The sequence below is a fragment of the Cellulomonas humilata genome (assembly GCF_013359775.1).
In the GTDB taxonomy this organism is placed as follows: domain Bacteria; phylum Actinomycetota; class Actinomycetes; order Actinomycetales; family Cellulomonadaceae; genus Cellulomonas; species Cellulomonas humilata.
In genome coordinates, this window is the sequence record NZ_JABMCI010000065.1 from 1 (window position 1) to 57,671 (window position 57,671).

Below are 57,671 nucleotides of genomic sequence, written 5' to 3' on the forward strand. Positions count from 1 at the left end.
CCGTGCTGCATGTACTCCTGGATGCCGAAGTTGTGGATGGCCAGGCCCACATGCATCTGCGCGGCCAGACCGACCGGGGAGATGTCCGTCGGGCCGTGGAACCCGGACTTCACCTGGTACTGCGCGGCGTAGTCCATGACCTTCTTCAGCGGGCTGATCCCGCCGAAGTGGGTGGAGGCGGCCCGGACGTAGTCGATGAGCTGCTCCTTGATGAGCGCCTGGAAGTCCCACACGGTGTTGAAGATCTCGCCGATCGCCAGCGGGGTCGTGGTGTGCTGACGGACCAGGCGCAGGGCCTCCTGGTTCTCGGCCGGCGTGCAGTCCTCGAGCCAGAACAGGTCGTACGGCTCCAGGGACTTGCCCAGCTTCGCGGCCTGGATCGGGGTCATCCGGTGGTGGCCGTCGTGCAGCAGCGGCAGGTCCGGCCCGAACTCGTGGCGCACGGCCTCGAACACGGTCGGCAGGTGCCGCAGGTAGGCGCGGGTGTCCCAGTCCTCCTCGGCCGGGTACGCACCGCGCTGGGCGGGCTCGTGGTCGTAGCGCTCGTCCCCCGTGGACTGGGCGGCGATGCCGTAGATGGCCTTCAGCCCGGGCACCCCGGTCTGCACGCGGATCGAGCGGTAGCCCAGCTCCTGGTGCTCGCGGATCGAGTCGAAGAGGGAGGGCAGGTCGATGCCCGACGCGTGCCCGTACGCCATCAGTCCGTTGCGGCTGGCACCGCCCAGCAGCTGGTACACCGGCATGCCGGCGGCCTTGCCCTTGATGTCCCACAGGGCCATGTCCACCGCGGCGATCGCCGCCATGGTCACCGGCCCGCGACGCCAGTACCCGCTGCGGTAAAGGAACTGCCAGGTGTCCTCGATCCGGCCCGCGTCGCGGCCGACCAGCAGGGGCGCGACGTGCTCCTTGAGGTAGCTGACGACGGCGAGCTCGCGGCCGTTCAAGGTGGCGTCACCGAGGCCGGTCAGACCGTCGTCGGTGGTGATCTTCAGGGTGACGAAGTTGCGGTTCGGGCTGGTGACGATGACGTCGGCGGCGACGATCTTCATGGTCGGGCTCCTGCGAGGGTGGGATGGGCGGGACGGTGGACGGCGAGCTGCTCGGCGACGTGCCGGGCGAAGACGTCCTTGCGGGCGAGTCGGGGGGCGACGAGATCGAGGGCCAGGTCGGCGCGGGTGGAGCTGCCCTGGCCGCGCAGGCGCTCGGCGAGGTCGACGGCGCCGGGGTCGGAGGTCGACGCGTCGACGCTCTCGAGGTGCTGGATCCAGGCGGCGACGACCCCCGCCGCCGCGCGTCCGACGGGAAGCCCGGCGGTGGCGCGCTGCTGGGCGACGGCCATGACCCGGACGGGAAGCTTGACGGACCCGTCCTTGGCGATCTGCGCGAGCCGGTGCTCGATGCGGGCGTTGGCGAACCGCGCCCGCAGCGCCGCCGTGGCGTCGTCGACGGGCAGGGTCAGCACGTCGGCCGCCTCGGACCAGAGCTGCTCGAGGTCGGCGCGGCAGTCGGGGTCGGCGAACGCCTCGGCCACCGTGGACAGGCCGCGAGCGAGCCCCTCGTACGCGAGCAGCGAGTGGCCGGCGTTGAGCAGCCACAGCTTGCGGCGCTCGTACGGCTCGAGGTCGTCGACGAGCTGGGCTCCGGCGACCTCCCACCGCGGGCGACCCGCCGGGAACTCGCCGTCGAGGACCCACTCGCTGAACGGCTCGGTGACCACCGGGGAACGGTCCTCGCGGCCCGTCAGCTTCCGCACGATCGCACGGTCTGCGTCAGTGGTGGCGGGGGTGATCCGGTCGACCATCGTCGAGACGAACGCGACGTCCTCCTCGATCCAGCGGGCGAGCGACTCGTCCACCGCGGAGGCCAGGTCCAGCGTGACCCGGCGGGTCACCCTGCCGTTGTCCGGGAGGTTGTCGCAGCTCACGATGGCGATCGGCCCGGTCCCCGCCTCGCGTCGGGCACGCAGCCCGTCGACCAGGCGGCCCGGCGCCGTGAGCGCGTCGCCCCCGGCGCGGAGGCGTTCGACGTCGAGCGCCACCGCGGGGTCGTGCCGGTCGAGCGCGCCGTCCGACGTGCGTCGGTAGCCGGCCTCGGTGACGGTCAGGGTGACCACCCCGACCTCGGGCCGGCGGAAGTACTCGCGCCAGGCGTCGGCGTCCGCACCGTCGTGGACCGCCACCAGCGCGTCGATCGTGGTCGGCGCATCGCCCTCCGGCGAGCGGACCAGCAGGGTGTACCGGCCGTCCTGCCGCGCGAGCGGCTCGGCCGCGGCGGCGGACCGGCCGGTGAAGGCGGCGACGCCCCACTGCTCGGCACCGCCCGCCTCGTTGGCCCCCTGGGTGTACCAGAGGAGGTGGGCCCGGGCGAAGGCGCCGAGGCCGAGGTGCACGATCCGCACCGGTGCGGGGGGCTCGGTGCGCTCCCAGCCTGTTCCGTCGTGCACGGCTCACCTCCTGGTCGTCGGACCCTCGTTGGTCCTCCCCCATTGAGCGACACACGACTCGGCGATGGCAATCGGTTGCCGTGACTTGTCCTGGCGGCCCGGTCAGGACCGCCGTCGCCGCGCCCGTCGCGCCGTCGAGTCCCGGATGATCAGCTCGGCCGGCAGCAGCGCGGGACGGGTCTGCGGCGGCGTGCGGGACGACATCCCGGCCAGCAGCGTCTGCACCGCGTACTTGCCGAGAGCCGTCAGCGGCGCAGCCACGGTGGTGAGGGCGGGCGAGCAGATCTCGGCACCGAAGATGTTGTCGAACCCGACCACGCTGACGTCCCGCGGGACCCGCACGTCCGCTGCCGCGAGCCCGCGCATCAGCCCGATCGCCACGAGGTCGTTGTACGCCACCACCGCCGTGACGTTCGAGGCGACGACGAGGGGCACCGCCTCCGCACCCCCCGCGAGCGTCGGCGCGAACGGGCCGAACCTCTGCACCCGCAGATCCAGCATCTCCGCCGCCTCGCGCATCGCCCGCCAGCGCATGCCGTCGGCCCAGGACGCCTCCGGCCCGGCGAGGTAGCCGATTGTCCGGTGCTCGAGCGACGCCAGGTGCTCCACGGCGCGCCTCGCGCCTCGGGCGTTGTCGGTGATGACGCTCGGGATGCCGGTGAGCACCCGGTTGAGCACGACAGTCGGGCGCTGCTGGGCCATCACCCGGATCGCCGAGTCCGACATGCGGGAGGTGCCGAGCACGACCCCCTCGACCAGCGGCAGTGCGCGCTCGAGCGCCTTGCGCTCGACGGTCGCCGACTCGTGCACGTCGGCCACGAGCAGCGTGTAGTCCGCCTCGGTCGCGGCCAGCTCCGCGCCGCGAATGATCTCGAAGTAGAACGGGTTGGTCACGTCGGAGACCACGAGCGCCAGCAGCGACGTCTTGCCGGTGGGCAGCGCCCGCGCCAGCGGGTTCGCGCGGTAGCCCATCTCCTCGGCCACCTGCCGGATCCGTGCCGCCGTCTCGGCGTTGACCCTGCCGGGCCGGGAGAACGCGCGGGAGACGGTGGACGGAGCGACGCCGCAGGCCGCAGCCACGTCGTAGATCGTCGGCACCTTGCGCTCATCCACGCCTCGAACGGTAGGCACCGAGACAAGTCATGGCAACCGCTTGTCGTCCCGGGATCACGGGTCCTCAATGAGAACACCGGCCGATGCGCAGATGCTTCGCCGGCGATGAGAGGAGAGCACCGATGCTTCGTCCCCAGGACACCGCGAGCCGCGAGCGCAAGTCCCTGAACGGGTTGTGGGACTTCCGCCTCGACGCCGCGGGCGCCGGCCGTCAGCAGGGCTGGCACCAGGGTCCGCTGGCCGAGGCCCGGTCCATGCCCGTCCCGGCGAGCTACAACGACGTGCTCGTCGGGACGACCGGACGCGACCACGTGGGTGACGCCTGGTACCAGACCACCGTGCGGGTCCCCCGCGGGTGGGCCGGCCAGCGCGTCGCGCTCCGGTTCGACTCCGCCACGCACGCAGCGGTCGTCTGGGTCGGCGACACGGAGGTGGCCCGTCACGAGGGCGGCTACACGCCGTTCGAGGCGGACATCACCGCGCTGGTCTCCCCCGGCGACGAGGTCCGCGTGACGATCGTCGTGAACAACGAGCTGACCTTCCAGACGATCCCCCCGGGGATCGTGCACGACACCCCGCAGGGGCGCCGCCAGCAGTACTTCCACGACTTCTTCAACTACGCGGGACTGCACCGCTCGGTCTGGCTGTACGCGACGCCGACCACGTACGTCGACGACGTCGTCGTCACGACCGACCGCCGCGGCAGCACGGGGGTCGTCGCCTACGCCGTGACCGTGGCCGGCGACGCCGGGGTGCGGATGACGCTGCGGGACGCGGACGGGGCGACCGTCGCGACCGCCGAGGGCTCGCTTGGTGAGCTCGAGGTCCCCGACGCCCACCTGTGGGCCCCCGGCGACGGCTACCTGTACGACGCCGAGGTCGAGCTGCTCGACGCGTCGGGCGGCTCGCTCGACAGCTACCACCAGAGCGTCGGGATCCGCACCGTCGAGGTGCGCGGGACTCAGTTCCTCATCAACGGCGAGCCGTTCTACTTCCAGGGCTTCGGCAAGCACGAGGACTCCGCCGTGCGCGGCAAGGGTCACGACGACGCGTTCCTGGTGCACGACTTCGAGCTGCTCGACTGGATCGGCGCCAACTCCTTCCGCACCGCGCACTACCCCTACGCCGAGGAGGTCTACGACTACGCGGACCGCACGGGCATCGTCGTCATCGACGAGGTGGCCGCGGTCGGGCAGAACATGGGCCTGGCGGGCGGGATCTTCGGCGGCCAGAACTACACGACCTTCTCCCCCGAGACCGTCAACGACGTGAGCCAGGAGGCCCACAAGCAGGCGATCCGGGAGCTGATCACGCGGGACAAGAACCACCCGAGCGTCGTGCTCTGGTCGATCGCCAACGAGCCCGAGTCCGACACGGACGCCGCCCGCGCCTACTTCGAGCCGCTCTTCGCCCTCACCCGTGAGCTGGACACCAGCCGCCCGGTCGGCTTCGTCAACGTGATGCTCGCACCGCACGGCACGTGCCAGGTGTCCGAGCTGGGCGACGTGCTCATGCTCAACCGCTACTACGGCTGGTACGTCAACACCGGCGACCTCGTCGCGGCGGAGGCAGCCTGGCTGTCCGAGCTCCAGCAGTGGGCCACCGAGGGCAAGCCGATCATCATCACCGAGTACGGCGCCGACACCGTGGCCGGCGTGCACTCCCTGACCCCGCAGCCGTGGTCCGAGGAGTACCAGGTCGAGTACCTGGACATGAACCACCGCGTGTTCGACGCGGTCGACGCGGTCGTCGGCGAGCAGGTGTGGAACTTCGCCGACTTCGCGACGTCCTCCACCTCCGTGTTCCGGGTGGACGGCAACAAGAAGGGCGTGTTCACCCGTGACCGCCGCCCGAAGGCCGCCGCGCACGTGCTGCGCCGCCGCTGGAGCTCCAAGCCATGACCAGCCCCATCCCCCACCCCAGCACGCCCGCCGCCCCGCGGCCCGACCGAGGAGTCGACATGACCAGCACCGTCGCTGTCTCCGACCCGATCACCGCCCCCAGCACCGCCCCCGGCACCGCCCCGACGTCCAAGCTCCGGTTCCGCACCTACCTCGGCTACGCCGCGGGCGACGCGGGCAACAACCTGGCGTTCTCCATGACGTCGATGTTCCTGCTGCTCTACTACACCGACGTGGTCGGCATCTCGGCCGCCGCCGCGGGGACGCTGTTCCTCGTGGTCCGGGTCTGGGACGCGTTCGCCGACATCTGGGCCGGCCGTCAGGTCGACAAGACCATGACCCGGTGGGGCAAGTTCCGGCCGTTCTTCCTGTTCGGCTCGCTGCCGCTGCTGCTGCTCTCCGTGGCGACGTTCACGGTCCCCGGCGGTCTGGGCGGCACGGGCAAGCTCATCTACGCCTACGCCACCTACGCGCTGCTCGGCCTGGCCTACAGCCTGGTGAACATCCCCTACGGCTCACTGGCCTCCGCCATGACGCAGGAGCCCGTCGAGCGCGCCCGGCTGGCCAGCTTCCGATCGATGGGCACCGCGGCCACGATCATCGCGCTCGCGTTCATCGTCGCCCCGCAGATCAAGAACTCCGACAACCTCCAGCAGTCGCTGACCCTGACCACCCTGCTGTTCGTGGTCATCGGGTTCGGCCTCTACATGCTGCTGTTCTCCACGTCCAAGGAGCGCGTGGCCCGCGACGTCGCCCACGTGACCCTCAAGCAGAGCCTGGGCACCCTCAAGGGCAACCGGCCGCTGCTCATGCTCTGCCTCAGCGCGCTGTCGTTCCTGGTCGGCATGTTCACGCTCCAGACCGTGCAGGCCTACTACGCCCGCGACGTGCTCGGCGACGCCAACTACTTCATCATCCTCACGGTCGTGAGCACCGGCGTGATGTTCGTGGTCGCCGGGTTCATCCCCAGGATCGTGCGCGCCGTCGGCAAGAAGCCGGCGTACATCTCCGCCAGCATCATCGCGATCATCGCGGCGCTCGGCATCGCCCTCACCCCGTCCGACCGTCCCGGCCTGGCCATCGCGTTCTTCGGCCTCTACGGGGTCGGCATGGCGGCCGTGAACACCCTGATGTGGGCGCTGGAGGCCGACACCGTCGAGTACGGCGAGTGGCGGACCGGCGTGCGGACCGAGGGCACCACCTACGCGGTCTTCTCGTTCACCCGCAAGGTCGGCCAGGCGGTCGGCGGCGCGGCAGCGGCGTACGGCCTGGGCTTCGTCGGCTACATCGCGCAGCAGGAGGTCCAGAGCCAGGCCACGCAGGACGGCATCCGCTTCATCGCCGGGTTCGTCCCCGCCGCGTTCATCCTGGTCGGCGTGATCATCATGGTCTTCTACCCGCTGACCGAGACCCGTTTCAAGACGATGGTGGCCGAGGTCGCCGCCCGTCGCGCCGCGCGGGAGGACTGACCGTGTCGATCACCACCGCCGAGGCCCTGCGCCTCCACCCCGACCGGCTGCTGCCGACCGCCCCCGAGGTCCGCTCGATCGCCCGACGCCTCTACGACGAGGTGCGCGACCTGCCGATCCTCTCCCCGCACGGGCACGTCGAGGCCCGGCTGCTCCTGGAGGACCAGCCGTTCACGGACCCGACGTCGCTGCTGGTCACCCCCGACCACTACGTCACGCGGCTCCTGCACGCGTCCGGCGTCCAGCTCGACCAGCTCGGCGTGGGGCAGGGCACCCTGTCCCCCACGGCGGCCCGCGAGGCCTGGCGGCTGCTCTGCCAGAACTGGGCGGTCTACCGCGGCACACCCGTGAAGTACTGGCTGGAGAGCGCGCTGGTCGACGTGTTCGGCCTGGACCTACGGCCGAGCGCCGAGACGGCCGACGAGCTCTACGACGGGATCGCCGACCAGCTCGCGCAACCTACGTTCCGGCCGCGCGCTCTGTTCGACCGGTTCCGGATCGAGGTGCTCGCCACGACGGACGACCCGGCGGACGACCTGGCGGCACACGCCGCGCTCCGTGCCGACCCGACCTTCACCGGACGGGTGGTGCCGACGTTCCGGCCCGACAAGTACCTCGAGGCCGGCCGTCCGGACTGGGCCCGGGACGTGCTCCACCTGGGCGCGGTCGCCGGGGTGGACACCGGGTCGTACGCGGGCTGGGTCGCCGCGATGGAGGACCGGCGTGAGCACTTCCGTCGGCACGGCGGCGTGTCCACCGACCACAGCCACGAGGACGTCGGCACCGAGCCGCTGGACGCCGCCGAGGCCGAGCGGATCTACCGCGCGGCGCTGGCCGGCCAGGCGCCCGAGCTCCAGACGACCGCCCTGCGCCGGCACATGCTGCTGGAGATGGCCCGGATGGCGACGGAGGACGGTCTGACCATGACCCTGCACCCGGGCGTCCGCCGCGGCCACCACCGGCCGACGGCCACCCGGTTCGGTCCGGACACCGGTCACGACCTGCCCCTGCCGGGCGCGTTCACGGACGCGCTGCGCCCGCTGCTCGACCGGTACGGCACCCACCCGAACCTCACGCTGGTGCTCTTCACGCTCGACGAGTCCGTGTTCTCCCGCGAGCTCGCACCGCTGGCCGGGTTCTACCCGTCGGTCTACGTCGGGGCACCCTGGTGGTTCCTCGACGCGCCCGACGCCATCCGCCGCTGGCGGTCCGCGGTCTCGGAGACCGCCGGCTTGTCCCGGACCAGCGGCTTCATCGACGACACGCGGGCCATCTGCTCGATCCCCGCGCGGCACGACATGGCACGCCGCCTCGACGCCGGCTACCTCGCAGGGCTGGTGGCGGACCACCGGCTCGACGAGGACGAGGCAGCCGACGCCGTCGTGGACCTGGTCCGCGGCCGACCCACGGAGGTCTTCGGGCTCTAGGCGCCCTCGGTGGCCGGGACGCCCACGCGCTGGGTGGCGAGCCAGTCGAGGGCGACGTCCGCGACGTCCCGCCACCCGGCGTCGATGGTCAGCGAGTGTCCTCGCCCGTCGAACTCGTGGTACTCGGTGACCGAGTCGGGGCTGTCCTGGTACATCTCCAGGACCTCGAGGGTCACCGACTTCGGCACGGTGTGGTCCTCGCTGCCGGAGGTGAGGAGCAGCGGACCGCGGACGGCGCGGTGGGTGTCGACCTTCGCGGGCGAGTTCCGGGAGAAGTTGGCGGTGGCGTCCTCGAACAGCGGACGGCCCGGGCCGGGGATCGTCCACGCCCCCCAGAGCGCGTCGGACTCCTCCTCGGTCAGGGTGTTGCCGAAGCTGTACCGGAACTGCTTGGCCGTGAGCGAGACGGTCCGCTTCTTGTTCGCGGGGTTGCCGAGCACGGGGAACCCGGAGCGCAGCTGCGCGAACGGCACGGTCTTGACCCCCTTGATGGGCGCCGGGTCGATGGCGACGGCGGCGACGACGAGGTCGTTGGCGAGCAGCTCCTGCGCGATCAGCCCCCCGAAGGAGTGCCCGATGACGATCGGCTTCGCGTCGAGCGTCTCGATGTAGTCGGCGTAGTGGTGGCAGATCCGCTCGATCCCGACGTCGTCGAGCGCGTCGGCGGCGGCCCGGGTCTCCGCGACGGTGTCCGCGTCACCGGGCCAGCCCGGCGCGCTGGGCGCGTAGCCGCGCGCCTCGAAGAGCTCCACCCACGGCGCCCACGCGGACGAGTGGATCCAGAGGCCGTGGATGAAGACGACAGGGGTTCTCGACATGGCTGCTCCTTGAGAGGGGTGTGGTCAGAGCTGCTTCGCGAAGCCGCCGTCGATGAGGACGTCGGCTCCAGTGATGTTGCCGGCGCGGTCGCTGGCCAGCAGCAGGACGAGGTCGGCGACCTCCTCCGGCTCGGTGAAGCGACCGGTCGAGAAGCCGCCCGCGCTCTCGATGATCCGCGTGCGGGCCTCGTCGAACGAGATGCCCTGGCTCGCCGCCACAGTCGCCGCGACCCCGGTCTCACCGAGCCAGAGCGGCGTGGACACGGGTCCCGGGCTGACGGTGTTGAAGCGCAGCCCGCGTGGCCCGAACTCCTTGGACAGCGACTTGGACAGGTTCCAGACCGCGGCCTTCGTGGCCGAGTAGTCGATGACCCCGGGATCGGGCAGGTAGGCGTTGACGGAGCAGATCGTCACGACGGTGCCTGCACCACGCGCCAGGAGCAGGGGGATCGCGGCACGCGTCGTGCGTACGGCGGCCATGAGGGTGAGGTTGAGGGTGCTGTGCCAGTCGTCGTCGCTGACGTCCAGGAAGCCGGTCGTCCGCGGGGTCACGGCACCGACGTTGTTCACGAGGATGTCGAGCCCACCGAAGTGCGCAGCCCGGCCCACGAGCTCCGCCGGGGTGTCGGCATCGGCGAGGTCGAGCGCGACCGCAAGGACCTGCCCCGTGTCGGACAGCGCCACGAGCTCGTCCGTGATCGTGCGGGCGCCCGCGACCACGTTCACTCCCTCGGCGACCAGCGCGCGCGTGACGGCGAGCCCGATGCCCTTGCTCGCACCCGTGACGACTGCGACCTTGCCTGCCAGATGGAGGTCCACACGGGGGACGCTAGACCTCCGGAATGTCCGGTTCCTGGCCCTGCTGGTCCCACCCAGACCCCGCCAACCGCTCCATCGCCGCGGCGCTGGGCGACCCTGGCTCCGCGAAGTAGAGGAACAGCGACTGCCCGGCGGTGCCGACGACGGCCAGCCGGAGATAGCTCAGGACGAGCTTCCCCACCAGCGGGTGCCGGAGGGCGTGCACACCGTCGCCGGCGCGATGGACGTCCTGTCGGTCCCACAGCTCCCGGAACTCCGCGCTGCCCGCGGCGCCGTCGGCGACGAGGGACTCCAGCCGCGCGTCCCGCGCCCCGGTCTGCGCCGCGCTCCGCAGCAGGGCGACCGAACGTGCCGCCAGACCGTCCCAGTCCGCGTGGAACACCCGCTCCGACGGGTCCGTGAACAGCGAGAGGACGCTGTTGACGCCGACGCGGAAGTTCGGGTTCAGCCGCCGCGCCAGGGCGTTCGACGCCAGCACGTCGACGTACCGGCTGTGCACGACGGCGGCGGTGAGCGGCCACGAGTCGATCAGCCACCGCGTCGCGTCCCGGACGACGTCAGCCCCGACGGCTGCGTCGGGGCGCTCCGCCGGTCGTGCGAGCGCGTGCAGGTAGTCGGTGGCGACGGTGTCGAGGCGCAGTGCCCGCGCCAGGGCGTCCAGCACCTGGGTCGACGGGTTGGCGTCGCGTCCCTGTTCGAGGCGCAGGTAGTAGTCCGTGCTGACGCCCGCCAGGATGGCGACCTCTTCGCGCCTCAGCCCGGGCACCCGGCGCAGCCCGGAGCCCACCACCAGGCCGACATCCTGCGGCTGCAACCGTTCGCGCCGTGCTCGCAGGTAGTCACCCAACCGGCCCGCCTCGGTCATACCCGCACGGTAGCGGCTACGCCGACACCGTCGCCGTCGCCTGGTTCGCGGCGCGGTCCGCAAGGTGGTGGGCGACGAAGGCCGCATCGGCGCCGACGCCGTTGATCATCGACGACGCCAGGGCGTACTGGAACACCAGGCCGAGGAAGTACAGCCCCGGCTCCGTGGTGACCCCCCGGTCGTGCGTCGGGGAGCCCACGCCGTCGAGCACAGGGAGGTCGATCCAGCTGTGGTCGGGGTCGAACCCGGTGCACCAGACGATCGTCGAGACGTCCATCGTCCGGCCGTCGTCGAGCGCGGGCAGCCCGTCGCGGACACCGGTGGTCCGGGGCACGCGCTGGACGCCCGCGGCGGCGAGGTCCCGGGACTTGACCCGGATCAGGGGGCCGCTGTGGGCGAGCACGTCGGCGCGGGCTCGTCGGCCGATCGGGGTGCCCGTCGTCAGCACGTGGCTGAAGGCCCAGAACGCGATCCGGTTCAGGGGCCGCGCCAGGGGCTGCTCGATCCGCCACGGGATCTGGCCGGGGTGCCGGCCGGACAGGAAGGTGCGATGCGTCGTCGCCAGCTCCAGGGCGATGTCCGCCCCCGAGTTGCCCGCCCCGACGACGAGCACGTCGCCGGGTCCGACCTGGTGCGGCCCGCGATAGCTGACCGCGTCGAGCTGGACGACGTCCCGGCGCACGGCGGAGGCGAACGCCGGCACGCGCGGCACGCGGTCGAACCCCGCCGCGACCACGACGTTCTGGGCACGCCAGGTCCCGCCGTCCGCCTCGACGAGCAGGTCGGCGCCCGACCGCGACACCCTCCGCACGCGGACGCCCGTGCGCACCGGGACGCGCAGGTCAGCCGCGTACGCCTCCAGGTAGTCGGCGAACGCGTCCTTCGTCGGCAGGGACCACGGGTCGCCCGGGAACGGACGGCCCGGCAGACCGTCGTAGCGCGCGGGTGTGAAGAGGCGGAGCGAGTCCCACCGGTGGCGCCACGAGTCGCCGATCCGCGCGCCGCCCTCGAGGACCACGTGCGGCAGTCCGCGCCCGGAGAGCTCGTGGCTCGCTGCCAGGCCGGCCTGTCCGCCCCCGATGACCACGGTCTGCACGTTCTCGACACTCACGCCGCTCCCCCGTCACCGCTGCTAGTCTTCATCCGAAGCACTTTCGGACGAATACTCGGAGGGTAGGGCCGATGCCTCGGGACGTCAACGCCACCCGGCCGTACCACTCGCCCAAGCGCGCCGAGCGGGCCGCTGCCACCCGGTCGGCCGTCCTGCGGGCCGCGCGCGACCTGTTCCTGAGCGAGGGATACGCCGGCACGACCGTCGCCGCGGTCGCCGCCCGGGCCGAGGTCGCCGTCGACACGGTCTACGCCGCCGTCGGTCGCAAGCCTGCGCTCCTGCGCGAGGTGGCGGAGGCGGCCATCTCCGGAACGGACCACGCGGTGCCCGCCGCGCAGCGCGAGTACGTCCGGCGGATCCGGGAGGCGTCCACCGCCGGCGAGAAGATCGCGATCTACGCCCGCGCCGTGGCCGCGATCCAGGACCGGCTCGGGCCCGTCTACCTCGCCCTGCGCGAGGCGGCCACGTCGGATGCGGACTGTCGGGCCCTCTGGCAGACCATCTCCTCGCGACGGGCGGCCAACATGCGGGACTTCGTCGCGGACCTCCGGGCGACGGGCGAGCTGCGCACCGATGTGTCCGACGACGAGATGGCGGACCTCGTCTGGAGCACGAACGGCCCCGAGCACTGGGCCCTCCTCGTGCACGAGCGCGGCTGGACCACCGAGCGCTTCGAGGCGTCCTTGGCCGACACGTGGACCCGGACGCTGACCGACGCCCGGTGACGCCCGGTCAGCGGACCGGGGACGGCTCGCGCGGCAGGAGGGCGAACACGGTGCTGAAGGCGTCCCACCCGGTCCCCACGTCGACCGGGCCGCGCCACTGGACGGCTCCCGTGCGGTACCCGTCATGGCAGAACCACCGCAGCGTCCCGTCGGGCATCACCGCATAGATCACGCCGGCGCCCCGGCTGAACACCTGCGTGACGTCCGCCCACCCGGAGCCGACGTCAACCGGTCCGGACCACGCCCCCGGGGAGTCGAGCCCCCGACCGTCGACGAACCCGTCGTGCCGGTACCAGCGCAGAGTGCCGTCCGGCATCACCGCGTAGATCACGCCGCCGCCCGTCGAGAACAGGTGCAGCGCCGTTCCCCACCCGACGCCGACCTCACGCGGACCGGACCAGGAGCCGGGCGTCTCGAGGCCCTCCCCCGAGGCCACCCCGTGGTGCCGGTACCAGAGCAGCCGCCCCTCGGTGTCCACGATGTAGATCACGCCGTCACCCCCGGAGAACACGCGGGCGACGTCGCCCCACCCGTGCCCCACCTGGCGCGGTCCCGCCCAACCGTCCGGCGTGCCCAGGCCGTCCCCGATGGTGAAGCCCTTGTGCTCGTACCACCAGAGCCGCCCCTCGGTGTCGATCAGGTACAGGGCGTCGCCCCCGGCGGGGAAGACGTGCGCCGCCGTCCCCCAGCCGACGCCGACGTTCGCCGGGCCACGCCAGGTCGCGATCCCGCCCCCGGTCTCGGCGCCGTCGTGGCGGTACCAGACGAGGTCGCCGTCGGGCTCGATGCCGTAGACGAACGCCGGGACGACCGTCGGGCCGGACGGGAAGCGGGGCTTCTCCTTGAGGCACTCCTGGTACAGCGCGCTGACGCGCCCCAGCATGTTGGCGTTCGGCACACCGAACCCGGAGTTGGCGAGGATGACGAGCTCCATGTCCTCGGGCAGGAACAGGGCGACCGAGTGCTGGATCCGCACTCCGTCGACCCACCACCCGGTCTTCTCGTAGATCACCCCGGCCCGCGTCGAGATGACGGAGTCGACGCCGAACGTGCGGCCCAGCATCACCTCCGCAGCGGCCGGCGACAGGATCGTGCCGGCGCGGCGCAGCGTGCCCATCACTCGGAGCAGCTCGTCGACCGACAGGTGCCACCCCACGCCGCCCACCCAGGAGCGGAGGTCGCCCGAGGCGAACCCGGGAATCTTCCGCGGGAACGGGTAGCCGAGCGCGTGGCCGACGCGGTAGCCGAGCTCGGTGCCGGACACCCCCGCCGGGCCCATCACGTTCTGCTCGACGTAGGCGACGTAGGCGTTCAGGGTCGCGGAGTCCCAGACGACGTCGTCGAGGCCGAGGCCGACCCGCATCGCGGGCGAGACGTCGCCGTTGACCGTCGCGATCAGGATTCGGCAGAGCCCGAAGTTGACGTTCTGGTACAGGTAGGCGGGTGCGACCGCGACCCCGTCGGCGACGCGGGACTTCATCAGGAGGAAGTCCGAGTCCGTCGTGGCAGCCGTCCCCAGCCCCGACGTGTGCGTCATGAGCTGGGCGAACGTGATCCGACCGACGTTCGGACCCCTGACCCAGTAGTCGGGCAGGTACGCCGCGACGGGCGTGCTCGCCGCGACGCCGTGCTCGGCGAGCACCCGGGTCATGGCGATCGCGGTGACGAGCTTGCTGCAGCTCGCCACGTGCATCCGCTCCTGGGTGGTCCATGGCACGGCGGGGACCCCGGCGGTCGAGTCGCCGGCCATCCGGGCGTCCTGGACCGAGCCGGAGAACACGGTGCGGCCCCCCTGCCGGAGCTCGTAGGCGCACCCGGCCACCGACGCCGACAGCTCCGAGCGGAGGGCGCTCTCGAAGGCTCGGACGTCGAGGTGGTACGGCGTCGGGAGCGGGATCCGCGGGGGCGCCGTGACGCTCACTCCCGTCAGCCCGAGGTCGGCGACCACCCCGGCGATCTGCGGGTTCAGCTCGTGCACCGCCACCCGGTCGACGTCGAGCGCGACGTCGCCGATGCCGTCGATCCCCGCACCGACGAGCTCGCGAAGCTGCGCGACCTGGTGCTGATCCAGCGTGTACGCCATCGTCGGACTCCTCGGGCGCGCCGGGAGACGAACCTCTGGACGTCCGCACACCGAGCAGGGCGCGCCTCAGGGCGGGGTGCGAAGGACCGGACGGCCCGTCCCAGCCTGCGCCGTCGGGGTGCTCGCGGTCCAGCAGTTTCTCCCGGGTGAACACCGAGGCCGCGGGCGACTACCGCCGGCCGGCGGTCATGGCCTGCAGGGCCCTGGTCGGTCCCGGCTGCTCGTCGAGGGCGCGCGCTGCGGCGTGCAGCGTCTGAGCACCGGGACCTGACAGGACGAGCAGCCGCTCGATCGCGTCCCGGAGCTCGGCCACGGACGCCGTGTTCGGGTCCAGCGCCTCGCCGACGCCGACGCGCTCCACGGCGGCCGCCCCGGCGAACTGGTCGGTCGAGAACGGCAGGACCAGCAGCGGGGTGGCCGTCGCGATCGCCTCGGTGACCGAGTTGTTGCCGCCGTGCGTCACGGTGGCGACCGCTGCCCGCAGCAGACGCACCTGCGGCAGGTACTCGCGCACGAGCCAGCTCGCGGGCAGCTCGCCCAGCTCCGCGACCGGGGTGGACCCGGTGGCGATCGCGGCGCGCACTCCCGCACCACGCAACGCCGCGGCCACACGCGCGAGCACGTCGCCGCGGACCGACAGGAAGCTGCCGAAGCTCACGTACACGAACGGCTCGCCGGTGCGTAGCCAGGCGTCCACCTCGGGATCGGCCGGCTCGGCGCGCAAGGAGCCGCCGAGGTACTCGTGGGGCGGGAGGAGAGCGGCCCGATCCGGGTCCGCAAGCTCCTCCGGGTAGTGGAGGAGCACGAGCGGCCCGTGCTGCGCGAACGCGTCGTGCACGGCGGGCAGTCCGGGGTCCAGCTGCGCGGCCGCGGTGTTCCACTCCGCGGTGAACCCCGCGGCGACCCGGCGGCACAGCTGCTCGAGCTGCTCCATCTCGTCGGGATCCGGGTGCAGTGCCCGCGGCCAGTCGGGTGGGCACCCGTACACCTCCTGACCGACGGGCAGCGCGGTCGGGTGGCCGAGGACGACGTCGGCGTGCGGGACGTCCGCGGCCCAGAGCGCCAGGCGCGCGCTATAGGCGAGGTGGTCCACCAGGACGGCGTCGGGACGCACCCGGTCGATGACGTCGAGCGTCGCCCGGGCCTTCTCGACGGGCCGCCACATGAGGTCGACCAGCCGTTCGCGCGCCTGGTAGGTCAGGGTGGGCACCATCCCCTGCCGGGTGGCGTCGAAGAAGCCCCGCAGCGAGTCCGCCTCGTCGCCGGGCTGCTTGTCGGCGCGGATCACCCCGGGGTTGGACCCGCGACCGAGCTCCAGGGCGACGCGCTCGTAGCCGGACGCCTCGACGATCCCCGCGGTGGCAGGCCCGGACGCGACGACCACCCGTTCCCCCGCGTCCTGCCACGCCGCGGCCAGGGCGGCCAGCGGGAGCAGGTGGGACGCGTAGTCGGGGCTGATGACGAGCAGGGTCATCCGGCGCCGACCAGGGACGGGCGCGCGGCGAGCTCGTCGGCCACGACCCGCGCGTAGACGTCGTCGAGCATCCGCGCCATGCGCTGGATGGTGAAGCTCTCCTCGACCGTCGCGTGCGACCGCTCGGCGCGCCGGTCGTCCGACTCGGCGAGCGACGCGGTGAGCGCCGAGTCGATCGCCTCGGCGAGCCGGTCGGCGTGCCAGGTGGCGGCGAGGAAGCCCGTGTCGCCCTCGACGACGTAGGTGGCCGGTCCGCCGCCGTCCGGTGCGACGACGAGCAGGCCGGACGCCATGGCCTCGAGCAGGGCGATGCCGAACTCCTCCTTGAGGCTCGCGCACACGTAGACGCCGCGGGGTGCGCTCAGCCCGGGCAGTCCCGTGCGTGCGGCCGCGACCCAGCGGGCGACGACGTCGTTCGGTCGGTGACCCGGCAGCAGCAGCCCGGCAGCCGCTCGCCGGTCGGGCGGGACGACCGCGTCGACGAGGTCCAGCTGCTCGCGCTCGTCGGCCGACGGACGGTCCAGGTCGCCGCCGACGACCAGCAGGTTCGCCCGCTCGCCCAGCCCGCTCCGGGCCCACGACTGCACCAGGGTGGCCATCCCCTTGACCCGGTGCAGCCGGCCGACGCTCACGATCAGCGGAAGACCGCGACGGCCGACCGGCAGCGTCTCGACGATGGCGCGCAGCTGCGCCAGGGCGTCGGACGCCGTGCCTCCTGCGACGTGGGCCTGCGCCTCGGCGACGGCACGGTCGACCACCTGGAGGTCGACGCCCTCGGGCACGACAGTGTGCCGCTCGGGGTGCGCGGTGAGGTCGATGCCGACGAGCTCCCGCATGTCGCGCTCGAGGGTGGGGCGCGGGAACAGCACGGTGTGCGACGCGTTGGCGGCCAGGCGCTGCACCAGCCGCACCCGGAACCAGAAGTGCTCGGCCTCGTCGACCAGCCCGAAGTTCGCCCGCGTGAGGCGCCCGGCCAGGTCGAGCGACCGGATGACGGCGTGCGGGTCCGGCGCCACCGTGAAGACCACCGGGATGTCGAGCTCGCGCGCGACGTCCGCCGCCGCGAGGCTGCCGACGTCGGCCATGCGCAGGTGGAGGACGTCGACGCCCCCCGCGGCGCGCAGGAGGCGGCGGATCCCGCGGCGGGCGGAGACGCGCAACGACCAGGCGGTCGCCGAGGGCGAGGCGTCCGGCTGGAGCGGCACCCGACCGTAGAGGTGGCCCGAGCCGCGGAGCCCACCGAGATCCGCCTCCGCCTGGGCCACCGACCCGCGCGACATGGTCAGGACGCGCGTCACCGGGGTCGGCTCGTCGGTCCCGGGCGCGACGAGGGCGTCGCCCAGCCGCACCAGCAGGGTGGCGATCCCCCCGTTGTCGCCGACGCCGGCGGCGCTGAGGCCCGCGTCGATGTCGGCGTGCAGGAAGAGCTGGGCAACGGTGAGCCCGTCGCGCGAGGGCGACGCGTCCGGTGACGTCTGCGCGGCGATGTCGACGAGTGCGAGGCGGGCCACGTCCGCGAGGGCACCCGTCCCGGACGCCAGACCGTCGAGCAGCCCCAGGACCGCGTGGTCCCCGGGGCGCCGGCCCAGCGCCGCGACAGCGGCGGTGCGGACCTGCTCGGCCTCGTCGTGGTCGGCGGCGAGGGCGAGCAGGGGTCGGACGGCGATCACGTGCCTGACCAGGCCCAGGGTCTCGACGACGCGGGCACGGGCGGGCGGCTCCCGCACCCCGAGCAGCGCCGTCTCGAGCCCGACCGCGACGGGCTCGGGCGCGCCGGTGGACCACTGCTCGAGCGTCCGCTGCGCGAGCATCCCGCCGAACCCTCCGTCGGCGGTCATCCCGATGAGCCGCGCAACCGCTTCGGACCGGGGCAGGCCGGACCCGAGCACCCAGGCGGCGTGCTCCCGGACGAAGAGGCGGTCGCTCGAGAGCAGCCGGACGAGCGCACGGGAGGCCTCGTCGTCGGCGATGGTCCCGAGCGCGTGCACCGCGGCGATCGCGACCAGCTGGTCCGCGTCGTCGAGCGCGGCCGTGAGCACACGGATGGTGCGCACGCCGGGGTCGCGGCTGCTCTCGAACGCGAGCTCGTCGGCGAGCCGCATCGCGTCGACGATCTGGTCGGCCGCGCGCAGCGCGTCGAGCGAGGTCTGGATGCCCACGGTGGTCCTCCACGTTCCTGGCGCCAGGGGGACGACGCGGCTGCTCGCGACACGGCCGATGCTAGATCGGCTCGTGGCGACCAGCCCGTCGAGCGGGGACACGCCTGGACGCAGGTCCCCGCTCCTCCTTCGCCCGAGCCAGCAGGATGGATGCACCCCGGACCGAGACTTAGGTCACAGTCGACGGCGAAAGGCGGCCCTAACCTGCAGGAAAAGGCCGACGCACGTCACGAACGGGGATCCCGTGCTCACCATGACCGCCCTCTGGAGCTCACTCTCGTCGACGGCGGAACCGCCGGGCGCCGGACCCGGGGGCGAGGCGAGCCTGGCTCTCCCCGACCTCAGCGCCGTGACGGTGATGGGTGGCGTGTCCGGGCGACTGCTGCTGGGCCTCGGCCTCGTCGTGTGCGTGCTCGGCCTCGGCTTCGGCATGCTGGCGTTCGTCCAGCTGCGCCGGCTGCCGGTGCACGCGTCGATGCTCGAGATCTCGGAGCTCATCTACTCGACGTGCAAGGCCTACCTGGTCAAGCAGGGCAAGTTCCTGCTCATGCTCTGGGTGTTCATCGCCTCGGTGATCGTCGTGTACTACCGGTTCCTCATCGACTTCCCCTGGAGCAAGGTCTCGATCGTCATCGGGTTCAGCCTGCTCGGGATGGCCGGCTCGTACGCCGTCGCCTGGTTCGGCATCCGCGTGAACACGTTCGCCAACTCGCGCACCGCGTTCGCCGCCCTGCGCGGCACCCCGCTCCAGGTGCACCGGATCCCGCTGAAGTCGGGCATGTCGATCGGCATGGTGCTCATCAGCCTCGAGCTGTTCATGATGCTGGTCATCCTGCTGTTCCTCCCGCGGGAGATCGCCGGCGCCTGCTTCATCGGGTTCGCCATCGGCGAGTCCCTGGGAGCGGCGGCGCTGCGCATCGCGGGCGGCATCTTCACCAAGATCGCCGACATCGGCGCGGACCTCATGAAGATCGCGTTCAAGATCAAGGAGGACGACGCCCGCAACCCCGGCGTCATCGCCGACTGCACAGGCGACAACGCGGGTGACTCCGTCGGCCCGAGCGCCGACGGCTTCGAGACCTACGGCGTCACCGGCGTCGCCCTGATCACGTTCGTCCTGCTGGGCGTCCACGACCCGGCGGTCCAGGCGACGCTCCTGGTGTGGATGTTCGTCGTGCGCGCCGTGATGATCATCGCCTCCGCCCTGTCCTACCTGGTCAACGACGCCTGGGTGCGTCACCAGTACCGGGACGCGAAGCGGATGAACTTCGAGACCCCGCTCTCCTCCCTGGTCTGGGTGACGTCCGGCATCTGCGTCGCCGCCACCTACCTGACCACCTACCTGGTCCTCGGCCAGGGAAAGACCGCGTCGCTGTGGTGGGTGTTCGCGACCATCGTCGCCGTCGGCACGCTCGCGGGGGCCGTGATCCCCGAGCTGGTCAAGGCGTTCACGTCGACCGGCAGCCGCCACGTGCGCGAGATCGTGATGAGCTCGCGCGAGGGCGGTCCCTCGCTGAACATCCTGTCCGGCCTCGTCGCCGGCAACTTCTCCGCCTACTGGCTCGGCACCACGATCGTCGGGCTCATGGGCGGCGCGTTCCTGCTGTCGCAGCTGGGCCTGGACACGCTGATGCTGGCGCCCGCCGTGTTCGCGTTCGGGCTGCTCGCCTTCGGGTTCCTGGGGATGGGTCCGGTCACGATCGCGGTCGACTCCTACGGTCCGGTGACGGACAACGCCCAGAGCGTCTACGAGCTCTCGATGATCGAGGAGATCGACGACATCGAGGCGGCGCTGGTCGCCGACCACGGGTTCACGCCCCAGTGGGAGCACGCCAAGACGATGCTCGAGGAGAACGACGGCGCCGGGAACACCTTCAAGGCGACCGCCAAGCCGGTGCTCATCGGGACCGCGGTGGTCGGGGCCACGACGATGATCTTCTCGATCATCATGGGCCTCACCGAGGGGCTCACCACCAGCCTGCAGAACCTCTCGCTGCTGCACCCGCCGTTCCTGCTGGGCCTGGTCATGGGTGGCGCCGTGATCTTCTGGTTCACGGGCGCGTCGATCCAGGCCGTGACCACCGGTGCGTACCGCGCGGTCGAGTTCATCCGCACCACCATCCGCCTCGACGGCGCCACGCGGGCCAGCGAGGCCGACTCCCGCCGCGTGGTGGAGATCTGCACCCAGTACGCGCAGCAGGGCATGCTCACGATGTTCCTCGGCGTGTTCTTCTCGACCCTGGCCTTCGCGTTCGTCGAGCCGTTCTTCTTCATCGGCTACCTGATCTCGATCGCCGTGTTCGGCCTGTACCAGGCGTTCTTCATGGCCAACGCGGGCGGCGCGTGGGACAACGCGAAGAAGATCGTCGAGATCGACCTGCACGCCAAGGGCACCGCGCTGCACGAGGCGACGATCATCGGTGACACGGTCGGCGACCCGTACAAGGACACGTCGTCGGTGGCGCTCAACCCGGTCATCAAGTTCACGACGCTGTTCGGCCTGCTGGCCGTCGAGCTCTCGGTCCGGCTCACCGCCGACGGCCTGCACACCCTGGTGCTCACCCTGGCGGCGGTGTTCTTCCTGGCGTCCGCCTTCTTCGTGTACCGCTCGTTCTACGGGATGCGGATCCGGTCGACGCTCTCCGACGAGGCGCAGCCGGTCGGCCTCGGGGACGGCGGGGACGCGACGTCCGGCGCCGCTCCCGCGGCCTCCGGCACCGATCGCGCCCTGGTCGACGCGAAGGTGAGCGACCGATGAGGATCGCGGTCCGCCACCCCGACGTCCTCGTCGACACCGACGGCCACGTCGCCGGGCACGACGCCGGTGCCACCCTGGTGCGACGCCTGCTCCGCATCTTCCCCGGGTCGATCCTCGTCGGGCCCGGCCCGCGACGCGGCGCCGACTTCGACCTGCTCCCCCTCGAGTTCGTCGACCCCGACGACACGATCGTCATCAACATGGCCCCGGCCGACACGGTCGCCGTGTGGCGCACGCTGGCCGCCTCGGGCGGTGAGCCGCACGTGATGAACTTCGTGTGGCTGGGCACGTCGCAGTTCTCCCACCCGGTGGAGCGCGCCGCCGTCGCCCTGTCCTGCGCCCTGTTCCCGACGTTCGCCAACTCGGAGCGCACGGCGGGCGAGGTGCGCGAGATGGTCGAGCGCTGGACCATCCCGGCGCTGGCGGAGAAGGCGGAGGTCGCCTGGGTGAACCTGGGCATCCGGCTCGACCACGTGCTCCCCCGGCGCGACCCGGACGTGCCCGTCGTGCTCTACCCGGCGATCTACCTGTCCGACCGCAAGCAGCCGCAGCTGTTCCTGGACATCGTCGAGCGGGTCGCCAAGCGCACCCCGCTGCGCGTCGAGGCACGCCTGCACGAGTCGCACCTGGCCACCGAGCAGGCGATGCGCCTCTCGCTCTACGACTGGGCGTGGGTGGGGCCGCTGACCGCCACGCGCGAGGGCTACTGGTCGGCGCTGTCGCGCACCACCGCGTTCCTGGCCACGGCGACCGACGAGTCCTACGGGCTCGAGTACATCGAGGCGCTCGTCGCCGGTGCGGTCGGCGTGCTGCCGGACCGTCCCTGGGCGCGCGCCATCCTGCCGCCCGAGTACCCGTTCCTGTACCGCACGCCCGCCGAGGCGGAGCAGATGCTGCTGCGCGCGCTCACGGACACCGACACGTGCCGTCGGGAGGCCGACGCCTCGGCCGGCGGCAGCTTCGCCGAGTGGCTGCGCGCGCGGCACGACGACGACCGGTTCGACGCCGCGATCGTCGAGCAGGTGGGTCGCTGGTTCGGGCAGTGAGGACGCGGCGAGCCCCCGGCTGCCAGGAGGTCCTGGCGACCGGGGGCTCGCCGCTGTCGTGGGGCGCCGGTCAGGCCAGGTCGTCGGCGCCGATCGGCGCCAGCGCGGCGTAGGCCGTCGGCAGCAGGGCGGCCACGTCGTTCGCGTCCTTCGTCGGCTGTGTGGTGCCCAGGACGCCGGCCAGGTGCCGTGCGCGGTCCTGCTCACCGGGCAGCGCGGCGACGAGCTTGTTCGTGTCCGGCGCGGCCAGGCAGCGCAGCGTCTGCTCGGGGTAGCGCCCGAACAGCGACCACGTCCAGCCCAGGTCGGCGTACCGGCCGTCGCGCAGCGCGTGGGACCACACGCGAGCGCGCGCCTGCCACTCGTGCGCGGCCAGCCGAGGGCTCTCGACGGCCAGGTACGAGTACTCGTCGATGCCGTCGAGGGCGAGCACCGCGTCACGCAGCTCGCGGCGCCCGGCGTGGATGATGCCGAGCAGCGCGTCGTCCCGGTCGGGGTGCGCGAGGATGGTGACGCTCACCCCGAGGTCGACGTCCTGGCTGCGCAGGTGGTCGTCGTGGATGGCCGCCACGGTCTCGACCGCGGTCTGCCGCACCAGCGCACCCAGCGCCGACGTGGGACAGCCTGCCTCGACCAGGCCGGGCAGACCGAGCCGCACACGGTCGATGTGGTGGGCCACGCGGGTGGCGAGCGCCTCGTGGAACAGGCGGTCGGCGACGTCGAGCAGGACGGGCTTCAGCAGGGCCGGCAGGGCGAGCGGGTGGGCAGCCCGGCCCGTCAGCAGCAGACCACCGGGGACGTGGAGGCTCATACGACCATCGTGCCGGGAACACGCTCCCTCACCCTGGGACTACCGGCCCATACGCACGCCTCACGGCTAGGGTTGACGCAGATCTGCTGGGGGTCGCGAGGGAGGGTCCGTGCCGCGGTTGACGAGTGCCGACGTGGCCCGCGAGAGCGGCGTGTCCCGCACGACGGTGAGCTACGTGCTCAACGGGAAGAGCGACGTGGCCATCCCCGAGGCCACCCGCCAGCGCGTCCGCGACGCGGCCGCACGTCTCGGCTACACCCCCTCGGCCGCGGCACGGACCCTCCGGTCCGGCCGGAGCGACCTCGTGCTCTGCGTCCTGCCCGACTGGACCATCGGCCCGGTCATCGACACCCTGCTCGACCACCTCACCACCGAGCTGGCCGAGCGCGGGCTCTCCGTCCTCGTGCACCACGACCGGGGCCCGCGTCCGCTCGCCGAGCTCTGGCGGGCGGTGACGCCGCGAGCCGTGCTCGGCCTGGCGCCCTTCGCCGAGGACGACGAGCGCGCCATGCGCCAGGCGGGCATCCAGGTGGTCGGCAGCGCCCTCGACGAGGACGACCACCCGGGCACGTTCTCCGTCCCCCAGACCAGGATCGGACGGCTCCAGGTCGAGCACCTCGCCGAGCGTGGCCATCGCGTAGTGGCCTATGCCGCACCGAGCGACGACCGGCTGGCGGCGTTCGCCGACCGGCGGCTCGCGGGCGTGGTGCTCGAGTGCGAGCGGTTGGGGCTGACAGCGCCGAGGGTCGACGCCGTGGACCTCGACGTGGCATCGGCCGCCGCCGTCGTCCGGAGCTGGCGCGCAGGCCCGGAGCCCGTCACCGCGGTCGCCGCCTACAACGACGAGGTCGCGCTGGCCGTCCTGTCCGGGCTGCGCGCCGAGGGGCTGCGCACGCCGCAGGACGTCGCCGTGATCGGCGTCGACGACATCCCCGCGGCCCGGCTGGCCGCCCCGGCCCTGACCACGGTGTGGCAGGCCATCGACGCGCAGGCGACCTACCTCGCCGCCGCCGTGATCGCCGCGCTCGACGACGCCGTCGACCCGCCGGCGCAGCCCGCCGACGTCTTCCACGTCATCGCCCGCGACTCGACCTGACCCGTCGTCGCCGACGACTCGCCCTGACCCGTCGAAGCCGCGACCCCGCCTGACACGCCGACGGCCCGGCGACGCGTGAGCGCCACCGGGCCGTCGACGTGCACCTGCTAGCTGAACGTGAACCAGTTGACGTTGACGAAGTCGGCCGGCTGCCCGGAGTCGAACGTCAGGTAGACGGTGTGCGTCCCCGTCGTCGCCTGGATGTTCGCCGGGACGGTCCGCCACGTCTGCCAGCCACCCGTGTTGCTGATGGCGAAGCTGCCGATCGACGGACCCGTGAGGCTGTCGAGCCGCACGTTCACCAACCCGCTGATCCCGCCCGCCGCCCCGGAGGCCACCCGCGCGCTGAACGTCGACCGCGGCGTGCTGCCGAAGTTCACGTTGTCGAACCGGATGTGGTCACCGTTCGCGATCCAGGCGACGTCCTCGCCGCCGTCGATGTCCTGCGTCGCCTCCTTGGCGACGCCCGCCATGCCGTTGTACGCCTCGGCCTGGATCCGCGACGTGGCGTCGGTGCCGGTCGAGGTGCCGGTCGTGGTGACGGACACGGCGCTGCTCAGTGCCGAGCGGTTGCCCGCCGCGTCGTACGCCCGCACGGTGAACGCGTACCCGGTCGAGGGGGACAGACCCGTCGCCGTGTAGCTCCGGTTCGCCGTGGAGGCGATGACGGACCCGTTGCGCAGCACGTCGTAGCCGGTGACGCCGACGTTGTCGGTGGACGCCGACCACGCGAGGGTCGTCGCCGTCGAGGTGGTGCCCGACGCGGTCAGCCCGGTGGGCGTCGAGGGTGCCGTCGTGTCACCCCCGCCCGACGTGGTGACGCTCACCGTGTTGCTGCTCGCCGACCGGTTGCCTGCGCCGTCGAGCGCCCGCACGGTGAACTGGTAGGTCGACGAGGCCGCCAAGCCCGTGGCCGTGAACGTCGTTCCCGTCGCGGTACCGACGACGGTCCCGTTCCGGAGCACCTCGTAGCCCGAGACGCCGCTGCCGCCGGTGTTGTCGGTCGACGCGGACCACGACAGGTTCGTCGAGGACGCCGTCGTGCCGGAGGCGGACAGGCCCGCCGGGACCGACGGCGCGGTGGTGTCCGTCGGGACCGAGACGTTCGAGCTGGCGACCGAGCGAGCCGGGACCGCCAGCGTGACGCCGTTGGAGAAGGTGACGGTGGTCGCCGACCCGCTCATGTTCGCCGCCTGGTACGTCCGGACGCCGTTCTTGACGAAGACCGCGTGCAGCGGCGTGTTCGCCGTGACCGAGCGGTCGACGGTGCCGAGGCCCGACAGGCTCTTGAGCCAGTAGAACGTGTGCGCCCGCGACTCCCCCTCCTCGACGGCGTACGAGCCCGCCTGGGAGCGGAACTGCGAGAGCGCCGTCGGGGCGTCGGCCAGCGCCTGGAACTCCCAGATGATGTCCTGCCACACCGCCGCGGGTCCGCCGTTGTTGCGTTCGAGCTCGGCGATGTTGCGGCCCACGTACGACGGGTTGTAGCCGAGGTACAGGTGCCCGGCGGTGCTGGGCAGCAGGTTGATGCCCTGGATCATCTCCGGCTCGGCGCTGAACCACGTCGAGTAGGAGCCACCGTCGCCCCAGACCATGCCGACCGTGGAGTGCCCGAACGCTGCCGGAAACGCCTCGTCGTCGGTGTCGAACCAGTAGTTCTCGATGGCCGACGCCTGCGTGGTGTAGAGGTAGATGCCCAGGTCACGGACCGTCTTGTTGCCGGTCGCCTGGCCCCACTGGATGAGTCCGCTGGCGAAGTTCATGCCCTCGGAGGACGACTCCTGGTTGTTGCCGGCGCCGAACGCTCCGTGCCCGGCGGCCCAGTCGTGACCCGCGTAGATGTCGAAGTCGCGCAGGAACGGGAACCGGGTGTCGGTGCGGTCCCAGTTGGCCGCGTCCTTGATGACGGTGTTCACCATGCCGCCGTACGCGGACTCCGCCGCCCACGCGGGATCGAACTGCGCGACCGTGGCGGCCCCCACCACGTAGTAGCCGTAGTGGAAGTGGTGGTCGTTGAGGTCGGTGTCCGAGCCGTAGGAGGCCGGATAGCCGATCAGCGTGCCCCAGGACGAGTTGTACCAGAACGACCGCGTGGTCTCCCCGGGCGAGGCGGTCATCCAGTCCGTGAGCCGCGTCTTCATGGAGCCGACGAGGCTGTCGCGCGCGGACGTGTTGCCGGTGAGGTTGGCCATGTGGGCCACCTGCGAGATGCGCCCGAACGCCTTGCCGGTCCAGTAGGTGTCGTCGCCGAACCCGGCGAACGGGTCGCCCGAGGCGACCTGCGAGATGTACCCGTTGAGCTGGGTGGCGTCAGCCGACCCGGCCGGGAAGCCCGTGTTCGCCAGCTGAGGGAGCACACCGTTGAAGGTCGACACCGTCTGGAACTGCGAGCTGCCGATCACCACGCGCATCGGACCGCGCGGGGAGACGTAGGAGTAGGCGGTGAGCGTCGCGCCGCTGAGGTTGTCGCGCTGGTGCGAGTAGAGCGCGTAGACGGTGCCCGTGGCGGTGCCCTGACGTGCCGTCGTGGTGAAGGCGTACGTCGCGGTCATCTTGGCGGTGGCCTCGTTGTACGCCCAGGAGACCTTGGTACCGGTCACGTGGTTGTGGGCGTAGGGCGCGTAGGCGTTGAGGGCCGCGAGCCGGTCGGCGTTGCTGCTGCTCGGCTGCGTGGGCAGGACCGCGACCGAGAAGAACGTGCCGCCGTTCAGCGACGAGCTGATCGTGCTCCCCGAGACGTTCCAGGTGGAGCCGGTGGGTGCGTACGCCGCGTAGTCGTGCCCGTTGATCGTGTAGCCGATCTGGCCGTAGACGTTGCTCCAGACGGTGGGCGCCGCGGTGCCCGTGAGTGTCGCGTTGCCGCCCGTCTTCGTCGCGTAGACGAAGGGCAGCCCGTGGCCGAAGGTGGTCCGCAGGCTGCTGCTGCCGTTGGTCCAGAGCTCGCTGACGGTCCAGTCGGAGTAGCCGTCGACCTTGCCGTCGGCGTCCAGGCCGGCGATCCCGAGCCGGAAGTCCTCCGCGTAGTTGTAGTGGTACTCCCCCACGCCCGTCGCAGTGCCGGAGATGCTCGCCGTGGTCGGGTAGCTCACCCCGAGCCCGTTGGTGTACGCGTGGTACGAGAGGGGGTGCGCCATGAGGTTCTCGGAGATCGACGCGCAGTTGAACTTGCGCCAGAGCAGCGACGTCCACCAGTCGTTCGTCGGGACCGCGCCCGCGGGGAAGTTCGCGGTGACGTGCGCGCGGGGGTTGGTGACCGGGGTGCCGTTGCACTCCGTGGGCACCGCACCGCCCGTCGGCGTGCCCTCGGCGTAGCTCCCGGAGCCGACGTTCACCGCCTCGGCTCGTGGCACCGGCAGCAGGAGCGCCTGCACCAGGTACGCCAGCATGGCGCCGACGGCCACCATGGCCACGAGCCGGCGTCGGTCGAGGGTGCGAGGGGACGGGACTGGTCGTGCGTGAGCAGACATCCTGCGGTCTCCGATCGGGTGCGGTCCGTCTGTCGACGCGAGGTCGGCACGGGCGGGCCCAGGGGCGCGGTGACGCGGCAGTCCGGCGACGGCCGCGGTGAGCGAGCGGGCCGGCAGGTCGAGCGCAACGCTGCGCGCGGCCGGGTCGGCCCTGAGCTGGCTCTCGCCAGCCTGGTTCTGTGCGTGATCCGGTCGCGAGTTCGGGGTCCGCTGCCGGATACGTGGGGCACGCGACGCTCCTGGAGGGACAGCCTCGCCGGTGAGGTTCCTCCTGAGTGACTCGTGTCACTACTGTGTGCCCCAAGAGTCGGACGCGGGGACGACAAAGTCAAGCGCTCGTTCGACTGACACCGTGTGCGCGCGGCTCGAACGACCTGGCGACGGCACGACGCCCGCCCCCGGGCGCGGGAGCGGGCGTCGTGATCCTGCCGATGTGCGACCCCTCAGCCTCCGGCTCGCGCCTGGGCCGACGCGATGAACGCCAGCATGGCTGAGCGCGAGCTGCCGTCGTCGACCGCCACGTCCGGCAGGCTCACCGCCTCCTGCCAGGCTGCCGCCGCGTCGTCCGCGCCGGCGAGCGCCCGGTACATGAGCAGGTACCCGCCGAACTGCACGCCGTACCCTCCGGGGGTCGCCTCCTCGACCGAGGCCCGGATCTGCTCCGGGTCCACGCCCTGCGCGACCGAGACCTGCACCGGCCCCATCGGGATGAGCTGGATGCCCAGGATGGCGCTGGGCTCGGGGCTGAACCACGTGGCGTAGTCCCGCTTGCCGCCCCAGTTCAGGGACACCATGGTGTGCTCGAAGCCGTCGAGCTGCTCGAGGTCCGGCGCCGTCCAGTAGGTCCGGGCGGTCAGGGCCTCGGTCGACGCCAGCCAGGTGGCCTCCGTCGCGAGCTCCGGCTGCTCCGAGGCGAGGGCCCACAGGCCCAGCCCGTTCCAGGCGTTGACCGCCTCCGACGAGGACTCCTGGTTGTTCCCGTCCGCGAACGGGGACGTGCCCGACGCCCACGAGTGACCCGCGTACGGGTCGAACGACCGCAGCTGCGGCAGCTCTTGTGACGGCAGCGCCGCGGCGATGTCCTGCGCCAGCAGGTTCATGACCGGGGCGAGCTCGGCGGCCAGCGCCGGGTCGTCCTGCGCGAGCAGGCCCGCCGCCGCCAGGATGTATCCGTAGTGGAAGTGGTGGTCGTTGAGCTCGTCCGACCCGAAGGACGGCGTGAGCCCGATGACCGAGCGGGCGGCCTCGTCGTAGACCACGCACCGGGCGTCGCGACGGGTGCAGCCGTCCGGCTCCGCCCACTCGGTCAGCGCGTCGACCGTCGTCGCCCTCAGGTCGGCCACGACGTCCTGCGCTCCCAGCTGCTCCCCCAGCACGACGAGCGACGCGGCACGGTTGAGCGCCTTGCCACCGAAGTACGTGTCCGACGGGAACGCACCGGTGGCCTCGACGTCGGCCCGCAGCGCGTCGACGATCGCGGTGCGCTGGTCGTCCGAGATGCCGTCCAGGTCGAGCTCCCGCGCGGCGGGCAGCGCCGGCGCGAACGACGACAGCTGCGACCCGGCGCAGAGCTCCAGGTCGCCGTAGACGCTGCTGTACGTGCCGAGCCCGCAGTCCGCCCGGTCCGGCTGGTCGCCCGCGCGGTGGTGCGACATGAGCACGTAGGCCGTCGGTGACCCGCCCGCCGTGCGGTACGTCAGGGTGGTGCGGGCGACGCTGTCGTCCACGCCGTAGGTCACGTCGACCCCCGTGACGGGGTCGGCGGCGGCGGTCCGCAGCGCCGTCGCGGCCGCGTCGGTCGCGTCCGGGGGCAGGGCGTACCAGGACGCGGACCGGCCGGCGCCCAGCGTCGTCGACCCGCCCTCGGTGGTCCCCCCGACGAGCCCCCACTGCGACGTCCCGGCGTCCGCGGTCGCCGCGCCGTCCTGATCAGGAGCGAAGGATCCCCCGGTCACGGACGAGCTCAGCGTGACGTCCTTCTCGGCCGTGAAGCTCACGAAGGGTGAGCCCGCCGCCAGCACCACCTTCCCCAGCACCGCACCCGACGAGTCGAGCAGGTCGATCGTCACGCTCACCGGGTCCGCGGCGCTGACCTGGGCGGAGGCCGCACCCGCGTCCACGGTCACGGCCGGGACGTGCGGCGCCATGACGACCTTGGCGTCGACCGTCGGAGCCGGCAGGCCGAGCGTGAAGCCCGAGTCCGTGAGCCCGAACGAGAGCGGCTCGGCGAACACCGGCTGCGGCTGGTCGCCGAACACCAGGCCGCTGTACCAGCGGTTGGAGGGCGGCACCACGCCCGGCGCCAGGCGCACGGGGTCGATCTTGGCCACCGCCTCGGCCGGCACCGCGGCGACGAGCGCCGCGGGGTCGACGTCCGGCGGGGTGGCGTCCGGCGGGCCGCTCACGTCGGCGACCGGGGCCGAGCCGGGGCCGCCGGAGCCATCGTCGGCGGTCGCGTCGTCGTCGTCCGCCCAGGGCGCGACCACCACGAGCACCGCGACCAGCGCGACCACGAGGGCCGCACCCACGCCGATCACCCACCACCGGCGCGGCGACGACGGGGGCGGGGGGCGAACTTCTGTCAGGGGTCCTGTCATCCGAGTCGTCATCCGAAGAGTCCTCCCACGTAGGTCTTCACGGCGTCGGCGGTGCGCGTCACCAGCCCGTCGTTCTCCAGCTGGAGCTCGGCGGTGACCGGCGTGCCCGCGGAGACGAGCCCGTTCTGGGCGCCGTCCTCGAGCGAGTCCCCGGACAGGATCAGCACCGCCTGGGCGGCGCCCGCCACGGTCTCGACCTTCACCTCGGAGACGTGCACCGTGATGGCGCTCTGGTTCGGCAGCACCACGGTGACGGTGGCGTCGTCCGCCACGCGTGCGTACTCCTTCGGGGTGAGGGTGTACTCGGCCTGCACGTAGAGCGTGTCGGCCCGCTGCACGGTCGCCAGCTGGGTGGCCGACTGGACGAAGGTGCCGCGTTCGGAGGCGATCTCCGTGACGACCCCGTCGCCCGTGGCCAGCACCACCAGGCGTCCGTCGGCATCGATCTGCGTCGCCTCGGTGGACGTGCGCGCGAAGCCGTTCTTCACGTCGTACTGGAGCGTTGCCGAATCGATGACGAACAGCGGGTCACCCGTGGTCACGTCGTCACCGATGTCGACCAGCTGGTCAACGACGAGACCCGCGTACGGCGTCCCTACTCCGTAGGTCTTGGCGAGGATCTGCGCGGAGTCGCTCACGGCGACCCCTCGCGTCTGGTTCAGGTGGTAGGTGGCGAACGCGGCGAGCGCGAGCACGAGCACCATGCCCGCGAGCAGTCGGATACGGCTTGTCCAGGTCATGCGGCACCTCCGGGGAGTGCGGTGGCGAGGACGGGTGCGTGGTCACGACGCGGCACGCGCTGTGCCTTGGCGGTGGCGCGGGCGCGGTGACCTTCCCTCCAGGCGGTGACGACGAAGCCGCCGAGGATCAGGGTGTTGGTGGCGTTCCACGCCACGGCCAGGCTCGGGTAGCCGTTGCTGAGGTCCTTCCACACCCCCACCACCGTGGTGATGAGCAGGAGCTGGAAGAACAGGACCTGCGGGACCATGAACGCGAACGGGGACCGGTAGGCGCCCTTCTGGCCGGTCACGTGCCACTTCTGGTCCTTCTTGAAGATGGCGTTGATCAGTGCCCGGGTGTAGATCGGGAACGACACGGCGGCGAGCAGGAGCACCTGCCAGCGGAACGAGCCGAGCGTGTAGAACGCCACGAGGATCTGCATCACGTAGAACCCGGCGTAGTACAGGAGCCACGTGATCGGGGTGATCGTGAGGTTCATCGGCGTGAGGTTGAAGTAGATCTGGAGCGGCGGCACGAGGATCAGCAGCAAGGGTGCGATGCCCGTGAGGTAGTGGGTCGACGTCACCAGGTACTGGAGCCGCTGGTCCATGGTCAGGTTGCGCTTCGGCGACAGGGGGTTGTGGGTGAGCATGATCTCGAAGCCGCCGGTCGCCCAGCGCAGCTGCTGCTTGGTGTACGCCTCGACGGTCTCCGGGGTGTCCCCCACGGCCAGCTCGGTGGGGATGTACACCGTCCGCCAGCCCTTCTCGTGCAGCATCAGCGACGTCCAGACGTCCTCCGACTTGGAGTCGGAGTAGATGCCACCGACCGAGTCCGCCGCGGTGCGCCGGTAGATGACGTTGGTGCCCACGGAGAACGCGGCGTTGAACCGGTTCCGGCCCGGCTGGATGAACTTGTAGAACACCGACTGCATGTAGCCGGCGCCCTTGGAGATGACGGTGTCGAGGTTGCCGTAGACCTGCGGCGTCTGCACGAAGGCGACGTCGTCGGTGGCGAAGAACGGCACGGTCTCGTGCAGGAACTGCGGCAGCGGCACGAAGTCGGCGTCGAAGATGACGAAGAAGTCACCCTTGGCGATCGACAGGGCGTGGTTGATGTTGCCCGCCTTGGCGCCGTTGCTGGACAGCCGCCGGATGTACCGCGCGCCCAGCTCCGCGGCGAGGTCACGGACCTCGTCGGACCGGCCGTCGTCGAGCACCCAGGTGTCGTGCCTGCCCTGCATCGCCACGGCCGCGGCGGTCGTGCGCCGGATGGTGTCGAGGTCCTCGCCGTACGTCGTGATGAAGACGTCGACGCTGATGGGCCACTCCTGGAGGTACATGCGCCACGCGGGCGGGTCCTTCTCGGTGCCGTCGCGGATGATCTCGGCGAGGTCGTACAGGCGGTCCTGGGCGTGGTGGAACGCGAAGCCCCGGGGGTCGTGCCCGCTGGACAGGACGGTCCACATGGCCAGCAGGGCGTGCGCCACGAGCACGGACTCGGCGACCAGCACCAGCGTGTACGGCAGCCAGTCGCCCCGGTTGGCCGGGTTGAGCAGGAAGACCGCGTAGATGATGACGCCGGCGCAGGCCAGCAGGACGAGGAGCATGAGCGACGGGCTCTGTGCCGACTCGTTCTCGGCAGTTCTGGTGGGCTTGATCGAGATCTGCTCGGTACGTCGAGGTTCCATCAGGAGCTTGTCGAACGTCGTTGCCATAGGTCGCACCCTTCGGTCGTCCGGTCGGACGGCCGGGTGGACTCACGGGTCCACCTGACCGGTGTGACGGCGACGCTGGCGCCAGAAGCACGTCAGGCGACGGGCCGGTCGGGCTCCGGTCAGACCGGGTCTCGACAGGCGCCGCCGCCTTGGTGTTGGGCAGGACGCTACGGAGTGTGCGTAGGTCTGTCCACAAATGGCACCGTGCAGGATGTCACAGGGTGAGATCGCTTCCCACGAGATGACATGGACGCCTGTCCTGTGCGACAGGCGCGTGGGGACTCAGGGGAGGTCGCGGGCCATGTGCCGGGCGGCTCGCAGACCGAAGACGGCGGCCGGGCCGATGGTCGACCCGGGGCCGGGATAGGTGCGTCCCATGACGGATGCCGAGTTGTTGCCGGCGGAGTAGAGGCCCTCGATGACCGAGCCGTCCTCGCGCAGCACCCGTGCGTCCGCGTCGGTCACCACGCCGCCCTTGGTCCCCAGGTCGCCGACGACGATCTGGAACGCGGTGAACGGCCCCTTCTCCAACGGACCGAGGCAGGGGTTCGGGTGCACGGTCGGGTCGCCGTAGTAGCGGTCGTAGGCCGAGTTGCCGCGGCCGAAGTCGGCGTCGACGCCCGAGCGGGCGAACCCGTTGAAGCGCTCGAACGTCGCCTTCAGCCGTCCGGGTTCGATCCCCATCTTCCTGGCCAGCTCACCCGGGGTCGCCGCCTTGACCATCGTTCCGGCCGCAGCCATCGCCTTGGTGGCCCGTGGGTCCATCGCGTAGCTGCGCAGGTACCGGCGGGCGTGGCGGGTGTCGGCGACGATCCAGAAGGTGCCGTCCCGGTCGTGCGCGAGCATGTGGTGGCCCAGGTCGACGTAGGACTCCGACTCGTTGGCGAACCGGTCGCCCTCGGAGTCCACCAGGATCGAGTACGGCATCGAGCGCTCGCCGACGAGGAACCCCGGGCTCGCACCGGGCGCCGGGGCCACCGAGGCGCCCCACCACGCGTCGTCCATGAGCTCGACCGCGGCGCCGAGCTCCTGGGCGAGGTCGAGCGTCGCGCCGAGGTTGCCCGGGTTGCCGGACGGGTTGCCGTCGATCCCCTGGTACTTCTGCCGCAGGACCGTGTTGTGGTCGAACCCGCCCGCGGCGAGGACCACGCCTCGGTTCGCCCGGACCGAGACCGACCGGCCGTCGTGCGTGGTGCGGACACCGATCACCCGTCCGCCGTCGACCACGAGGCTCTCGAGGGGCGCCTCCAGCCACAGCGGGGTGCTCTGCTTCTGCACCACGATGTCGAGGAAGGAGCAGGCCAGCGCCGCGCCCGTGCCGACGAGCTTCTTGCCGCGCACCGCCCCGCCGAGAGTGCGGAAGACGAACTGGGCGCCGCGCACGAACCCCGAGGGCGTGGACCAGGAGCGGCCCAGGAGCCAGACGTCGTCCGTCTTGAGCGGCAGCGGCATCATCGCCCGGGTGGACCGCCACCACGCGCCGATCTTCCGGGCGTCGAAGGGCTCGACCTCGACGGCCCGGCCGATCTTCCCGCCGGGCAGCTCGGGGTAGTAGTCCGGGTAGTCGGCGGCGCGGGCGAAGCGCATGCCGTACTTCTCGGCCGTGGTGACGAAGTCCGCGACACCGTCGACGAACGCCTCCTTGCGCGCTCTCGAGGTGGCCCGGTACTCGTCGCCGACGGTCGCCTCCAGGTAGGTGAGCGCCTCCGCGCGGGAGTCCCCCGCACCGGCACGCTGCATCACCGGGCTGTTCGGCAGCCACAGGCCCCCGCCCGACATCGCGGTGCTCCCGCCCCACTTGTCGGTCGACTCCAGCACGAGCACGCTCAGGCCCTCGTCGGCAGCGCCCATCGCCGCGGCGAACCCGGCGCCGCCGGAGCCGACGACGACGACGTCGTAGGTGTGGTCGAAGTGATCCGGCATCGACTGCTCCTTCGCTAACCGGACAACAGTGTCCGGATGTCTAGGATGCCATCATGCCTACGCCGTCGCGCACAAGCAACCGAGGTCCGGCGGCTGCGCCCGAGAACCGGCGCGCCATCCTCGACGCCGCCCGACGGGTGTTCGCCGACCGCGGCTACCACGCCCCGCTCAGCGCCATCGCGCAGAGCGCCGGCGTCGGCCAGGGCGTGCTCTACCGGCACTTCCCCTCGCGCCTGGACCTGGCGTTCGCGGTGTTCGAGGAGCACCTCGCCGAGCTCGAGGCGATCGCCGCACTCCCCGACGACGACGCGTTCCTGCGCCTCTGGTCACGGGTCGTGGAGCTCACCGTCGAGGAGTCCGCGTTCGTCGAGATGTTCCTGGACGCCCGCCGCACCCTGCCGGAGACCGACATCGGCGAGCGGCTGCCCGCCTCCGTCGCGGCCACGCTGCCGCGCGCGCAGGCCGCGGGCCTGGTCAACGCCCGACTGACCGTCGCCGACGTGATCCTGGTCCAGCGCATGGTCTACGGCGTGGTGGCGACGTCGCTGGACGCCGGGCAGGCGAAGGAGTCCGTGCACCGGGCGCTGGCGCTGCTGCGGCCCCTGCTGGGACCGGAGTAGGCACAGCCTCCTCCCAGGGGATGGTCCTACGGTGATCCTGCACAGTCGCGTCGCCCGGGGAGGAACCATGACAACCGAGTCGAGTCCCAGCGCCACTCCCGACCCGTCGGCGGGCGGCCCCGCCACCAGACCGCTCCCCACGCCCCCTCCACCGCCCGCACCGGGCCCGCCGCTGGTGACCACTCCTGCGCGGCCGGAGCCGACGGCGCCGGTCGGCTGGGTGATCGCGGCGATGATCCTGTTCTGGCCGACGGGCATCCCCGCCCTGCTGGCCTCGCACCGCGCGGCGCGCGCGTACGGCGCCGCCGACACGGAGCTCGCCCAGCGGGAGTCCGCCAACGCCCGCAGGTGGGGGATCATCAGCGTCTGCGTCGGGGCGGCCCTGATCGCCGCGTCGGTCCTGCTCTCGATCCTGTGGGCGGTGGTGGCCGCGGTCGCCATCCGCGACGCCGTCGACGACGGCGGCTGGCACCGCGGGCCAGACTGGACGTTCGAGATGCCCGACGACCCGATGGGTCCGGGGCTGCCCGATCGTCGAGGCTCGGACCAGTAGCCCCGACTGCCCACCCGACCCCGCCCAGGAGACGCCATGACCCGACGGAGCGTGCACACCGACGACGCACCCGCAGCCCTCGGCCCGTACAGCCAGGCGATCGTCGCGGGCGGTCTCGTCTTCTGCTCGGGCACCGCAGGGATCGACCCGGTCACCGGCGAGATCCCCAAGGGCATCGAGGCCCAGACCGACCTGGCCCTGCGCAACCTCGCGGCGATCCTGGAGGCTGCCGGCTCGTCGATGGACGAGCTGGTCAAGACCACGATCTTCTACGCCGACGTGGCCGACTTCGGCGCGCTCAACGCCGTCTACGCACGGCACATGCCCACGCCGCCGCCGGCCCGCTCCGCGCCGGCCAACGTGGTCCTCCCCCGCGGCCTGCTCGTCTCCATCGAGGCCGTCGCGACGGTGTCCGGCGGCTAGTCCTCAGCCCGCGAGGATCGCCGTGAGCAGCTGCGGGACGTCCACCAGGGCGACCCTGATCGCGGCGTCGCTGCACCCGTACGGCAGGACGAGCGTGTCCCCGTGCAGGAGCGCGCCGCACGTGTAGACCACGTTCGGCACGTACCCGTCGCGCTCGTCGGCGCTCGGCGTCAGCAGCGGCGACCGGAGACTGCCCAGCACGCGCCGGGGGTCCTCCAGGTCGAGGAGCATCGCGCCGATCCCGTACTGGCGCATCGGCCCGACGCCGTGCGTGAGGACCAACCACCCCTCGGGCGTCTCGATCGGGGACCCGCAGTTGCCGACCTGGATGATCTCCCAGGCCCACATCGGCGCGCTGAGCGTGCCCAAGTCCTCCCAGTGCTGGAGGTCGGGGGACGCCGCGAGCGAGTTGCTCTCGCGGTCCCACCGGGACAGGGCCAGGTACTGCCCGCCCACGCGACGCGGGAACAGAGCCATGCCCTTGTTCTTCGCACCGGGCCCGGACAGCCGCCGCATGCGGAACGTGGTGAAGTCGTCGGTCGCGAGCAGGTGCGGGGCCACGGACTGACCGTCGAACGCCGTGTAGGTGCCCAGGAAGCCGCGCTGGCCCTCGGTGTGCTCCACCTCGACCAGCCGGAGGTCCTCGATCCCGTTGCGCTCGGCCGGGCTGCCCGGCAGGAGCACGCGCGAGTCGACGGAGGCCGCCGCCGGGAACGTGGCGTCGTACGAGCAGGACGCGAGCCACGCGAGGCGTGCGCTGCCCTCGACGGCCACCGCCGGGAACGACGCCGGCAGGCCGCGGAGCCGGGCGTCGTCGTCGTCGCGGTCCCCGGCGAGCTCTCCGCTCTGCCGCAGCAGGTCGGCGCGGGAGTGCTCGATCTCGTGCCGGACCGCCACCGACGTCGTCGGACCGGGCGTGTCGAACGTGAGGACGTCCGCCGCGTCGACCACCCCGGTACGCAGCTCGACGCAGGACACGTGTCCCTCGCCCACGCCGCGGACGCTCATGACGAACCGCACGGCGCCCACCGGCAGCCCGCCCTGGTCGGGGTGCGCCACCATCGACGGGTTGAACAGGGCGGCTGACTCGATCGCGTACTCCTGGCTCATGCAGGCGCCGATGAGCCGGCGCCGTTCGAGCGACAGACCGTCCGCACCCTCGACGTGCGGGGCCACCAGCGCGTAGCGCTCGTCGAGAAGCCCGACGAGGTCGTCGTGACGGGTGCTGAACGACGTCAGGACGTCGATGAGCGCGGCGTCCACCTCGGCGTCGGGAAGGGCCAGCAGGCGGGCGAGGACGACCGCGCGACGCGACAGGCCTGCGCCCTCGATCTCCACGCCTGGCAGGAACGGCGTGCTGACCACCCGCGACGCGTCCGGGCGCAGCACGTGGGGCGTCCGGCGCAGGAGCGGACGCGCCTCGACGGTGGTCACGCGACCGCCTGGACGAGAGCGAGCCGTCCGAGCTGGAGGGTCGAGAGGGCGGCGAGGGTCGACTCGGCGCCCTGGTTCTGGTTGACGCCGTCCGAGTGGAGTCCGTCGTACCCGCCGCCCGACACCTCGTCGTAGAGCGTCGCCTCGCTGTCGTTGGCGCCCAGGAACCACCCCACGCAGCGGTCCAGGTAGGTCAGCCAGATCTCCTGGCGCGTCGCCCGGAACGCCCGCCAGCACGCCTCCGCCAGGGCCGCGACCTCGATGGGCTGCTGGTCGAAGCCGGGTCGCTCGTCACCGTCCTGCCAGCCGCCCGCAGGAGTCAGGGACAGGTGGTCGTCGTGGGTCTCCTGCGCGACCAGCCAGTGCAGGAGGTCGAGTCCCGCCCGGAGGGTGCGGTCGTCGCCGAGTGCCGTGCCGAGGGCGATGAGCGCCTCGGGAAGGACGGCGTTGGCGTAGCTGAGCCGCGCGTCGGGCCACGGCCACGCCGGGTCGGCGGGCTCGGCGAGCAGGGTCCGGGCGTCGGCGAGCAGCGCGAGGGCCGCCCGGTTCCCCGGCGCGACCTCCAGCACCTCGGCCGCGCCGAGCGCCGCGTAGGCCATGGCGTGCCACCAGGGCGAGCGCTGGTGCATGCCCACGACCGCAGCGTCGAGCGCGGCCCGCCGCACGCGGGGGTCACGCGTCGCGCCGGCCGCCGTGCCGAGCGCCCACAGTGCACGCCCCCAGTGGTCCTCGACGGTCGCGGTGTCGGTCCAGCGGCCGGACAGGTCCCTGCGGTTGTGGAACCGCCCGAGGCCGTCCTGGGCGAAGAGGGTGAACCGTAGGTAGGTCGCCGTCAGCGCGTCGACCTGGGGCGACGGGCGCAGCTGGCGGGACGTCACGACCAGGCCGCGGGCGACGTCGTCGAGGCAGTACCCGTGCTCGGGCCGCGGCTCGGTGAGCAGGGCGTGCTCGAACAGGCCGATCGGCGTGCTGAGGTGGGCCAGGTGGTCGAAGACGGGTTCCGGGTACATCAGGCGGCCGACAGGGTGCGCGTGTGCAGGAGTCCGGCACCGAGCGCGACGTACTGGTCGGCGACGGCGGTCCACGACAGACCGGGCGCCAGACCGCGCGAGACGGCGGCCATCGACGCGGCCAGCCCCGGCTCGGTGAGCACCCGCCGCAGTCCCGCCCCGATCGCGGCCGGGTCACGCCGCGGGACGAGGATGCCCGCGCCGTCGGACAGCAGCTCGACCGCGTGCGGGAACGCCGTCGACACCACGGGCTTGCCGGCGACGACCGCCTCCGTGAGGACCCCGGACGTCACCTGGTCGGGCGAGTCGTAGGGCAGCAGGACGACGTCGGCGGACGCCACGATCCGCTGGAGCGTCGGGATGTCGAGGTAGCGGTCGTCGAACTGCACCACCGCGCCCAGGCCGAGGCGGTCGACCAGGCGCTCCAGGCGCTGGCGGTAGGCCTCGCCGTTGCGCTCGAGCACCTTCGGGTGCGTCTGGCCGACGATCCGGTAGACCGGGCGCGGGCGCAGGTCGGACAGCCCCGCCAGCGCCTCGATCGCCCACTCGATCCCCTTGCCCTCACCGAGCAGCCCCCAGGTCAGCACCGTCGGAGCGGTCCGAGCAGGCGCGAGCTCGTCCTGCACGTGGTTGTCCCGGGCGCCGTGCGCGATGACCGTGACGGAGGACGGGTCCACGCCCCACCCGGCGATGAGTCGCTGGCGGCCCGCCTCCGTCATCGTCACGGTGACGGACGACGCGGCGACCACCCGGGCGAGCACCTCGTGCTGGTGGGGCGTCGGGTTGGCCAGCACGGTGTGCAGCACGGTGATCACCGGGACACGGACGCGTGCGAGCACGTCGAGGACGTCCGCGCCGTCCGGACCACCGAAGATCCCGTACTCGTGCTGGACCAGGGCGACGTCGCAGGCGTTGAGCGCAGCCGCCGCGGCCCGTGCCCCGTCGGGCTCCCCGATCACCAGCTGGTGCGAGACGAGCGGCATCGGCGGCTGCACGGAGTCGACCACGCGCACCACCGAGACCTCGGCGCCGGCGTCGACCAGGTGGGTGGCCAGCGCGGAGGAGAACGTCGCGAGGCCGCACTGCGTGGGGGGGAACGTGGACAGGACGCCGAACCTGATGGCCATGGAGGCCCTTCGCACTGATGGTGCTTCGCAGCGGAGTGCGCTACCGACCTCGGGCGGGGCCTGATCGACATCCCCGGGCGTCCTGGCCGGCCGGTCGAGCTCACAGCCGTGCCGGGCGCCGCATGGCTAGGCTACCAGTCGCGGTCGGGGAAACCCTGTGACGTCCGACCGCTCCAGCCGTGGAGGCACCCCGTCAAGATCGCCGTGCTCGCCTCGATCGCCCACCGCACGCCGCCCCGCTCGTACGGGCCCTGGGAGCAGGTGGCCTCGACCCTCGCGGAGGGGCTGGTCGCCCGTGGGCACGACGTCACCCTGTTCGCGACCGCCGACTCGCTGACGCGGGCACGGCTGCATGCCGAGGCGCCGGCCGGGTACGAGGAGGACCCCTCGATCGACGTGAAGGTGTGCGAGTCGCTGCACATCGCCGCGGTGTTCGAGCGGGCCGCCGAGTTCGACGCGATCTCCAACCAGTTCGACTTCCTGCCGCTCACGTACAGCCGGCTCGTCGACACCCCCGTGGTGACCACCATCCACGGCTTCTCGTCGGAACGGATCCTGCCGGTCTACCGCGCCTACGACGACATCGCGCACTACGTGTCGATCAGCGACGCCAACAGGCACCCGGACCTCACCTACGACGCGACGATCCACCACGGCCTGGACCTCGCGCAGTTCAGTCCCGGCGCCGGAGACGGCGGCTACCTGCTGTTCCTCGGTCGCATCCATCCCGACAAGGGCACGCACGTCGCGATCGAGGTCGCCCGGCGCGCCGGCATGCCGCTCGTCATCGCCGGCGTCGTGCACGACCAGGACTACTTCCGGACGCTCGTCGAGCCGTTCGTGGACGGGACCCTGGTGCGCTTCGTGGGGTCCGTCGGGCCGCAGGAGCGGGACCGCCTGCTCGGCGGTGCGGCCGCGCTGCTGCACCTCATCGACTTCGACGAGCCGTTCGGGCTGTCCGTCGTCGAGGCGCTCGCCGTCGGGACCCCGGTGATCGCCACCCCGCGGGGGTCCCTGCCCGAGCTGATCACCGACGGGTCGACGGGCTTCCTGGTCGCCGACGCCGATGCGGCCGTCTCCGCGGTGGCCCGCCTGGCGTCCGTCGACCGGCACGCGTGCCGCCGCGAGGCCGAGACCCGGTTCAGCGCGGACCGCATGGTGGCCGACTACGAGCGGCTGTTCGAGGCCCTCGCCGGCTGCGGGCGCGACGGCCGTCCGTCCGCAGCATGATGGCGGGAGGACGGGAGGTCGACCGTGGACGTGCACCACCTCACCGACGACGGCGTGCGCGAGTGCTCGGTCGACGAGCTGCCGGCCCTGCTCGCCTCCCGCGTCGGGCTGGTCTGGGTCGACATCCCCAGCTGGGACGCGGAGGCGCAGGACGTGCTCACCCGCGTGTTCGGGCTGCACCCGCTCGCCGTGCACGACTGCGAGGTGCGCAACCGGCTGCCGAAGGTGCACGCCTACCCCGACTCGCTGTTCCTCGTCCTGCACGCCCCCGAGCGCGGCGAGGGCGGGCACGTGCACCACGTCGAGCTGGACCGCGTGATCGGCCCGCGCTACCTGGTCACCGTGCACGGCCCGGTCAACCCCGCCGTCCCGCTGGACGTGGCCCTGCGGGACACCCGGGAGGTCCTGGAACGGGTCCGCGCCGGACGGCTACGGCCCCGGACGTCCTTCGACATCTCGCACGCGATCGTCTCGACGCTCACCCGGCGGATGGAGAAGTTCGTCGAGGAGCTCACGGCCGACGTGTGGGAGCTGGAGCGACGCGTCACCGCGGGCGCCTACGACGACCCCGAGAAGTTCCTCGACGAGATGTTCCGGACGCGGCACGGTCTCCTGGCCGTCCGCACGATCGCCGCGCAGACCGCCGAGATCTACCGCCGGGTGGTGGGCCTCCAGCGTGCGGTGCCGGAGGAGAGCCGGCACCTCGTGGGCGACCTCGTCGACCAGTTCGACCGGATCGCCGGCCTGGCCGTCGAGGAGAAGGACTACCTCCAGGGCGTCATCGAGTTCTACCGCGCCCGCACCGAGACCAAGATGACGATCGCCGCCGAGCGGCTCGCGGTGATCGCGGTGGTCACCCTCCCCATCACCGCCCTGGCCTCCGTGCTCGGGATGAACCTCATCGTCAACCAGCACACGACAGTCGTTCCCCTCGCGCTGGCCCTCGCTGTGATGATCGCGATGTCGGGCGGGCTGCTCTGGTGGGCCAAGCGCCAGGGCTGGTGGTAGGCCGTCAGCCCGATCCGAAGCAGACGAAGCCGGTCGCCGCGGCCGACCCGGCGGCGGCCAGGGCGGCTGCCGGACGCTCACCGGCCACCAGGCGGCGGTGCAGGTCCACCATGAGCGGGAGCGCGACCTCGTCGGCCTCTCGGGCCACGCTGGCGACGACGGTGCGCGCACCCGACGCGAGCAGGGCGCTCGCGGTGCCGAGCGACTCGTCGCCGGGACGCGTGTCGTGCAGCCCGAGGTCGCAGCACGACAGGACGACCAGCTGGGGCGGACGGGGCAACCGCAGCAGGTCGTAGCCCATCAGCGGTCCGTCGGCCAGCTCCAGGCTCGAGAACAGCGGGTTGTCGGCCTCGTGGCGACCGTGCGCCGCCACGTGGACCACCCCGGCTCCGGCCAGCGCGGCACGCGCACGTCCCACGGTCGCCGTGTCGCCGAGCAGCACCTGCGGCACCAGGCCCGCCGCCCGCACGAGCTCCGCAACGGTCGCGACCTCCGCATCGCCGCGCGTGGTGCCCGGTCCGGCGACCAGGACGGTCGCGCCCGTGGGCGCGACGGGTGCGGCCCCGACCCGGTCGACCCAGCTGGTCGCCGAGACGGCGACGGTGACCGCGCGCCCACGGGTGGCGGCCAGCGCGGCCCACGGCACGGTGAGCAGGCCGCCGGTGGGCACCACGACGAGGTCGCGGTCGCCGACCAGGCTGAGGACGGGGTCGAGCACGAGGGCGCTGAGCGCGGCCGCATCAGCGCCACGTGCTGCCCGCACCCCGACGTCGAGGCCCGCGGGCAGGGCACCCGCGAGGACGTCGAGGTCCGCCCGCACCCGGGACGTGGCCTCGTGCGCGACGCCGAGCGGACCCAGCGCGACCAGGCTTGCGCGCGTCCTGGTCAGGACCAGGGCACGCAGCACCCCCTCGTGCTGGAGGTAGACCACCATCGCGGCACCGTCCAGCGCCGCCTGCACGCGGGACAGGCTGGCGGGCCGGTGGGACACGCCCGTCCCGGGAGCTGCCCACGTCCGGCGGCGCAGGTCCCGGGCGAGGGCCGCGCGACGCGTGCGGAGCTCGGCTGTCGGGCGACCGTCGAGCTCCGCACGTCCGAGCGCCACGCCGAGGGCGCGCAGGTCCTGCCACGCCCCGTGGTCCTCGTCGCCGAGGACGGCCGGGCGGGTGAGCATCGCCTGGGCGCGTGCCAGCTCCGCCCAGGTGAAGACGTCGGCGGCGCGGCCGGTGGCGAGCGCGTCCGCGAGACCTGCCCCGGCGAGCTCGCGACCGAGCACCGCCGCCCCGCCCTGGAGGTCGAGTGCCCCGAGCAGGGCGCGGGCCCGGTGCAGCGTGGTCAGCCCGCTCCTGCGCTCCCGCGCCGCCACCTGCACGTGGCCGTCCGCTGCGGCGACGTCGGCCCGGGCGGCCCGCTGCAGCAGCCGGGTCTCCAGGCCCGCTCCGCGCATGCCGGTGACCTCGACCAGGCGGCGCGCCTCCGGCGACCGTCCGGCGGCGGCATGCGCGCGAGCGGCGACGAGCGCGGCGACCCGGGCGTCCTCGCGCATCCCGAGCGACGCCAGCACCTCGTGCAGCTCCTCGGCCCGCCGCGCGGTGCCGACCCGGGTGCGGGCGCCCGCCGCCGCACCGCGAAGATCCATGAGCTCGGCGCGGGCTGCCCACCGGGCGTTGCCGCGCCGCCGGAACACCGTCCGCGCCGCGCGTGCGAGACGCCGTGCGTCCGCGGGCCGGCCGTCGAGCAGGGCCGCGGCGGCACGGGCGAGCTCGCCCTCGGCGGCGTCCTGCAACGACCCTTGCTCCCGCAGGGACGCGACCGCGGCACCGAGCTCCCGCTCGGCCTCCGTGACGAGGCCGGCGGCGACCAGCACCCGCCCACGGTCGAGCCCGAGCATCGCCAGGATCCCGGGGAGCAGGCCCTCGTAGAGCCGCTCCGCCTCGACGTACCGACGCAGCGCGGACGGCAGGTCGCCTGCCACGTAGTCGAGGAAGCCGAGGTCGTGCACGGCCTTGGCGACGAGCACCTCCGCACCCTCCCGCCGAGCGAGCGTCAGGCACAGGTCGAGGTCTGCCCGCGCCGGGCCGAGGCGGGCCGCACCCATGTGCACCACCGCGCGGTTGACCAGCACCTTCGCCACCAGGACCGGCTGGCTGTCCACGTCCAGGCTGGCGAGCGCGACGGCGTACTCGGCCAGCGACTCCTCGTCGCGGCCCGCCCGCCGCAGCAGGATGGCCCGCTGGGCGTGCGCGATCGCGCGCTCCTGGGCAGGCAGCAGCCCCGCTGCCGTCGCCAGCAGCTCGAGGCCGGTCGCGAGGCGCCCTGCCTCGGCCTCCGCCATCGCCAGGCTGACGCTCACCCGGCCGCGCAGCGTGCGCGCCTCCTCGTCGTCCTGCTCGGGGTCGCCCAGGGCACGCAGCGCCGCCCGCAGCAGCCGCGCCCCGGCGGCGGGCCGCATGTCCTCGTTGGCGGCGACACCCGCCGCGTACAGGTCCCCGGCCCGGCTCACAGCTGGACGGCGGTGGTCACGACGACCCCGCTCGGTCCCTGCACGACCAGCTGGGCCGCACCCGCGGGCACACCCTCGAAGCTGAACCGTCCCGACGCGTCCGCGTCGACCGTCACGGTGCCCGCTGGTCCGTGCAGAGCGACGCCGGCCGCGGCCGCGGGGACCAGCCAGCCATCGACCCGACGCGCGCCGGTCGGCCCCTCGGCGACGCTCAGCAGGACGGTCGTGCCGCCACCCTCGAACCGGAGCGTGCGTACCCGGGTGGACGCCCGGGCACCCGGCGCCACGGCGGCGTCGTCGACGAGCCGGGCCACCTCGGCGTCGAGCCGTGCGGACCCCAGTGCCAGCACGACGAGGTCGTCGAGGAACGGCGGCGGCGGGTCGCTCGCGTCGAACCCGGCACGCAGCCCGGCCAGGACCTCGTCGTCCAGGGCGTCCGGCCACTCGCTCATGGCGCACCCCACAACGGGTCCAGGAGCAGGAGCTCGCGCAGCCGGGTCAGGCACCGACCCCGGGTGGGCCCGATGCTGCCGTGCGGCATGCCCATGGCCTCGGAGATCGCCGCGTAGTCCGGACGGTCCACCTGGGCCACGACGCGCAGCAGCTGCTGGCACCGCTCGGAGAGCTGGCCGAAGCACCGCCACAGGCTCTGGGCGCGTTCCCGGGCGAGCAGGTCGTCCGACACGTCCGGGCCGGGGTCGGGGGTGTCGAGGAGCGCGGTCGTGTCCGTCGGGACCACCTTCCGCGCGCGCTGGTGCACCCGGGCGGCCTCGTGCCGGGTCACCGTCGCCAGCCACCCGGTCAGCGCCTCGGGGACGCGGATGTCGTCGAGCCGGCGCACCAGCTCCAACCAGGCAGTCTGGACGACGTCGGCCGCCGTCGGGGCGTCGAGCCCCTGTGACCGGGCGACGTGCCAGAGCAGCGGGTTGAGCTCGTGCACCATCTCCTCGATCGCTCCGGTGTCCCCCGCCCGCGCCCGGGCCAGGCACGCGGCCAGCCGGGCGCCACGACCCGCGCGCCCGTCGACGGGGGCAGCCGAAGGCTGGAGGTCCTGGCTCATGACCGGCCCAGCACCGTCTCCCGGGCGGCCGTCACACGCGCGCGCACGTGCGGCAGATCCACCGCGGCGATGTCCGGGTCGCCCGCGAGCGCCTGCGCCAGCCGGCCCGCGGTGATCGCCGCGGCGAACGAGGTGCCGCCCCACCGTGCCGTGCCGGTCGCCATGTCGTCCGGGTCGAACGCCCAGGGCTGGTCCGTCGCGCCGACCAGCCGCTGGGGCGTGAGCGGGCTGCCGAACGACCCGGGCATCGCGCTGATGAGTGCCGACCCCCGCTCGTAGTGCTGGACCCAGGGGCCGTAGTTGCTGAAGGTGGCGAGCGAGCCGTCGGGGTTGGTGGCACCGACGCTGACCAGCGGGACGGCGGGCAACGAGTCGGGGACGGCCAGCACGGAGAGGGCGGCGGGGAACACCGGGATCCGGTCCGAGCCGTTGCCGGCCGCGCAGACCACCTGGACCCCGTGGTCGCCCAGGTCTCCGAGCACCTTGCGCAGGGCTGTCGTGGTCGGGTCCTCGGTCGGCCCCTCGTCGACGTACCCCCAGGCCAGGCACACCACGTCGACGAACCACGACGGGTTCTGACCGGCACCCCGGACGCGTTCGAGGAGCCAGGTGAGCGCGGAGAGGGAGCGGCCGGGCGGGAACCAGCCGTCCGACGCCATCGCCTGGAGCGAGAGCAGCCGCGCCGACGGCGCGTACTGGCGCACCAGGCCGGCGACGAACGTGCCGTGGCCGGCGGCGTCGTCGAGGCTGCCGTCCCCGCCTACGTCGCCCTGCCGCGGTCCTGGCAGCTCCTCCGCCGGCTCCCAGCCGAACTTCAGTGCGTCGGTCACGATCGGCCCGTCCGGCCCGACGAACCAGTCGTGAGCGGCGATCCCCCCGTCCACGACGGCCACCACGGGAGCGCGCGCCGGCCGCAGCGTGTCGACCGGGGGCGCCAGGGCGCCGATGTCCACCGCCTCGCGCACGCCGCCCGCGAAGGGGCTCCGCACGGCGAACGGGCTGCGGACCGCCAGGGCCGTGCGGCCGTCGAGGTAGCTCCACGCCGCGAACGGGCTCCGTACGGCGAACGGGCTGCGCACCGCGAACGGGCTGCGCACCGCGGCGGCCGTCCTGACACCTGCGAAGGGACTCTGCACGGCCGAGGGGTCCTCCAGCGCGGAGGCGACCGGCACCGTGACCGCGCGCAGCGATGCGACGGTCCGGGCGAGGTCCGCGTCCCAGCTGCTCTCCTCGCCGAAGGCCGGCAGCTCGGCCTGGAGCCGCAGTCCCGCCTCCACCGCGGTCATCCCGGACACCCGGAGCGTCTGTCGGCCCTGGTGGACGTCCTCGGCCGCCAGCGAACCGCCGTGCTCGAGCAGCCGCTCGTTCAGCTGGTCGAGCACCGTGCTCGAGAACCCGAGCGCCTCGACGGTGAGCAGGTCCGGGCTGAGCGTGAGCGTCGGGGGCCCGATCGGTACCGGTTCCGCGGGACCCGGCTCCACCCCGTCGGCTCGTCGGTACCTCTCGACGTCGTTCCCGGCCATGTGACAGCCCCCCGTCGGACGATCCACCGTTGCCTCAGGTTAGGGTCGCGCCGCGGCGCCGGGATACCCCATTCGGCGGGCTCGGCCCGCACTCGCCCGACATGTCCGCGTCACCCGGACGGGCTACCGTGCCCGAGGCACCGCAACCCGGTGCAGAACCGACAGCACGGGAGGACTCCGGCATGGGAATCAACGTCCTGCAACGGACCAGCGTGAGGGCGGGTGCGGTGGCCACGGCCGCGGTGCTCGTCGTGGGCCTCGCCTCACCGGCCTCGGCCGGCAACGGCGGCGGCCACAACGGACCGAGGGAGTACCAGCTCACGGTCATGGGCACCACAGACCTGCACGGCAACGCGCTGAACTGGGACTACTTCAAGAACGCCGAGTACGACGACAGCGCGCACAACGACGTGGGCCTGGCGAAGGTCTCCACGCTGGTCAACCAGGTGCGGGCGGACCGCGGCGACCGCAACACGCTGCTCATCGACGCCGGCGACACGATCCAGGGCACGTCCCTGGCGTACTACTACGCCAAGATCCAGCCGATCTCCAAGACGGTCGAGCACCCGATGGCCGCCGCCATGAACGCGATCGGCTACGACGCCGCCGCGCTGGGCAACCACGAGTTCAACTACGGCATCCCGTACCTGCGGACGTTCGAGAAGCAGCTCGACTTCCCGTTGCTCGCCGCCAACGCGACCTTCGACAAGAACGGCCGCGCCGCGTTCACTCCGTACGTCATCAAGACGGTCCGTCCCGCGCACGGCAAGGCGATCAAGGTCGGCATCCTCGGCCTGACCAACCCCGGCATCGCGATCTGGGACAAGGCCAACGTCGAGGGGCAGATGAGTTTCGGTGGCCTCGTCGAGCAGGCGGCGAAGTACGTGCCGGAGATGAAGCGCAGGGGTGCAGACGTCGTCGTCGTCGCCGCGCACTCGGGTGCGGACACGTCGTCCTCCTACGGCGACACGCTGCCGTTCCCGGAGAACGCCGCGACGCTGGTCGCCCAGCAGGTGCCCGGCATCGACGCGATCCTGGTCGGGCACGCCCACCAGGAGATCGCCGAGCGCGTCGTCACCAACACCACGACCGGCAAGCCCGTCGTCCTGTCGGAGCCCTTGAGGTGGGGTGAGCGCCTGTCGGTGTTCGACATCGACCTGTCGTTCAGCCGCGGGCGCTGGAGCGTGCAGTCGGTGGACGCCTCCGTGCTCAACTCGAACGCGGTCCCGGAGGACCCCGCGATCGTGAGCCTGCTCCAGGCGGACCACCAGAAGGTCGTCGACTACGTCAACGGCGTGGTGGGCACCTCGACGGAGGCCATGTCCGCCGCCACCGCGCGGTACGAGGACACCGCGGTGCTCGACTTCATCAACTATGTGCAGGCCGGCGCGGTGAAGGCCGAGCTCACGGGTGCCGACGCCGACCTCCCGGTGCTCTCGATCGCGGCGCCGTTCAACAAGGACGCGGCGATCCCGCAGGGTGACGTCTCGGTGCGCGACATCGCCGGGCTGTACATCTACGACAACACGCTCCTGGGCATCAAGCTCACGGGCGCGCAGGTCAAGGCGTACCTGGAGAAGTCGGCGGAGTACTTCAAGGCCGCCCCGGCCCCCGGCACGTACCCGGCCGCCAGCCTCACCAACGCGGTGACGCCGACGGCGCCGAACGGCACACCGGACTACAACTACGACGTCATGGGCGGGCTCGACCAGCCGCTCACGTACGACATCGACCTGGCGCAGCCCGTCGGCAGCCGGATCACCGGGCTCGCCTACGGCGGCGTCCCCGTGAGCGACACGCAGGAGTTCGTCGTGGCGATCAACAACTACCGGCAGTCCGGCGGAGGCAACTTCCCGGGCGTGACGACGGCCCCCGTCGTCTACAACCGGCAGGTGGAGATCCGCCAGCTGCTCATCGACTGGGTGAGCGCCAACGAGGTGGTGGACCCGAGTCTCTTCTCGGCCACCAACCCCGACTGGCAGTTGACGTCCGGCGGCACGCCGCTGACCGTCACGCCGTAGTACCTGACGCGGGCGCCGGGACGAACCCCGGCGCCCGCGTCATGCCAGCGCTGCCCGCGTCACGAGCTCGAGCGCGCGGCGCGGGTCGGTCTCGTCGCCCCGTGCGATGCGGTGCAGGATCAGCCCCTCCGCACAGGCCATGACCGCGGCCGCGCCGGTCGCGGGGTCCGGCGACCCGAGTCGAGCGAGCACGGACACGACCTCGCCTTCGAGCGCCTGCCGGCCCGCAGCGAGAGCATCGCGGAGGGTCGGGTCGTGGCTGGCCTCCATGAAGAGGACCAGGCGGGCAGTCGTGAGGGTGCGCTGGACGGTGGTCGTGGAGACGACCAGCGCGCTGATCGAGTCGACCACCTCGTCGACGGACGTCGGCGCGAGCGCGGTGGCGGCCGCCGGCATCTCGCGCTCGATGATCCGGCCGGCCACGCCGGCGAGCAGTGCCGCGCGAGTGCGGAAGTAGTTCGAGGTCGACCCTCGCGGGATCCCTGCCCGGTCGTCGACGCGGACGTGGGTGAGGGCACGCAGGCCCTTCGTGCCGAGCAGGTCGATGGCGGCGTCGAGCGCACGGCTCCGCGGTGACGTCATGCGCGCACTATAGACGTAGTAGACCAAACACTACGCTCGTAGTACCGTCGACGGATGGACGCCATCCCGGGTCTCGACGGGGTCACCCACCGGTTCGTGGACCTTCCCGGCCTGCGCATGCACGTCGCCGAGGCAGGCAGCGGCCCACCGGTCCTGCTGCTGCACGGCTTCCCGCAGCACTGGTGGGAGTGGCGCACGGTCATCCCCGACCTCGCCCGCGACCACCACGTGATCTGCCCCGACCTGCGCGGTGCCGGCTGGACCGACGCTCCCCCGGGCGGCTACGTCCGCGAGCAGCTCCTGGCGGACGTGGTCGGGCTCCTGGACGCGCTCGGTGTGGAGAAGGTCGACCTCGTCGCGCACGACTACGGCGCGATCCTCGGGTTCGGGCTCTGCCTGGAGCACCCCGACCGCGTCGGCGGCTTCCTCACGTTCGGCGGCGGGCACCCGTTCGTCCGGATGCACCCGCGCATGCTCACCGTGCTGTGGCGGCTCTGGTTCCAGTGGGTCATCGCGACCCCCGGTCTCGGACCGTGGGTGCTGCGCTCCGGCCGGCAGCGGCTCGTGCGGTACCTGCTGCGCGACTTCCGGACGGGAGCGGACGCGATGCCAGACGCCGACATGGAGCTGTTCGCCGCACCCCTGCGGGACCGTGCCCGGGCTCGCGCGGGCTCAGCGCTCTACCGGAACGCCATCCTCGGGGAGGTCGGCCGGATCGCCCGCGGTGCCTACCGGGACGCGCGGCTGACCACGCCGACCGTCGTCCTCTACGGCGCGGACGACCCGGCGGGCCTGCCGCTGGAGCTCCTGGGCGGGTACGAGGACCACGCGGACGATCTCATCCAAGAGCTCGTCGACCGCGCCGGTCACTTCATCGCGGACGAGCGCCCGGACGCGGTCGTCGACCACGCCCGGGCGCTGTTCCGACGCACCGCTCAGGCGGCGCCTCCCCGTGCCACGGCAGCCCGGCCGGCCTCCAGCCGCGCGATCGGCACCCGGAACGGCGAGCACGACACGTAGTCCAGCCCCACCTCGTGGAAGAAGTGGATCGACTCCGGGTCTCCGCCGTGCTCCCCGCAGACGCCGATGTGCAGGCCCGGCTTGGTGGACCGACCGCCCTCGACCCCCGCGCGGACCAGCGCGCCGACACCGTCGGCGTCCAGCGTCTCGAACGGGGAGATGGTCAGCACCCCGTTCTGGAGGTAGTCGGCGAAGAACGCGCGCTCGACGTCGTCCCGGGAGAACCCCCACGTGGTCTGCGTGAGGTCGTTGGTGCCGAAGGAGAAGAAGTCGGCCTCCTCGGCGATCCGGTGCGCGGTCAGGGCCGCGCGCGGCAGCTCGATCATGCAGCCGATGGGCAGGTCGAGCGTGACACCCGAGGACGCGCTGACCTCGGCCAGGACGCGCTCGGCCTCCTCGCGGACCAGCTGGAGCTCGCGGACCGATCCCACCAGCGGCACCATGATCTCCGGCCGCGGGTCGAGCCCGGCCTGCCTCAGCTGCACGGTCGCCTCGGCGATCGCGCGCACCTGGAGGGCGAACAGTCCCGGCAGGGTCAGCCCGAGCCGCACGCCGCGCAGCCCCAGCATCGGGTTCTGCTCGTGCATCCGCTCGACCGCGGCCAGGAGGGTGACGTCCTTCGGGTCCGGCTCGGCAGCCGTGGCCACCCGGACCGCCAGCTCCGTGAGGTCCGGCAGGAACTCGTGCAGCGGGGGGTCGATGAGGCGGATGGTCGTCGGCAGCCCGTCCATCGCCTCCAGCAGGCCGGCGAAGTCCTCGCGCTGGAGCGGCAGCAGAGCATCGAGGGCGACCTTGCGGTCCTGGTCGTTGTCGGCCAGGACGAGCCGCTCGATGTGCTGGCGCCGCTCCCCCAGGAACTGGTGCTCGGTCCGGCACAGGCCCACGCCCTCGGCCCCCCGAGCCCGCGCGCGGCGGGCGTCGTCGGCCGTGTCGGCGTTGGTGCGCACCTGCATCCGGCGGACGAAGTCCGCGTGCCGCAGGACGCGGTCCACGGCCGAGACCAGGGCACGAGCCTCGGGATCGGTCGCCGCAGCCAGCCCGGCGTCGAGCCCCTCGGCGACGTAGACCATGACCGGGGAGTCGACCACCGGCACCGAGCCGCGGAAGACCTCGCCGGTGGACCCGTCGATGGCGATCGTGTCCCCTGCGTGGAGCACCTGGTCACGCACACGCACCTCGCCGCGGGCGACGTCGACCTCGACCTCCTCCGCGCCGACCACGGCGCACGTCCCCATGCCGCGCGCGACGACGGCCGCATGAGACGTCTTCCCGCCGCGGGCCGTGAGGATGCCGTCGGCGACGATCATCCCCTGCAGGTCGTCCGGGTTGGTCTCCCGGCGCACCAGGATGACGTGGGCGCCGGCCTCGGTCCGCTCGAGCGCCTGGGCGTTGTCCAGGACGATCTCCCCCACCGCCGCGCCCGGTGAGGCCGCCATGGCGGTCGTCAGCAGGTGCCGGTCGGCACTTGCGTCGAACTGCGGGAACAGGAGCTGGTTGAGCTTGTCGCCCGGGCAGCGGGTGATCGCCTCGTCCATCGTGATCAGGCTCTCGTCGACCAGCTCGGTGGCGATCCGGAACGCCGCCGCCGCCGTGCGCTTGCCCACGCGGGTCTGGAGCAGCCACAGCTTGCCCCGCTCGATGGTGAACTCGATGTCGCACAGGTCGCGGTAGTGGGTCTCGAGGCGCCGCATCGCGTGCCGGAGCGCGTCGTAGGAGACCGGGTCGAGCACCTCCAGCTCCGCGAGCGGCAGGGTGTTGCGGATCCCCGCCACCACGTCCTCGCCCTGCGCGTTGGGCAGGTAGTCCCCGTACACCCCCGTCTCGCCGGTGGACGGGTCACGCGTGAAGCACACCCCGGTGCCGGACGTCTCGCCGAGGTTGCCGAACACCATGCTCACCACGTTGACGGCCGTCCCCAGGTCGTTCGGGATGCGCTCGCGGCGGCGGTAGAGCCGGGCCCGGTCGGTGTTCCACGAGTCGAGCACCGCTTCGATCGCCATGTCCAGCTGCTCGCGCGGGTGCTGCGGGAACTCCCGGCCCGTCTGCTCGACCACGATCTCCTTGAACGTGTGCACGAGCACGTGCAGGTCCTGCGCCGACAGGTCGACGTCCGTCGCGGCGCCGACGGCGGTCTTGCGCTCGTCCAGGGCCGCCGCGAACAGGTCCCCGTCGATGCCGAGCACCGTCTTGCCGAACATCTGGATGAGCCGGCGGTAGGAGTCCCACGCGAACCGCTCGTCGCCGGAGAACTCGGTCAGGCCCTTCACGGACGCGTCGTTGAGCCCGATGTTCAGGACGGTCTCCATCATCCCCGGCATCGAGAACTTGGCCCCCGAGCGCACCGACACCAGCAGCGGCTCGTGGAAGTCGCCGAGGCGCCGGCCGATCGTGTCCTCGATCTCCCGGACCGCCAGCGTCACCTCGACCCGCAGCTCGGGCGGCACGTGCCCGTCACGCATGTAGGCCCTGCACGCCTCGGTGGTGATCGTGAACCCCGGTGGCACGGGCAGGTCGAGCTTGGTCATCTCCGCCAGGTTGGCTCCCTTGCCGCCCAGCAGGTCCTTCTTGTCCTTGTCACCGTCGACGAACCGGGAGACGTACCTGGTCATGAAAGGCTCCTGTCCACAGGCCTGGACGAGAGGAATACTCGCCGGCTTCGAGCGTCCAGGCTGCTCGGGAGCGGCTTCAATGGGTCCGCGCTGTCAAGAACAGCGCAACTTGCTCTAGCGTCAACGCATGGCGACGCAGTCACCCCGACCGGTCATCGACCTCCCCACCGAACCGCGCGGGTCGACCAGCGCGGGGTCGCAGCTGCTCATGCTCGGGCGGCGCATCCGGCACGCCCGCACCGAACGCGGGCTGACGCTCGACGAGCTCGGACGGCTCGCCGGCAGCACCGCCAGCCAGCTGTCGCTCGTCGAGAACGGCCGCCGCGAGCCTCGGCTCAGTCTCCTCCAGGCCCTGGCGGCGGCGCTGGGCACCACGACGACCGACCTTCTCGACGAGTCTCCCCCGTCGCGGCGGGCCGCCCTGGAGATCGAGCTGGACCGCGCCCAGGGCACGGTCGCGTACGCCGCACTCGGGCTGCCCCACGTGCGCCCGGCCCGGAACCTGTCGAGCGAGGCTCTCGAGGCGCTGGTCGGGCTGCACCTCGAGCTCGCCCGGCGCGACGATGCCGCGATCGCCACGCCGCAGGAGGCGCGTCGCGCCACCACGGCGCTGCGGCTCTGGCTGACGGAGCGCAACAACCACCTGCCCGAGATCGAGGAGGTCGCCGAGGACCTCGTGCGCCGGGCGGGCTACACCACCGGAGCCCTGACCCACAGCGCGGTCGCCCAGATGGCCGCGGACCTCGGCTTCTCCCTGCTGCACGTGGACGACCTGCCGCACTCGACGCGCACCGTCACCGACCTGGCCAACCGGCGCATCTACCTGCCGCCGGCGTCGATCCCCGGCGGCCACGGCCTGCGCTCGCTCGCCCTCCAGGCGATCGCCCACCGGGTGCTCGGCCACTCGACGCCCCGCAGCTACGCGGACTTCCTGCGTCAGCGGGTGGAGATCACCTACTTCGCGGCCGCCTGCCTCATGCCCCGGACCGCCGCGGTGGCCCACCTGAGCGCGGCCAAGCGTCGCAAGGAGCTGGCCGTCGAGGACTTCCGCGACGCCTTCGGGGTCACCCACGAGGCCGCCGCCCAGCGGCTGACCAACCTGCTCACCGAGCACCTCGACATCCGGCTGCACTTCTTGCGCGTCGGCGACGACGGCACCCTGTTCAAGGGCTACGCGAACGACGCCGTGCGGTTCCCCGCCGACGGGACCGGCGCCATCGAAGGTCAGGTGGTCTGCCGGCAGTGGGCCGCCCGGTCGGCGTTCACGCGACGGAACCGCGCCACGGAGTACTTCCAGTACACCGACACGCCGGAGGGCACGTACTGGTGCAGCACCCAGACGGGCTCCACGTCCGCCGGCGGGTTCTCGATCACGGTCGGGGTCCCGTTCGGCGCCGCGAAGTGGTTCCGCGGACGGGACACCCCGACGCGTCGCGAGTCCCGCTGCCCCGACCCCACCTGCTGCCGGCAGCCGGATCCCGGGCTCGCCGCCCGGTGGGCCCCCCACGCCTGGCCCAGTGCTGCCGTGCACGCCCACGTGCTCTCGCCCCTGCCGACGGGATCGTTCCCGGGGGTGGAGGACGCCGAGGTCTACGCGTTCCTCGACCGCCACGCCGGCGGTCACGGGGACGCCTGACACAGGGAGGTCCCGATGGTGCACAGTGGCGTCATGGCCCAGATCCGGGTGTTCGTGCTGGACGACCACGAGGTGGTGCGCCAGGGTCTGCTGCGCCTCATCGAGGCCGACCCGGACATGACCGTGGTGGGCGAGGCCGCCACCGCCGCCGAGGCGCTCGTGCGCGTCCCGCGTGCGGACGCGGACGTCGCCCTGCTGGACGTGCGGCTGCCCGACGGCAACGGCGTCGAGGTCTGCCGAGAGCTCGCCGCGAGCGCCCCCGGCGTCCGGTGCCTCATGCTCACCTCCTACGAGGACGACGAGGCGCTGCTGGCCTCGATCACGGCCGGCGCGGCCGGGTACGTCCTCAAGGAGATCCGCGGACCGCAGCTCCTCGACTCGATCCGGCTGGTGGCCAGCGGCAGGTCCCTGCTCGACCCGGCGACCACGGGCCGGGTGCTCGACCGGCTCCGGGAGTCGCAGCGGCACGACGCCCGCCTGGACCTGCTGACCGCCCAGGAGAGCGCCGTGCTCGACCTGATCGGCGAGGGGTTGACCAACCGGCAGATCGCCGACCGCATGTTCCTCGCCGAGAAGACCGTGAAGAACTACATCTCCAGCCTGCTGGCCAAGATCGAGGTGCGAGGACGGACGCAGGCCGCTCTGTTCATCGCGGAACAGCATCGTCTGCACCCTGATCCGACCGGGGTCACCGCGCCGGAGCCCCGAGGCCCAGCAGCAGGCCGGTGAGCCCGACGCCCCAGGCGCGCGCCCGCTCCAGCTCGCCGTCGCGCAGCGGTCCCTTGATCCCCATCACCCAGAAGCTCTCGGCCTCCGCCGCCACCTGGAAGCCGGCACGACGCAGCACGCGCCAGGCGCCGACCGCGGCCGAGCCGGGGACGTGGGGGCTGTGGATCCTGGTGTCGAACGTCGCAGCGTGGACCGTGCGCTCCGGCGGGTCCAGCTCCCGGAGCCACTCGCGCACGCCGACCGACGTGCCGTCCGGCTCGGTGCCCGCCTGCTTCTCCGCGTCCGCGCGCGTCGCCGGCCGGCTCATGCCGAACGCCTGCGTCGGCGCGCCGACCACCAGCAGCTCGAGCTCCGGCGGGAGCCTGCGAGGGGCGGAGGTGACGTCGAGGAGCGCGACGTCCTGCATCCGGCTGAACATGCCCTCCCAGACCGCTTTCGCGATCTGGCCCGTGTTCCCGAACGACGACTCGTACACCACCAGTGCCCGCATCGCCCTCACCTCCTCGTGTGTCGACCTGGGTCCAGGATTCGCCGACCGCCGCCGCCGCCCCAGGGCCTAAGGGCCCTGTTCGTCTCCACGACGAGTCCTCACACCTATGCTCCGAGCATGCGAGCGGACGAGGCCGGGACGGAACGCGACGAGCGGCTCGAGGCGCTGATGGGCGCCGTGGTGTCGATGTCGGCCGAGCTCGACATCGCCACCGTGCTGGAGCGGCTGGTCTCGGCCGGGTGCACGCTCACGGGCGCGCGCTACGGCGCCCTCGGGGTGCTCGGTGACCACGGGGGACTCCAAGAGTTCGTGCACCGCGGCATCGACCAGGAGACCGCGCGCAGGATCGGTCACCTGCCCGAGGGCAAGGGCGTGCTCGGCCACCTCGTGACGAGCCCCCACCCGCTGCGGCTGCACGACCTGGTCGACCACCCCTCGTCCGTGGGCTTCCCCCCGAACCACCCGCCGATGCACACGTTCCTCGGCGTCCCCGTCCGGGCCCGCGGTGCGGTCTTCGGCAACCTCTACCTCACGGACAAGGCCGGCCACGCCGACTTCACCGCGCGCGACGAGCAGGTCGCCGTCGCGCTCGCCGCGGCCGCGGGGGTCGCCCTCGGGCACGCTCGCGCCTACCGGCAGGCGCGCGAGCACGAGCTCTGGCTCGAGACCGCCGCGGCGTGCACCTCCACCCTGACCAGCGGCCTGCCGCGCGAGGACGCCGTGGCGTCCGTGCTCGCCCGGGTCCGGCAAAGCTCCGGCGCCCGCAGCTCCCGGCTGTACGGGCTCGCCGACGACCTCCCGCCGGAGATCGAGCCGGACCTCGCCGGTCGGTGGCCGGTGCTGCGCCGGGTCGCCGACTGTGCGGACCTCGACCAGGGCGGGTCCGCGTGGGTGCTGGCCGTGCCGCTGCGCAGCGGCGAGCGCTGGATCGGTGCGCTCGCCCTCGCGTGGCCCGCGGGCGACATCACCTCGGCGCCCGAGCCGGACCTGCCGAGCGTCGCGGGCTTCGCCGAGCAGCTCGCGCTCGCGTTCGACGTCGCGGACGCCCAGTCGGACCGCGCCCGGCTCGCCGTGCTGGAGGAGCGCGAGCGGATCGCGCGGGACCTGCACGACATGGTCATCCAGCGGCTGTTCGCCATCGGGCTCGACGTGCAGGGCGCCGCGCAGGAGGTGGTGCACCCCGACGTGGCGCGCCGCCTCGAGGGCGCCGTCGACGACCTGGACGAGACGATCAAGGACGTGCGCACGACGATCTTCCGGCTCAGTGCCCGCGGCGGCACCACCGGGTCGGGGCTGCGCCACCGCATCGACGCCGAGGTGGTGAACGCGCGGCACGGGCTCGGCTTCATGCCCCGCCTGCGCACCGACGGCGTCACGGCCACCGTCCCCGAGGACGTCGCGGAGGACGCCGTCGCCGTGGTCCGCGAGGCCCTGTCCAACATCGCGCGGCACGCCCACGCCCACGAGGTGGTGGTCCGCCTCGACGTCGGGCTCGACCTGCTGATCGAGGTCCAGGACGACGGGGTCGGGGTCCCCGCGGACCTGGCGGTG

Annotated in this window: 43 protein-coding genes (1 of these 43 running past the window's edge); 17 read left to right on the forward strand and 26 right to left on the reverse strand. The window is 72.5% G+C overall.

Annotated elements, in window-relative coordinates; translation table 11 throughout:
* From manD to HP550_RS11145, 3 genes are all read right to left on the reverse strand, one after another.
* Window positions 1-1,049 (reverse strand): D-mannonate dehydratase ManD (gene manD, locus HP550_RS11135; protein WP_175347762.1); only part of this gene is annotated, 1,049 nt, incomplete at its 3' end.
* On the reverse strand, window positions 1,046-2,443 hold the full coding sequence (locus HP550_RS23055; RefSeq protein ID WP_343048128.1) for a mannitol dehydrogenase family protein: 1,398 nt from the start codon (window positions 2,441-2,443) through the stop codon (window positions 1,046-1,048). The genes manD and HP550_RS23055, both read right to left, overlap by 4 nt.
* A gap of 102 nt (window positions 2,444-2,545) precedes the next feature.
* On the reverse strand, window positions 2,546-3,556 hold the full coding sequence (locus HP550_RS11145) for a LacI family DNA-binding transcriptional regulator (protein WP_343048129.1): 1,011 nt from the start codon (window positions 3,554-3,556) through the stop codon (window positions 2,546-2,548).
* Window positions 3,557-3,678: 122 nt separating this feature from the next.
* On the opposite strand from HP550_RS11145, the gene uidA reads away from it, so the two are divergent.
* The 3 genes from uidA to uxaC are packed head-to-tail and all read left to right on the forward strand — an operon-like array spanning window position 3,679 to window position 8,353.
* A complete protein-coding gene (uidA, locus tag HP550_RS11150) occupies window positions 3,679-5,457 on the forward strand; it encodes a beta-glucuronidase (protein ID WP_175347764.1) in 1,779 nt (592 codons plus the stop codon).
* 59 nt (window positions 5,458-5,516) lie between these two features.
* Window positions 5,517-6,926, forward strand: a complete 1,410-nt coding sequence (gene uidB, locus HP550_RS11155; RefSeq protein WP_175347765.1) for a glucuronide transporter — start codon at window positions 5,517-5,519, stop codon at window positions 6,924-6,926.
* Between the two features lie 2 nt (window positions 6,927-6,928).
* Window positions 6,929-8,353, forward strand: a complete 1,425-nt coding sequence (gene uxaC, locus HP550_RS11160) for a glucuronate isomerase (RefSeq protein WP_175347766.1) — start codon at window positions 6,929-6,931, stop codon at window positions 8,351-8,353.
* Here the strand turns inward: uxaC and HP550_RS11165 are convergent.
* The 4 genes from HP550_RS11165 to HP550_RS11180 are packed head-to-tail and all read right to left on the reverse strand — an operon-like array spanning window position 8,350 to window position 11,966.
* A complete protein-coding gene (locus tag HP550_RS11165; protein ID WP_175347767.1) occupies window positions 8,350-9,171 on the reverse strand; it encodes an alpha/beta hydrolase in 822 nt (273 codons plus the stop codon). The two genes, uxaC and HP550_RS11165, sit on opposite strands and share 4 nt — an antisense overlap.
* A 24-nt stretch (window positions 9,172-9,195) precedes the next feature.
* Entirely contained in the window at window positions 9,196-9,990 is a 795-nt protein-coding gene (locus HP550_RS11170) for an oxidoreductase (protein ID WP_175347768.1), read from the reverse strand.
* A gap of 10 nt (window positions 9,991-10,000) precedes the next feature.
* Window positions 10,001-10,855, reverse strand: a complete 855-nt coding sequence (locus HP550_RS11175) for a helix-turn-helix domain-containing protein (RefSeq protein WP_175347769.1) — start codon at window positions 10,853-10,855, stop codon at window positions 10,001-10,003.
* A gap of 16 nt (window positions 10,856-10,871) precedes the next feature.
* Window positions 10,872-11,966: an NAD(P)-binding domain-containing protein gene (locus HP550_RS11180; protein WP_175347770.1), complete on the reverse strand. Its 1,095-nt coding sequence runs from the start codon at window positions 11,964-11,966 to the stop codon at window positions 10,872-10,874.
* 71 nt (window positions 11,967-12,037) lie between these two features.
* On the opposite strand from HP550_RS11180, the gene HP550_RS11185 reads away from it, so the two are divergent.
* A complete protein-coding gene (locus HP550_RS11185; RefSeq protein ID WP_175347771.1) occupies window positions 12,038-12,691 on the forward strand; it encodes a TetR family transcriptional regulator in 654 nt (217 codons plus the stop codon).
* 7 nt (window positions 12,692-12,698) lie between these two features.
* Here the strand turns inward: HP550_RS11185 and HP550_RS11190 are convergent, their stop codons facing one another.
* The 3 genes from HP550_RS11190 to HP550_RS11200 all read right to left on the reverse strand — a co-directional run bounded on the left by HP550_RS11190 (window position 12,699) and on the right by HP550_RS11200 (window position 18,407).
* Complete coding sequence (locus HP550_RS11190; protein WP_175347772.1) at window positions 12,699-14,774, reverse strand: serine hydrolase; 2,076 nt, start codon at window positions 14,772-14,774, stop codon at window positions 12,699-12,701.
* Between the two features lie 169 nt (window positions 14,775-14,943).
* Window positions 14,944-16,248 carry a nucleotide disphospho-sugar-binding domain-containing protein gene (locus HP550_RS11195; RefSeq protein WP_175347773.1) on the reverse strand — a complete coding sequence of 435 codons (1,305 nt, stop codon included), beginning with the start codon at window positions 16,246-16,248 and terminating at the stop codon, window positions 14,944-14,946.
* Window positions 16,245-18,407: a glycosyltransferase gene (locus HP550_RS11200; protein WP_210767984.1), complete on the reverse strand. Its 2,163-nt coding sequence runs from the start codon at window positions 18,405-18,407 to the stop codon at window positions 16,245-16,247. Before HP550_RS11200 ends, HP550_RS11195 begins: the two co-directional genes overlap by 4 nt.
* A gap of 253 nt (window positions 18,408-18,660) precedes the next feature.
* On the opposite strand from HP550_RS11200, the gene HP550_RS11205 reads away from it, so the two are divergent.
* Entirely contained in the window at window positions 18,661-21,165 is a 2,505-nt protein-coding gene (locus HP550_RS11205; protein ID WP_175347774.1) for a sodium-translocating pyrophosphatase, read from the forward strand.
* Window positions 21,162-22,211 carry a glycosyltransferase family 1 protein gene (locus tag HP550_RS11210; protein ID WP_175347775.1) on the forward strand — a complete coding sequence of 350 codons (1,050 nt, stop codon included), beginning with the start codon at window positions 21,162-21,164 and terminating at the stop codon, window positions 22,209-22,211. The genes HP550_RS11205 and HP550_RS11210 overlap by 4 nt, the downstream gene beginning before the upstream one ends.
* Before the next feature lie 70 nt (window positions 22,212-22,281).
* Here the strand turns inward: HP550_RS11210 and HP550_RS11215 are convergent, their stop codons facing one another.
* Complete coding sequence (locus tag HP550_RS11215) at window positions 22,282-23,022, reverse strand: hypothetical protein (protein WP_175347776.1); 741 nt, start codon at window positions 23,020-23,022, stop codon at window positions 22,282-22,284.
* A 133-nt stretch (window positions 23,023-23,155) separates the two neighbouring features.
* Between HP550_RS11215 and HP550_RS11220 the strand changes: the two genes are divergently transcribed.
* Window positions 23,156-24,118 carry a LacI family DNA-binding transcriptional regulator gene (locus tag HP550_RS11220; protein ID WP_343048130.1) on the forward strand — a complete coding sequence of 321 codons (963 nt, stop codon included), beginning with the start codon at window positions 23,156-23,158 and terminating at the stop codon, window positions 24,116-24,118.
* A 107-nt stretch (window positions 24,119-24,225) separates the two neighbouring features.
* Here HP550_RS11220 and HP550_RS11225 read toward each other — a convergent pair whose 3' ends face one another.
* The 5 genes from HP550_RS11225 to HP550_RS11245 form a co-directional block, all read right to left on the reverse strand.
* Window positions 24,226-27,522 carry a glycosyl hydrolase gene (locus tag HP550_RS11225; RefSeq protein WP_246280797.1) on the reverse strand — a complete coding sequence of 1,099 codons (3,297 nt, stop codon included), beginning with the start codon at window positions 27,520-27,522 and terminating at the stop codon, window positions 24,226-24,228.
* Window positions 27,523-28,028: 506 nt separating this feature from the next.
* On the reverse strand, window positions 28,029-30,182 hold the full coding sequence (locus HP550_RS11230) for a glycosyl hydrolase (protein ID WP_175347779.1): 2,154 nt from the start codon (window positions 30,180-30,182) through the stop codon (window positions 28,029-28,031).
* Between the two features lie 8 nt (window positions 30,183-30,190).
* Window positions 30,191-30,922 carry an HlyD family secretion protein gene (locus HP550_RS11235; RefSeq protein ID WP_175347780.1) on the reverse strand — a complete coding sequence of 244 codons (732 nt, stop codon included), beginning with the start codon at window positions 30,920-30,922 and terminating at the stop codon, window positions 30,191-30,193.
* Complete coding sequence (locus tag HP550_RS11240) at window positions 30,919-32,619, reverse strand: glycosyltransferase family 2 protein (protein ID WP_175347781.1); 1,701 nt, start codon at window positions 32,617-32,619, stop codon at window positions 30,919-30,921. The genes HP550_RS11235 and HP550_RS11240 overlap by 4 nt, the downstream gene beginning before the upstream one ends.
* 282 nt (window positions 32,620-32,901) lie before the next feature.
* Complete coding sequence (locus HP550_RS11245; protein WP_175347782.1) at window positions 32,902-34,542, reverse strand: FAD-binding protein; 1,641 nt, start codon at window positions 34,540-34,542, stop codon at window positions 32,902-32,904.
* 53 nt (window positions 34,543-34,595) lie between these two features.
* On the opposite strand from HP550_RS11245, the gene HP550_RS11250 reads away from it, so the two are divergent.
* From HP550_RS11250 to HP550_RS11260, 3 genes are all read left to right on the forward strand, one after another.
* Window positions 34,596-35,162, forward strand: a complete 567-nt coding sequence (locus HP550_RS11250; protein ID WP_175347783.1) for a TetR/AcrR family transcriptional regulator — start codon at window positions 34,596-34,598, stop codon at window positions 35,160-35,162.
* Between the two features lie 67 nt (window positions 35,163-35,229).
* Window positions 35,230-35,715, forward strand: coding sequence for a CD225/dispanin family protein (locus HP550_RS11255; protein ID WP_175347784.1), 486 nt, complete (start codon window positions 35,230-35,232; stop codon window positions 35,713-35,715).
* Window positions 35,716-35,751: 36 nt separating this feature from the next.
* Window positions 35,752-36,138: a Rid family detoxifying hydrolase gene (locus HP550_RS11260; RefSeq protein ID WP_175347785.1), complete on the forward strand. Its 387-nt coding sequence runs from the start codon at window positions 35,752-35,754 to the stop codon at window positions 36,136-36,138.
* Window positions 36,139-36,141: 3 nt separating this feature from the next.
* Here HP550_RS11260 and HP550_RS11265 read toward each other — a convergent pair whose 3' ends face one another.
* Genes HP550_RS11265 through HP550_RS11275 form a run of 3 tightly spaced genes read right to left on the reverse strand, consistent with a single transcriptional unit; the run spans window position 36,142 to window position 39,709 of the window.
* Entirely contained in the window at window positions 36,142-37,572 is a 1,431-nt protein-coding gene (locus HP550_RS11265; protein ID WP_175347786.1) for a glycoside hydrolase family 130 protein, read from the reverse strand.
* Window positions 37,569-38,582, reverse strand: a complete 1,014-nt coding sequence (locus HP550_RS11270; RefSeq protein WP_175347787.1) for a glycosyltransferase — start codon at window positions 38,580-38,582, stop codon at window positions 37,569-37,571. The genes HP550_RS11265 and HP550_RS11270 overlap by 4 nt, the downstream gene beginning before the upstream one ends.
* Window positions 38,582-39,709 (reverse strand): glycosyltransferase, encoded by a 1,128-nt coding sequence (locus tag HP550_RS11275; protein ID WP_175347788.1) that lies wholly within the window; start codon window positions 39,707-39,709, stop codon window positions 38,582-38,584. Before HP550_RS11275 ends, HP550_RS11270 begins: the two co-directional genes overlap by 1 nt.
* A gap of 204 nt (window positions 39,710-39,913) precedes the next feature.
* Here HP550_RS11275 and HP550_RS23060 point away from each other — a divergent pair, with 204 nt between their 5' ends.
* Both HP550_RS23060 and HP550_RS11285 read left to right on the forward strand, forming a co-directional pair.
* Complete coding sequence (locus HP550_RS23060; RefSeq protein WP_343048131.1) at window positions 39,914-40,939, forward strand: glycosyltransferase family 4 protein; 1,026 nt, start codon at window positions 39,914-39,916, stop codon at window positions 40,937-40,939.
* 24 nt (window positions 40,940-40,963) lie between these two features.
* Window positions 40,964-41,947 (forward strand): CorA family divalent cation transporter, encoded by a 984-nt coding sequence (locus HP550_RS11285; protein ID WP_175347790.1) that lies wholly within the window; start codon window positions 40,964-40,966, stop codon window positions 41,945-41,947.
* 4 nt (window positions 41,948-41,951) lie between these two features.
* On the opposite strand, the gene HP550_RS23065 is transcribed toward HP550_RS11285, so the two are convergent.
* The 4 genes from HP550_RS23065 to HP550_RS11305 are packed head-to-tail and all read right to left on the reverse strand — an operon-like array spanning window position 41,952 to window position 47,033.
* Window positions 41,952-44,450 (reverse strand): CHAT domain-containing protein, encoded by a 2,499-nt coding sequence (locus tag HP550_RS23065; RefSeq protein WP_175347791.1) that lies wholly within the window; start codon window positions 44,448-44,450, stop codon window positions 41,952-41,954.
* Window positions 44,447-44,902 (reverse strand): carboxypeptidase regulatory-like domain-containing protein, encoded by a 456-nt coding sequence (locus HP550_RS11295; RefSeq protein WP_175347792.1) that lies wholly within the window; start codon window positions 44,900-44,902, stop codon window positions 44,447-44,449. The genes HP550_RS23065 and HP550_RS11295 overlap by 4 nt, the downstream gene beginning before the upstream one ends.
* On the reverse strand, window positions 44,899-45,510 hold the full coding sequence (locus HP550_RS11300; RefSeq protein WP_175347793.1) for an RNA polymerase sigma factor: 612 nt from the start codon (window positions 45,508-45,510) through the stop codon (window positions 44,899-44,901). Before HP550_RS11300 ends, HP550_RS11295 begins: the two co-directional genes overlap by 4 nt.
* The gene (locus tag HP550_RS11305; RefSeq protein ID WP_175347794.1) at window positions 45,507-47,033 is read right to left on the reverse strand and encodes a S8 family peptidase; all 1,527 of its coding nucleotides are present in this window, start codon (window positions 47,031-47,033) and stop codon (window positions 45,507-45,509) included. The genes HP550_RS11300 and HP550_RS11305 overlap by 4 nt, the downstream gene beginning before the upstream one ends.
* Before the next feature lie 182 nt (window positions 47,034-47,215).
* Between HP550_RS11305 and HP550_RS11310 the strand changes: the two genes are divergently transcribed.
* Window positions 47,216-49,054: a bifunctional metallophosphatase/5'-nucleotidase gene (locus tag HP550_RS11310; RefSeq protein WP_175347795.1), complete on the forward strand. Its 1,839-nt coding sequence runs from the start codon at window positions 47,216-47,218 to the stop codon at window positions 49,052-49,054.
* 39 nt (window positions 49,055-49,093) lie between these two features.
* On the opposite strand, the gene HP550_RS11315 is transcribed toward HP550_RS11310, so the two are convergent.
* Window positions 49,094-49,636 (reverse strand): TetR/AcrR family transcriptional regulator, encoded by a 543-nt coding sequence (locus HP550_RS11315; RefSeq protein WP_175347796.1) that lies wholly within the window; start codon window positions 49,634-49,636, stop codon window positions 49,094-49,096.
* A 54-nt stretch (window positions 49,637-49,690) separates the two neighbouring features.
* Here HP550_RS11315 and HP550_RS11320 point away from each other — a divergent pair, with 54 nt between their 5' ends.
* Window positions 49,691-50,656, forward strand: a complete 966-nt coding sequence (locus tag HP550_RS11320; protein WP_175347797.1) for an alpha/beta fold hydrolase — start codon at window positions 49,691-49,693, stop codon at window positions 50,654-50,656.
* Here the strand turns inward: HP550_RS11320 and ppdK are convergent.
* Entirely contained in the window at window positions 50,572-53,265 is a 2,694-nt protein-coding gene (gene ppdK, locus HP550_RS11325) for a pyruvate, phosphate dikinase (protein ID WP_175347798.1), read from the reverse strand. The two genes, HP550_RS11320 and ppdK, sit on opposite strands and share 85 nt — an antisense overlap.
* A 127-nt stretch (window positions 53,266-53,392) precedes the next feature.
* Here ppdK and HP550_RS11330 point away from each other — a divergent pair, with 127 nt between their 5' ends.
* Both HP550_RS11330 and HP550_RS11335 read left to right on the forward strand, forming a co-directional pair.
* Window positions 53,393-54,901, forward strand: coding sequence for a helix-turn-helix domain-containing protein (locus HP550_RS11330; RefSeq protein ID WP_175347799.1), 1,509 nt, complete (start codon window positions 53,393-53,395; stop codon window positions 54,899-54,901).
* A 33-nt stretch (window positions 54,902-54,934) separates the two neighbouring features.
* The gene (locus tag HP550_RS11335; RefSeq protein ID WP_175347800.1) at window positions 54,935-55,630 is read left to right on the forward strand and encodes a response regulator; all 696 of its coding nucleotides are present in this window, start codon (window positions 54,935-54,937) and stop codon (window positions 55,628-55,630) included.
* Here HP550_RS11335 and HP550_RS11340 read toward each other — a convergent pair.
* A complete protein-coding gene (locus tag HP550_RS11340; RefSeq protein WP_175347801.1) occupies window positions 55,590-56,120 on the reverse strand; it encodes a flavodoxin family protein in 531 nt (176 codons plus the stop codon). The genes HP550_RS11335 and HP550_RS11340 overlap by 41 nt on opposite strands.
* Before the next feature lie 117 nt (window positions 56,121-56,237).
* Here HP550_RS11340 and HP550_RS11345 point away from each other — a divergent pair, with 117 nt between their 5' ends.
* Window positions 56,238-57,671 carry the 5' portion of a GAF domain-containing sensor histidine kinase gene (locus HP550_RS11345; RefSeq protein WP_175347802.1) on the forward strand. Its footprint extends 114 nt past the window's final position, so only the first 1,434 of its 1,548 coding nucleotides appear in the window; the start codon lies at window positions 56,238-56,240; its stop codon lies off the right edge, out of view.

Coding starts and splice junctions, on each gene's coding strand:
- uidA (WP_175347764.1), top strand. CDS start 3,679: ATGCTTCGTCCCCAGGACACCGCGAGCCGCGAGCGCAAGTCCCTGAAC.
- uidB (WP_175347765.1), top strand. CDS start 5,517: ATGACCAGCACCGTCGCTGTCTCCGACCCGATCACCGCCCCCAGCACC.
- HP550_RS11165 (WP_175347767.1), bottom strand. CDS start 9,171: ATGTCGAGAACCCCTGTCGTCTTCATCCACGGCCTCTGGATCCACTCG.
- HP550_RS11175 (WP_175347769.1), bottom strand. CDS start 10,855: ATGACCGAGGCGGGCCGGTTGGGTGACTACCTGCGAGCACGGCGCGAA.
- HP550_RS11185 (WP_175347771.1), top strand. CDS start 12,038: ATGCCTCGGGACGTCAACGCCACCCGGCCGTACCACTCGCCCAAGCGC.
- HP550_RS11190 (WP_175347772.1), bottom strand. CDS start 14,774: ATGGCGTACACGCTGGATCAGCACCAGGTCGCGCAGCTTCGCGAGCTC.
- HP550_RS11195 (WP_175347773.1), bottom strand. CDS start 16,248: ATGACCCTGCTCGTCATCAGCCCCGACTACGCGTCCCACCTGCTCCCG.
- HP550_RS11205 (WP_175347774.1), top strand. CDS start 18,661: ATGACCGCCCTCTGGAGCTCACTCTCGTCGACGGCGGAACCGCCGGGC.
- HP550_RS11210 (WP_175347775.1), top strand. CDS start 21,162: ATGAGGATCGCGGTCCGCCACCCCGACGTCCTCGTCGACACCGACGGC.
- HP550_RS11215 (WP_175347776.1), bottom strand. CDS start 23,022: ATGAGCCTCCACGTCCCCGGTGGTCTGCTGCTGACGGGCCGGGCTGCC.
- HP550_RS11225 (WP_246280797.1), bottom strand. CDS start 27,522: ATGGTGGCCGTCGGCGCCATGCTGGCGTACCTGGTGCAGGCGCTCCTG.
- HP550_RS11230 (WP_175347779.1), bottom strand. CDS start 30,182: ATGACAGGACCCCTGACAGAAGTTCGCCCCCCGCCCCCGTCGTCGCCG.
- HP550_RS11235 (WP_175347780.1), bottom strand. CDS start 30,922: ATGACCTGGACAAGCCGTATCCGACTGCTCGCGGGCATGGTGCTCGTG.
- HP550_RS11240 (WP_175347781.1), bottom strand. CDS start 32,619: ATGGCAACGACGTTCGACAAGCTCCTGATGGAACCTCGACGTACCGAG.
- HP550_RS11245 (WP_175347782.1), bottom strand. CDS start 34,542: ATGCCGGATCACTTCGACCACACCTACGACGTCGTCGTCGTCGGCTCC.
- HP550_RS11250 (WP_175347783.1), top strand. CDS start 34,596: ATGCCTACGCCGTCGCGCACAAGCAACCGAGGTCCGGCGGCTGCGCCC.
- HP550_RS11255 (WP_175347784.1), top strand. CDS start 35,230: ATGACAACCGAGTCGAGTCCCAGCGCCACTCCCGACCCGTCGGCGGGC.
- HP550_RS11260 (WP_175347785.1), top strand. CDS start 35,752: ATGACCCGACGGAGCGTGCACACCGACGACGCACCCGCAGCCCTCGGC.
- HP550_RS11270 (WP_175347787.1), bottom strand. CDS start 38,582: ATGTACCCGGAACCCGTCTTCGACCACCTGGCCCACCTCAGCACGCCG.
- HP550_RS11275 (WP_175347788.1), bottom strand. CDS start 39,709: ATGGCCATCAGGTTCGGCGTCCTGTCCACGTTCCCCCCCACGCAGTGC.
- HP550_RS11295 (WP_175347792.1), bottom strand. CDS start 44,902: ATGAGCGAGTGGCCGGACGCCCTGGACGACGAGGTCCTGGCCGGGCTG.
- HP550_RS11300 (WP_175347793.1), bottom strand. CDS start 45,510: ATGAGCCAGGACCTCCAGCCTTCGGCTGCCCCCGTCGACGGGCGCGCG.
- HP550_RS11305 (WP_175347794.1), bottom strand. CDS start 47,033: ATGGCCGGGAACGACGTCGAGAGGTACCGACGAGCCGACGGGGTGGAG.
- HP550_RS11310 (WP_175347795.1), top strand. CDS start 47,216: ATGGGAATCAACGTCCTGCAACGGACCAGCGTGAGGGCGGGTGCGGTG.
- HP550_RS11315 (WP_175347796.1), bottom strand. CDS start 49,636: ATGACGTCACCGCGGAGCCGTGCGCTCGACGCCGCCATCGACCTGCTC.
- HP550_RS11320 (WP_175347797.1), top strand. CDS start 49,691: ATGGACGCCATCCCGGGTCTCGACGGGGTCACCCACCGGTTCGTGGAC.
- ppdK (WP_175347798.1), bottom strand. CDS start 53,265: ATGACCAGGTACGTCTCCCGGTTCGTCGACGGTGACAAGGACAAGAAG.
- HP550_RS11330 (WP_175347799.1), top strand. CDS start 53,393: ATGGCGACGCAGTCACCCCGACCGGTCATCGACCTCCCCACCGAACCG.
- HP550_RS11335 (WP_175347800.1), top strand. CDS start 54,935: ATGGCCCAGATCCGGGTGTTCGTGCTGGACGACCACGAGGTGGTGCGC.
- HP550_RS11340 (WP_175347801.1), bottom strand. CDS start 56,120: ATGCGGGCACTGGTGGTGTACGAGTCGTCGTTCGGGAACACGGGCCAG.